We start from the raw sequence: 56,955 nt of genomic DNA, 5'->3' as shown, positions 1-56,955 counted from the left end.
TGACGACGATGCAAAGCGCCGTCGCAACAAACGGGCATGCTGCTGTCACGCGGGCTAGTCTGCGCCGGGGAGCGCTTCCGTTGCGCCGCCGTGCGATGGACATCCTTAGCAAGGTCCTGATGTCGATCTCGCTATTGGTCGCGATCGTTCCCCTAATCTTGGTGATTTTCTATGTCATTCAGAAGGGTGCCGGCCTGCTGAGCTGGGACTTCTTGACTGAGGACATCGTGGCCTCACCACGCCGAACTGGCGGTGGCATGGGCCCAGCCGTGGCGGGCACACTCTTGATTACCGGCATCGCGTCACTCATCGCGATCCCCCTTGGTCTCCTCGGGGCGATCTACCTCAACGAATATGGCCGCAACAACGCGCTCGCCCGGTTCATCCGGGTCATGGCTGATGTCATGACGGGTGTCCCGTCGATCGTGATGGCGCTCTTCATCTATATCGCCGTCGTGCTGACTATGCGCGAGAAGACCGGCCTGGCAGCATCGCTCGCGCTGGCGGCGTTGATGCTCCCAGTGGTTCTGCGGAGCTCGGAAGAGATGCTCAAGCTGGTGCCTGATGAGCTACGCCAGGCCAGCGCCGCGCTCGGATCGCGCCGATGGAAGACAACGCTTTCTGTCGTGCTGCCTGCCGCCATCTCAGGGATAACGTCCGGGGTGATGCTGGCGATCGCGCGTGCTGCGGGCGAGACGACACCGATTGTCGTGTGCGCGGGCATCGCCTACGGGATCAGCTGGGATCCGATGGTTGAGCAGACCGCATTGCCTGCGCAGATCTTCGTTAATGCGGCACTGCCCTTCGCTCCCGCAGTCGAGCGGGCGTGGGGCGCCGCCCTGACGCTAATGATCATCGTGCTCGTTTTCACTATCGCCGCACGCGTCGTCGCTAGCCGATTCGCCATCAAGAACCGCTGAGGTGCGCTATGACTACAACGATTACTCCTCTGATCCCTGGAGCAGTGCCAACTATGCCAACTGCCTCAGCAAAACCCGTTATGCAGCTTGAGAATGTGAGCGTCTTCTACGGCGGTTACGAGGCTGTTCGCGGCACCACCATGCCGGTTCGCGAGCACCAGATCACCGCGATGATCGGGCCTTCGGGCTGCGGCAAGAGCACGGTGCTGCGTTCGCTGAACCGCATGAACGATCTGATCCCCGGTGCCAAGGTCGCCGGAAAGATCAGCTTCCACGGCGAGGACCTCTACGCGCCCGACGTCGACCCGATCCAGGTGCGCCGCCGCATTGGCATGGTGTTCCAGAAGCCGAACCCGTTCCCGAAGTCCATTTTCGACAACGTCGCCTACGGCCTGAAGATCAACGGTATCCGGGACAACATCCCCGGCCGGGTGGAGAAGGCGCTGCGCGACGCGGCTCTGTGGGACGAGGTCAAGGACAAGCTGAAGTCCAGTGGCCTGTCACTTTCCGGCGGTCAGCAGCAGCGGCTTTGCATCGCGCGCGCGATCGCGGTGGAGCCTGAGGTGATCCTCATGGACGAGCCTTGCTCCGCTTTGGACCCGATCGCGACTGGCAAGATCGAAGACCTGATGCACGAGCTGAGCCGCAAGTTCACGATCGTCATCGTTACGCACAACATGCAGCAGGCGGCCCGGGTCAGCCACTACACCGCGTTCTTTACCGCGGAGGTGGACGAGCAGCAGGTACGCCACGGCCGCCTGGTGGAGTTCAACGACACCGGCCGCATCTTCACCAACCCGTCCGACAAGCGCACCGAGGACTACATCACCGGCCGCTTCGGCTGAGCCAGGCCCATGATCAGCGGTGCTAGCTGTGGCAAGCGTCATGCTTGCTACAGCTAGCACTTGTTAGCGCTCCGAATTAGCCTTGAGCGCATGCAGAGCTCAGACATCGGCGCTTTTATCAAGGGTTTGCGGGAAAACGCCCGCATCTCCCTGCGTCAGCTGGCTGAGCAGGCCAACATCAGCAATCCCTATCTGAGCCAGATCGAGCGTGGGCTGCGCAAGCCCTCTGCCGAGGTGCTCGCTTCCATCGCCGCCGCGCTGCGGGTGTCCACCCCGGCCATGTACCTCAAGGCGGGACTGCTCGGCTCTGATGACGGTGAAGGGACGCTGGTGGCCATCGCTGGCGACCCTCTTCTCACAGTCGCGCAGAAGCAGTCATTGACACAGATCTACGAAACGTTCGTGCGCGAAAACAGCAGGGAGAAAGACAATGACTGAGACCAAGACGAAGTACCCGAAGGCCGTTTACGCCGCCGCTGGCGTTGGCGACATCGTCGTCGAGCAGCTGCGTAAGCTGAGCGACAAGGCCGCCACCATCGACACGGCTAAGGTCCGCGAGCAGGTCATCGCCGGCACCGCGGTCGCGACGGCCAAGGCCGAAGAGGTCTTCACGACGCTGGTGACCCGTGGCGAGCGTGCTTTCGCTTCCAAGGGTGACGTTCCCCCGGCCCCGAAGCCGCAGGAGCCCGAGGCTGCCGCCAAGAAGGCCGCTCCGCGTAAGAAGACCACCGCCGCTGCCTAACAGCGCGACTTTCGGATAGACAAAATTCAAGGCGCACCGGCTGGGGATCTCCCGCCCGGTGCGCCTTAAGCTGTGATACATGCTCGCCGCGCCGTTGTTCTATGGATCAGTCTTGACCTTCCTCAACTGGGGGATCATCGCGGTCTACCTGGTCTTGATGCTCTGGGCGATCATCCATGTGCTGACGCAACGCCCGGATAAGTTCGCCGCGCTCGGCGGTTTCCAGAAGAACCACTGGTTGCTTCTGCTGGGCGGTCTGCTCATCGGCACCCCGCTCGTGATCTTCTTCGGGCGGTTCTACTTCTTCATCGGCATCGGTGCGGCCGCCTACTACCTGCTAGAGACCAGGCGTGGATTGAAGGATGTGTCCGAGGGGCACTGGTGAACGGCGGCACCCCGGATCTGCGCTGGCCACCGCCGCCGGACGGGTTTCCCCGCCGGTACGGCAAGCCGCGTAACTCGGCTCCGGCCACAGGACGGCCCGCCCCGCCGAGTCTTCCCACCGAGATCGTGACCACGTCGCACGGGGTTCGCCTGGAGCGGCTTGTGACGGGCGTGGGTCAGCCGGTGACGGTCTTCGCGCACGGTCTGGGTCACGGGATCGCCGAGACCCGTCCACTGGCCAGTGGAGTGGCCGGCAAACGGGTGTTCTTTCAGTTCCGGGGACACGGCGACAGCGATTCCCCCGAGGGGGGCTGGGATTACGGCGACTTGGCCCGGGATTTGCGGGCCATCGCCGATCAGGCTGGGGCGACGCGTGCGCTGGGGGTCAGCCTCGGTGCCGGGGCGTTGTGCCGCCTGCTTGCCGAGACTCCCGACCGGTTCGAGAAGGTCGTTTTCTTTCTTCCCGCTGTGCTCGACAAACCGCGTCCCGCAGCCGCGAGGGCGCGACTGTCCGCTTTGCTCGACGCGATCGGCAGCGGCGATGTGGCGGCCGTGGCCAACGCGGTGGTCGAGGAGATCCCGCCAACGTTGCGGCACGGCAGCGGCGGCTGGGCCTATGTGCGCCAGCGAATCAGCAATCTCATGAACAGCGGGCTCAGCGAGGGTCTGCTCAGCCTGCCGGACCAGATCGCGGTGCCTAGTGCCAATCTGCTGCGCGACGTGACCGCCAAGGCGCTCGTGATCGGCTGCATCGGCGACGAGCTGCACCCGAGTTCGGTGGCGATGGAGTTGGCCGAAGTGCTTCCGCACGCCAGCCTGCACATCTACAACCGCCCATCGGTCTTGTGGCACGAACGACTTGACCTCCGCGAGCGCGTGAGTACCTTTCTCAATCAATGAGGAATTTCTTTGCGGGCATAGGTTTCCTGTTTCGCGGGATCAAAGCGGTAGCCCGCCGCCCCAAGCTGTTGCTGCTCGGCTTCATCCCCGCGGTGATCAGCCTGGCTCTGTTCGTCGGTGCGTTTATCGCGCTGTTCTACAACATCGACTCGCTGTCTGAGCTGTCCACGAACTGGTTCGCCCAGGACTGGAATGAAGATCTGCGCGTGGCGGTCCGGCTCGCGGCCGGGGCGGCCATCATCGGGGTTTCCGGGTTGCTGGCGATTGTGAGTTTCACCGGCATCACGCTGCTCATTGGCGATCCGTTCTATGAGGCGATCGCGGAGTCGGTGGAAAACGAGCTCGGCGGTGTGCCTAACGAGGTTGAGGTGTCGTGGCACAAGTCGCTGCGCCGCAGTCTCGGGGACTCCTTGCGGCTGGTGATGGTCACGTTGCTCATCAGCATTCCGTTGTTCTTCCTCGGCTTGATCCCGGTGGTGGGCCAGACGGTCATTCCTGTCGTGGCCGCCTTCATCGGTGGCTGGTTCCTCACGCAGGAACTCGTTGGCATCCCGTTCCAGCGTCGTGGCCTGCGCCTGACCGACCGCCGAAAGTTGTTGCGGCAGAACAAAGCTATGTCGGTCGGCTTTGGTGTCGCGGTTTTCGCCTGCTTTCTGATTCCGCTGGGAGCGGTGCTCATCATGCCGGCCGCGGTGGCCGGGGGAGCGCTGCTAACCCGGCAGGTGTTCGGGCTGAACACGCGATGAGCGGCAAACCCCTAGCCCTTGTCGCGCTTCTGTTCGCTGGCACGGTTGAGTTGTTGCGGGCTGCCGGGCCGTTGCTCGATGCGGTGGCGGGCGGCATCGGCATCATTCCCGCCGCGGGCGTCGCGATTGGACTTTTCGTGCTGCCGGGTGCGGTGCTGGGCACGCTGCGGCGGCTTTCGGCACCGGTGATCGTGGTGTTCCTTTTCCTGGCCAGAGCGGTGGCCCAGTTCGTGCCCAACATCGCCATCGTCGGCGCCGGTGCCGTACTAGGCATGATCGCGCTAGCGGTCGCCGTGCGCCGGGCTGGCAGTGGCGCGGTGACCGGCCTGCTGGCTGGCGGCGTGCTCGACTTGGTGATCCGTTCGATGACGGTGACCTGGGATCCGATTTGGACCTTCTGGTGGGGCCTGCCGATGGTGGCTTTGTTTGCCGTCGCCGCTTGGCTGGCTCTCTCGTCTCCACCCCCTGACCCAGACGCGCCCGTTAACGGCCGCATTTGGGTGCTGGGCTGTTATCTAGCCCTGTGGACAACCACCATCGGCAGCCCGTCTTTCGCGGCCTCACAGTCGGGGCTGGCGCTCGGCTGGGTGATCCCGGTCATGCTCGCCGGGCTAGCGGTGTCAGCTGAGCTGAGCAGAAGACCCGGCATCCCGGGCTGGGCGGGCTTGCTGATGCTGTTGGCTGGCGTCGCGGCGGCGTGGTGGAGCATCGAAACGGCGATTGTCCTCGGCGGACTCGTGCTGGCCCAAGCCGGTGCGGCGCTCGCGTTGCGGTCAGCTTTGGCGAAGCAGAGTAATCGCGGAACGTGGGTCTATGGGCTGGTATGGGTGCTGCCCGTGCTGCTCTTCCAGCTGAACTACGACATGCCGCTGCCGTTCGACAACCGGCTGCTGATCCTTGGCACGGCCGCGATTCTGGGCCTGGCTGCCGTGTCCAGCAAGGCGTACAAAACGCTCCACGCAAGGCAGCTGAAGGCGAAGCCAGCCGCGAGGACCGAGCCCAAGGGACCGCTGTCAGGCAGTTCGCTCACCGGACGGCCGGCCAGCGATGGTCCGCTGGCCGCGGCGAGGGGCACGATGACCGGCCCGATCAGCGGCAAGACGGGCAATGCCGGTCCGTTGCAGAGCAGCGGGACGGGCCGCGTGCGCAAGATCATGATGGCGACCGCTCAAGGGAGTTTGCTGATTCTGGTGGCTTTCTCCATGCTCGTGCCTGCGGCGGTTTGGGCCACGGCACCGGACAGCCGGGCGAAACAGCCAGAAGCCAACGGTTTCCGGCTCATGTCCTGGAACATCAAATACGGCCGCGACGACGCCAGCGGGACGGTCAACCCGCAACAGCTCGCTGACGCCATCAGAGCCGCTGACCCCGATGTTGTTGTGCTGCAAGAGGTTAGCCGCGGCTGGACCATCGGTGGCGGCGTCGACGTCGCTGAATACCTCGCCCGTGACCTGGGCATGACGTTCCACTGGGGGCCGGCCGCTGACGGCCAGTTCGGCAATCTGCTGCTGAGCCGCATCCCGGTGACGAATGTCCAAACAGGACAGTTGCCCTTCGGGCAGGGCCCGATGATGCGTTCCTATCTCAAGGCGACCGTTGGTGGCGTGGACTTGCTGACCACACACTTGACGCACAAGAAGCAGAACACCCCGACCCGCCTCGATCAGATCGAAACGGTGCTGACGCAAGAGCCCGACGTGGTGGCCGGTGACCTGAACTTCTGGCCGACCTGGAGCGAACCGCTGGCGTTCGCCAGGGGCGGCATGTTCTCGGCGCAGGACGCGGCTGGGTACCCTCCGGTTTGGACCTCGCCGGGCGCCCCCGCGACCAACCGCGTGGACTGGATTTTCGGCACCCCCAAGGTGGTCTTCTCGCAGTTTGAGGTGCTGAGCAAGGTGACCGCCTCAGATCACCTTCCGCTCGTCACGACCGTTTCGCTGCGCTGGCCGAGCGCGTAAAGCTCACCACAGCGAGTGGACAGCGCCGACTGGCTTGCCGCGCCCGAGTAGCGGAGCGGCAAGCCCGGGGATGTCGGCTTGGATTCCCAAGCGCCGCAACGCGGAAAGCATCACTGGGCCACGAGCGCGGGAGGATCCGTCATCGATCTTCATGGCGATCGCGCCAACGCCTGGGATGGCGGCGGCCCAGATGCCTTCGGCGCCCACTTTGGACACTAGACCGGGGACGGCGCGCATGAGCAGATCGTCATCACGGTCCGTCCCGCTGACGAGGTCAGGAAAAGCTCGCATGGCGTCGGCCACGTTCTCACCGGACACACGCAGGAATCCGCCAGCCAGACCGAGCAGCGAGATCGCGACGGCCGGGGCGCCGCAGCCGTCAATCCCTGTGGCCGCAACGGATTCCCCAGCGTACTCCTCGATGGTCGCGGTCAAGGCGACCTGCAGCGGATGGGTGGGCTCGTAGTAGTCGTCTGTCGTCCATCCCTTGACGACACAAGTCATCAGCATGCCGGCGTGCTTGCCGGAGCAGTTCATAAAGATCGGAAGCTTGAGCGTTCCGGCCGGGTAGGTCAGCCGCCAGTCGGGCGGCGTCCGCAAGTCGCCTTCGGAAAGCCCAGCCTTCGCGAGCAACGCGCGTACCCGTTGAAGATGTTTCTCTTCCCCGAAATGCGACGCTGAGATCAGCGCGAGGTCGGCCGGATCGGTGGTGGGAAGACCCAGCCGGAGCATGCCCGTGGTCTGGAACGGTTTGTTGGCCGAGCGCGGCATGACCGGGCCGCGGACGTCACCAGCCGAGTCGATCATGTCGCCTGACGCGGAAAGCACGACGACCGAGCCGTGATGCCATCCCTCCACGAAACCGCTGCGCTCGATCGATGCCAGGGCCACGCCGCCCGAGTAGGTCTTCACACCTGTATGCCTAGCAGATCGGGAAACCAGGGAACGCCAACGGGGTGGCCTGCGTGTACGAGGCATGGTTACGATCGCCGTTCCCGTGACGGCAGCCACCAAAGCGGACGAGGCCATGCAGTTCGAGGATTTCTACCGGTCTCAGGCAGACCGGGTGTACCGGGCGCTGGCCATCACGCTCACCAACCACGACCTCGCCCGGGAGGCTGCGGACGAGGCGACGACCAGGGCCTACATGCATTGGGCGAAGGTGTCGCGGCACGACAATCCCGGCGGCTGGGCGACTTCCCGCTGGCGCCGGGCTTCTGGCGGCTGAGTTGCTGGCGTGGCTGCCGTGGCCGCAACGGTCCGTCGTGGTGTGCCGGATCTTTTTGGAACTGTCAAAAGCCGTTTGTCGCGAGCGCTTTCCATGCTGCGCGCCGCACTGACCGGGGCCAATCATGAATGAAGATTTCGGCGACATCGGGTCCATCGTTTCGGCTGCGGCCCGCGCGGTGCCTCCCGCTCCTCAAGACCTTTTGGGGGTACGCCGTAAGGCCGTCACCCGCAAAAGAAGGCGCTTCTACGGCGGTTCGCTGGGCATCGCTCTCGTGACCGCGGCTGCGATCGTGGTGCCGGTGGCACTGCCGCATCCCCCGCCCGCGCCAGGTGCCGAGATCGCTTCTCCCGCACCGGTTTCCCCGTCGGTCAAACCGCGCCCGGTCACGATGGAGCAGCGGTTGTTCCTGACTGGCGGCGGCTATCTCAGCGGACCGAATCTGACCGACGAGTCGGTAGTCAACAAACCCGAGGATGCCCCGCCGGGCACGATCGGTGTGCTCGCGCAACAGCTCGAAGTGCTCGCCGATGGCACAACGCGCCCGATGCCAGCGGTCAAAGGCGTGACGTTCGTTGAGGCGATGGTGCCGGCGGCTGGGTCGTGCTGGGGTTCAAGGACCTCAGGCCAGGGGAACGGCGCGAAGACGGCGATTGTGTCGCTGACGTGGAGAAGCCACTGATCGTGATCGGCCCGCAGTGTATGCAGTCGGTGCTGCGCAATGTCCATAAGCGTTGCCATCCACCGGAACTAGCGGGTGTCCACAATGGACGGGCGCTGTTGGTTCGCGATGACAAGCTGATCGCGCACGATCTGCGCTCCGGTAAGGAAACCTTGCTCCTCGACCTAGGCCCGGTGGGTTCGAGCAGAGCCACCGGAATCGACGGCAAGATCTAGGTCAGCATCACCCACGCCGATCTGAACGGATGCCACGACTTCGTCATCACGACGGTCGACTTGGCGAGCGGGGCGATCGTGGCCAACCATGACTTCGCTCTTCCGCCGGGACAGGACAACGACGTCATGATCGGGGGACTGGCGTGGATCGACAACACCTCGGTGCGCCAGAGGCAGGCGTCCACTACTACCGCGACATCATGCAGGCGGTCGAAATCAGCGTGAGCTAATGCCGAGCATGTCCCGGGCTTCGGCCGTCGTGAGCGGTGGCCGCTGGGCTAGCCGAGCGAAGGCCGCGGCCCGGGCAACGAGCTGCATGTTCGACTCGACGGGCTGGCCCTTGGCGTAGGTGACCGTGTCTTCCATGCCCACGCGCAAGTGGCCGCCAGCGCTCAAAGAGCCCAGCAGCACCGGCAGCGTGAACCGGCCAATGCCGGTCGCCGAGAAGGTCGCGCCGTCAGGCAGAGCCGCGACGCAAGCGGCCAGCGACTTGAGATCGCCCGGCATGCCACCCGGAACGCCCATCACGAAGTCGACGTGAACGTGCCCTCCAGCCGGAAGTCCGTGCTTGTTCAGCAGCCGCTCCAGCGACCATAACTGTCCGACATCGAAGATTTCGTATTCGGGGACGATGCCCCGGTCTTGCATGCGCGTGTGCAGCTCGACGATGAACTCCCAGCGATTCATGAACACGTCGTCGCCGAAGTTCACGGTGCCCATGGTGCAGCTAGCCATGTCGGGCGCCGCGTCGAGCACGGCAAGACGCGAGGATTCCGGGTCGTGCACGGAACCGCCGCTCGACAGCTGGACGATCAGGCTCGTCGCGTCGCGCAGGGCGGCGACGGTGTCCTTGAGCCGGGCCGGATCGAGCGACGGCTGAGCGTCATCGTCACGGATATGAACGTGGATCACGCTGGCCCCGAGCGCTTCGCACTCCTTGGCGGTGGAGACCAGCTCCGCCAGCGTGACCGGCAGGGCTGGCACATCAGCCTTGGCAGATTCGGCCCCGGTTGGCGCGACGGTGATCAACGTTCCGTTAGTCATTGCTCGATTCAACCGCAACCGTGGATTCTCCGGCAACTAGGGGGGTGTCACCGGAAATTCTCTGCTTCAGGACGCCTAACGCAATAGGACCTTCCTCAAAGTGCCGCACGGCCGTGCCGATGAAGCCGACGGTTCGGTCCCCTGACGTGATCGGCGTGCCCTGCGCGGGAAGGTTGTCGGACATGACGCCATCGAGGTGGAGCAGCCTCAGCGAGCGCGGCGGCCGGCCCAGGTGGTGCACGCGAGCGACCGTCTCCTGCCCGCGATAGCAACCCTTCTCCAGATGGACAGCCACGGCGGTCAGTCCCGCTTCGCTTGGCAACGTCTTGTGATCGGTCTCAAACCCCAGCCGGGGCACGCCCGCCGCCACCCGCAACGCCTCATATGCCCAGATCCCGGCTCGCTGCACGCCGCTTTCGCCAGCCGCCGCGGACAGGTCCGGTTTGCCAGCGGTAAGGGACGCGGCGCCGGAAGAAGATCGGCCGGCCAAGAGGGCGGCTGTGACGGCCAGAGGGTCGGCGTCCGGTGGAAGGAGGAGATCGGTGCCCAGCGCGGTGCGGCGGGCGAAACCGCCGCCTGGCAACGCTTTGACCGGGTAAGTGCTCGTCGCGCGGTTTGGCACGGCGCCGGTCGCGAACTTGGCGGGCGGCACGTCGCCTATCCACGGCTCAGGGAGGTCCAAAGTGGACCCGAGCAACGAGTAAACGTTAAGCCCGCCAAGGGAAATCTCGACCTGCGTGAAGAAACGCATCTTCAGCAGGAACTCTTCGAGCCCCTGGACGTATCCAGGCTCGGTGTCGAGCCACAGCTCATCGCCGATGGACGTGACCCAGAAATGGTGCTCGATGTGCCCATGCGGCGACAGGATCAGCGACTGAGTGGCCGTCAGATCAGGGAAATCAAGCAGGTACTGCGTCGTGATGTTGTGCAGGAACGTTAGCCGCTCCGGTCCGGTCAGCCGGAGCACGCCGCGATGCGTGCGGTCAACGAGAGCGCCGGTGAGACGCTGCTCGCGCAACGGGTCGCCGAAATGGGCCGCGACCGGGGCGTCAGGTGACGCCGGGTCGAGTGAACCAACAGTGATCATGTGCACCTCCCACACAAGCCGAATAGTGCAACGTGCGAGATATCCATCTGAAATCCCCGCTGCTCCAGCAGTTGCTTAGCCAGCCCGTCGAGGGTGGCCGGATCGAGCTCCTGAACCGCGTTGCAAGATCGGCAGACCAGGTGGATGTGCTGTTCCTCGTTGACATCGTGGTAGGTCGGCGCGCCGTGGGACAGGTGGACGTGCGTCACCAGATCAAGCTCTTCGAGCAGCTCCAGGGTGCGGTAGATAGTGGTGATGTTCACCCCCGCCGCGTGCTCGACGACCGCCGCGTGCACCTGTTCAGGGGTGGCGTGACCCAGTCTGCGCACCGCGTCCAGCACGAGCTGGCGTTGCGGAGTCAGTCGCAGGCCGCGATCACGCAGCAGGTTAGCAAGCTCCGACACGCTTGCGATGATAATGCGGGGTGTGTCTGTGTTAGCTGTGCTGGGCCGGGGCGTGCTGCCGGCCGGAACTCCCTTCATCCGCGCCGACGACCTGGGCCTGTCTCGGGGCGATGGCATTTTCGAGACCATGCACGTGCGTCAGGGTCAGCCGTGGCTGCTCGCTGAGCATCTGAAACGGCTCTTCCTCTCGGCCGACCGCATGGATCTGACTCCTCCAACGGAAGAACAACTGACGCAGCTCGCCCACGAGGCTTGTGCCGTGTGGGACGCCCAGACAGAGGGCGCGCTGAAACTGGTTGTCACGAGAGGGCCCGACGGGGAGAACGAACCGACCTGTTTCGCCACCATCGTCCCGATCTCCGAGGTAACCAAGGCTGCCCGCGACACCGGTGTGCACGTGACGACGCTGGCCTATGGCTATCCGGCCAGCGCCCGCGAAGACGCGCCCTGGCTGCTTGGTGGCGTGAAGTCGCTGTCTTACGCCATCAACATGGCAACGCTTCGCTGGGCGGCAGCCCGGGGTTACGGCGATGCGCTGTGGCTGTCGTCGGACAACTTCTTGCTGGAAGCTCCGACGGCTTCGCTCGTTTGGCTCGAAGACGATGTCCTGTTCACGGTGCCGCCCACGGGCAGTGGGATCCTCGCCGGAGTGACCGTGCAGCACGCCTTTGAGCGCGCCGGGGAACTCGGGCTGTCCGCTGACTATCGGATGATCAACTTGGACGAGATCTTCGAGGTGGATGGCGCCTGGCTGCTGTCCAGCGGCCGGGGCGTCGCGCCGATCCGCAGTGTTAACGGAATCACCCTGCGCTCCAGCGACATCCAGCTCCGCGAACTCCTAGGGTTCTGACTATGGCGGCCTACCTCATCGACGCGGCGCGGACCCCGTTTGGCAAACACAAGGGCGGCCTGGCGGGCGTCCGCACGGATGATTTGGCGGCGGCACCCATTGTCGAGCTGCTTAAGCGCCATCCCGGGCTGGTGCCCGACGACGTGATCCTGGGCGATGCCAATCAGGCTGGCGAGGACAACCGAAACGTCGCCCGCATGGCGGCTTTGCTCGCAGGGCTGCCCGTGAGCGTGCCGGGCGTGACGGTGAACCGGTTGTGTGCCTCGGGTGCCGAAGCGATTGTGCAAGCCGCGCGGGCGGTTGACACCGGCGATGCGAATCTCATTGTCGCCGGGGGAGTCGAAAGCATGACCCGTGCTCCCTTCGTGATGCTCAAACCAGACGGACCGTTTCCCGCCGACGTGAAGCTGTGGAACACCCAGCTCGGCTGGCGCATGGTCAATCCGCAGTTCAGTCCGGAGTGGACAATTCCGCTGGGGACGGCGGCCGAACAAGTCGCTAAGGAAAAGGGAATCAGCCGTGAAGCGCAGGACGAGTGGGCCCTTCGATCGCATGAAAGAGCGGCGAAAGCGCCACAGGATGGCATCTTTGCGTTTGGCGAATTGACGCGTGACGAAAGCGTCCGCCCGGGCACCAGTCTGGAAAAGTTAGCAAGTCTGAAACCCGCGTTCACTAAAGACGGCACGGTCACGGCCGGAAACTCCTCGCCCATCAACGATGGTGCCGCGGCGGTGCTCGTCGGATCGGCGGCCGCTGTCGAGCAGCTTGGCGTGAAACCATTGGCCCGCATCGTTTCTAGCGCTGTCGCGGGAGTCGCGCCGAACCGGTTCGCCCTGGGCCCGGTGCCCGCTATCCAGAAGGCATTGGAGAAGGCGCGTCTGTCCTTTTCGGACATTGCACTCTGGGAGCTGAACGAGGCGTTCGCCGCGATGGTTCTCAGCTGCCTCGACGAACTTCCTGGAATTGATCGAGATCTACTTAACGTCAACGGTGGTGCCATCGCCGTCGGGCATCCGCTCGGGGCTTCCGCGCCGCGCGTCATCATTGACCTGTGCCGTGAACTGCGGCGCCGGGGCGGTGGCTACGGAGTAGCCGCGGCATGTATCGGGGTTGGCCAGGGGCAGGCGGTGGTCGTTCATGTGGAATGACGCGATTTCTCAGCGACTTAAAGAAATGGCGCGTGAGTTCGCCGCTTCTGGCCGCGAGCCGGCGGTTCCGCGCTCGGCCGCGACGGTGGTGCTGTTGCGCCCCGACCGCAGTGTCTTCCTCATCCGGCGCTTGCGCGCCATGGCTTTCGGCGGCATGTGGGCCTTCCCCGGTGGCGCCTTCGAGCCCGGCGAGACGCCCGTGCAGGCCGCGGTTCGCGAGCTTTTCGAAGAAACGGGAGTACCAGTTGAGCCGGCCGACTTGGTGCCTTGGCACCGTTGGCTAACCCCGGTGTTCGAGCCGAAGCGATTTGACACTTGGTTTTATCTAGCCGCATTGCCGCAGGGACATGAACCGATTCTGCCCGAGGGAGAAGCCGACCGGGTGCAATGGCTGACACCAGAGCAAGCGATGGCGGAACATATGGCGGGAAACCTGCCGATGTTGCCGCCAACTCTCGTCACGTTGACTGAATTGTCCAGCTACGACAACGTGGATGCCATGCTTGCCCAAGTACGGGATATTTCAGAGCCTTTCATGCCTGAATTTCCCGTAGATTGAATGACTTTGCGCTGACGGACCATAGACATCGCAATGACAACTCTGTCATCGTGACGAAGCGGTGAGTCACAGCAAACCCCCGTTAGTTTCTTTCTCGTCAATTGACTGCGGCCACCGCTCGTAGTTCATGTGGCGCACCACCGGCATGCCGCTGCATGGCTAAATTCCCTGTCCACAGAGGAATGGAGTGGCATGAAGCACGCCATCCGCCGCAGACGGCAGGTTATAGCTGCCGCTTCTGCATTGACGCTTGCTGTTGCGGGGCTTACCGCCGCCGGAAGCAGCGTAGTCGTCGCCCGTCCTGTGGCTGATATCCAGCCGTGGGAGACGTATATCAACTATGCGGAGCCCGCTGTCCAAGCGGACAACGCTCCCGGCCAAGAGCAACTCAGTGGCTCTAAGTCGAAACTCTCCGGTCTTAGCCGGGCGAAGGAGTTCGACCGCAAGCACGGGAAAGGCAACCCGCTCACGGCCAACCAGCTTGCCAAGGTAGAAGGTAAGGCGCTCAAGACAAACCTGCCTCCTTCCTTGATCAAGAAGGCTCCGCAAGCACAGGTCGCGAAGCTGCTCACGATCCTGGTCGAGTTCAACAACCAGGCGAATGACGACTTCACGGGGACCATGGTGCCGAACTCGGTGTTCACCGAGCCGCGCACTTGTATTCCCGGCACGGTCCAGAATGGGCCGCTGCACAACCAGATCCCGAATCCGGCTAGCTATCCCCACAAGGACAACAACTCCATGTGGGTGCCGGACTTCTCGCCGGAGTACTTCAACAAGATCCTGTACACCGACAAGGGTCTGACCGAGCGCGTGCGTACGGACCTGACCGGGCCTGACGGAAAGCCAGGCATCAACCTGTCCGGTTACACGATGCGCAACATGTACCTTGAAATGTCCAAGGGCAAGTACACCGTGGATGGACAGGCCACGCCTTGGGTCAAGGTGCCGCATTCCGAGGGCTGGTACGGCGCTTCGCGTTGTTTCCAGGACGCGGAAGGCAACTGGCAGCCCCCAGCGGCCGTTCAGTCAATGAACGGGCACCCGAACAACCCGCTGGGCGCGGGCAAGCTCGCCACGGACGCCGTTGACACCTTGGCGGCCATGAACCCGAACTTCCCGTGGGCTGATTACGACATCGAGGACCAGGGCGACCGCGACGGCGACGGAAACTTCTTCGAGCCGGACGGCGTTGTTGACCACTTGGTGCTCGTGCACGCTGGAGAAGACAAGTCCGGTGGCGGCGGTGCCGAAGGCACTTACGCTATCTGGGCGCACTCCTCCGCGGTCGCTGGTGGATATGAGATCCCCGGCGAGGGTGGGCTCAAGATCTCGAACTACATCGTTCAGCCGGAAGACTCGGGCGTCGGCGTTTTCGCGCACGAGTACGGTCACGACCTTGGCCTGCCGGACCTCTACGACACCTCTGGTGCTGGCTCGGACTCCGATGTGGACTTCTGGGACCTCATGTCCTCGGGTTCGCACGCGGGACCGATCTTCCAGGGAACGCCGACCCACATGGGCCTTTGGGACAAGTGGGTTCTCGGCTGGGCTGACCCGCTCGTCGTGGAGCCAAATGCCAAGGACCAGCTAGTCATGCTGGGCCAAACCTCCAACACTCCAAAGTGGACAGAGGATGGCATCAAGATCAACCTGCCCAACAAGGTCATCACGCTGGCTGAGCCCCACAGTGGAAGCAACATGTGGTACTCAGGTGCTGACCAGGACTGGGCCGACGTCAAGATCGCTCGCTCGGTGAATGTCCCCGCTGGAAGCGATGTTCGCTTCTGGATGTGGAACAACTACATCATCGAGGCCGACTGGGACTACGGTTTCGTCGAGGTTTCCACCGACGGTGGCGCGACCTGGATCGACACCAAGGTCTACGCCGAGGGCGGCACTGAGGTGTCCACGCCGGACAACTACCCGGACCCGAACGGAAGGCTCGCGGACTTCGCGAACAAGAAGTACGGCCTCACCGGGGACACGCACGGCTGGCGTCACGATTACATCGACCTCACGCCTTACGCCGGCACCACCGTCCAGGTTCGTTTGCGTCAGGCGACTGACGCCGGCTTCCTGGAGCGCGGCTGGTTCTCCGACGACTTCTCGGTTGTCGCTGACGGTTCCACCGTCTGGAGTGACGACGTCGAAGGTGGCGCCAATGGCTGGACCGCCACTGGTGGCACGTGGACCGACACGTCGGGTGCCGGCTGGCACACCGACTCTGGCACGCAGGTTAAGGGCCAGTACTACCTCGCCGAGTGGCGTAACTTCGATGGCTTTGACGAGGGCCTGAAGTACGCCTACGACACCACGTACTCAAACGGTCCGTGGAAGGTCGAGAAGATCAAGTACAACGCCCCCGGCATGCTGGTGTGGTACCGCGACACCACGTACGGCAACGTCAACCACGTCACCGCCAACTCGACGGCGCTCCCGAGCTACGGCTCGAAGGGCGGCCTGTTGATCGTGGACGCGAACTTCGACCCGCTGCGCCGTACTGGCGACGCGGCCGCGAACGACCCGACCACGCTCAAGAACCTCCCGAGCCGGCCGCAGTCTTCCAACGCGGCGTTCTCGACGCACAGCACCTACCCCTTCAAGGAATGTGTTGAAGGAATAGGCCAGCCGTTCACCGAGTTCTGCAGCAACCACGCTGCACTGCCAGGGAAGTCCACCTTCACCGACGCCCAGGGCTGGTATCCGGGTCTGGAGTTCCGCAATGGCGGACTCTGGAACCGCGATATCGACGCCTCGGTCGTCCTGCCGTCGAAGGGCAACGCTCCGTACACCACGCGGATCGTCAACCCGGACGGCTCTCCGGCTACCGACCTGTATGGCGAGGACCTCGGTTTCACCATTCTGGGCTCCGGTAACCCGGGTGACGCGGGTGTCGCCTATGGCGTCAAGATTCAAATCTTGTTCGCCTTCCCGGGCAACTCCTTCGCCATCGTGAAGGTTTCTTCGGCCAAGCCGTAAGTAACACATCCAGGGATGGGGCCGGCGTTATCGCCGGCCCCATTTCTCTTGCTCGATATCGGAGATCGCTCTCTTCCTTGACATGTGTGTTAAAGCGCGGTTACTTTCTTGCTTGTGAGAGCGCTCTCTCGCAACTAACCGTCCCTATTGGAGGCACCCCGATGCGCTCCTCCGCACTGTTAAGAACCGTGGCCGCGCTCGCGGTCGCGGCAGGAACCTTCCTAGTCCTCGCCCCGATGTCGGCCAACGCCGCCGTTGTCTCTGTTGGGGCGGGCAGTTACCGCAACGATCGTCCCGCTGGGACGGTAGGTCCGTCCAACAGCGACGGTGCCGCGGTAACGCCAAAGGTCACCGCTGCCATGGCGGGCCGTCCAGTCCCGACAAACGACTGGTGGTCGTCACTGGTCTGGCAGCGATACGCGGGCAACCCCTACTCAGAGAACATGTACGGGCACCCACTGAGCTACCACGCCTACGCCGAAGGCCTGGGCGTCGGCTATCCCACAACGCCGGTCATCACGCCAGACCAGCGCATGTACGAATTCGTGCACCAGAACGACCTGCGGGTTGGTGTGTCCGGGCTGAACGCACCGCGCACCGAGGTCGACGGCTGGGGCGACTGGCACGTCAATCCACGTTGGACAGACGGGGTCAGGACGCTAAGGGCGACCATCGCGCACGGGAGCCCGTTTGTTTACGCGAGTGTCAGCGGTGGCAGCGGCCGCGTTGACTTCCTCGGTGCGGCAACGGTCTTCTCGAACACGGGCAACACGGTTGGTGTCACCATCAACGGCCACCACTACGGCCTGTTCTCCACCTCGGCCTGGACCGTGAGCGGTGGTTTCGCCACCACGACAGCCGGCTCCTACTCGGTCGCGATCCTGCCGGCCACGGCTCAACTGTCGGCCTATGCCGCGGTGGGGCAAAACGTCATCACCGGCACCACTGTCAGCTGGGGTTACAACGCCGCCAACGGTGACGTGACCACGACTTACAACGTGGCGACCACCGGCACGGGCGGGACGTTCACGGCACTTTACCGGCACCAGTGGCTGACCACGACTAGCCCGCTGACCGCCTACACCTACGTCTCGCCGCGCGGGCAGATGAAGGTGCGCCAAGGATCGTCATTCACCACCGTTAGCAAGTTCAATGGAGTGTTGCCAGCGCTGCCTATCGCCACCGACGCGGACCGCAACCGGCTGCGCGCCGACATCGACGCCGTGCTCGCCGAGCCCGACAAGTTCCAGGGAGCGGTCGACACTTACTGGACGGGCAAAGCACTTTGGCGTCTCGCGGCGCTCATTCCGGTGGCCAACCAGATCGGGCACAACGCCGCGCGGGACACCCTCATCAGTCTCGTCAAGGGACGGTTGCAGGAATGGCTCACCAGCGGAGGGTCCGGGCAGTTCTACTACGACTCAACGTGGGACGTGCTCACTGGATACCCAGCGTCCTATGGTTCTGATGCCGAGCTCAACGACCACCACTTCCATTACGGTTACTACATTCTCGCCGCGGCCATGGTGGCTCAGCACGACAGCACCTGGATCAGCAGCGGGCAGTGGGGTGGCATGGTCAAGTTGCTGGTGAAGGACCCGGGCAACTACGACCGCAACGACACGATGTTCCCGCTGTTCCGCAACTTCGACCCCTATGCGGGGCACTCTTGGGCGGCCGGGCACGCGGGCTTCGGTCACGGCAACAACCAGGAATCCTCAAGCGAGGCCATGCTTTTCGCCCACGCGATGGTGTTGTTTGGGCAGGCGACCGGCGACACGGCTTTGCGTAATGCCGGTGTCTACCTCTACACCACCGAACGTGACGCGATCGGCCAGTACTGGTTCGACAAGGACAACGCGGTGTTCCCGGCCGCGTATCCGCACGACACGCTAGGCATCCTGTGGGCCGCCGGTGGTGCGTATGCCACGTGGTGGACCGCGAATGCCGAGGAGATTCACGGCATCAACATGCTGCCGATCACGGGCGGCTCGCTTTACAACGGAGCGTGGAAGGCCGACATCACGCAGAACATCAACGAACTGCGGGCGTCCAACGGTGGCACCGAGACGGAATGGCGCGACATCATCTGGGAATTCCAGGCGATGTCAGACCCTGTCGCGGCGCACAACGCGTGGATCGCGGCTAACCCGGCCCCGGAAGCTGGTGATACGAGAGCCCATGCGTACCACTGGATTTCGTCACTGCGTAACTGGGGCACCCCGAACCATGGCATTGTCGGCAACACCCCGACGTCCGCGGTTTTGGGCACGGGCACCTATGTCGCCTACAACCCCAGTGGTTCGGCCATCACGGTGACGTTCACCAACGGCCAAACCCTCGCCGTTCCGGCTCGTGCCATGGCCTGGCGCGGACCGGCGGGCAGTGGTGTCGAATACGGCGGCGGCACGGGTCCGTCCCCATCTCCCACAGCTTCGCCAACGTCTTCACCCACGACGTCACCAACGTCGTCACCCCCGGCATGCTCGAACCCGTTGAGCGGCAACACGTTGTCGCTTGGCACCAGCGGTTCGGCGACGATCAGTTCAGCTGGCGGGGGCAACTGGGACGGCAATCCGCACAACCCGCTGGTCTACACCGCTTGCGGGCTCAACGGTTCAGGAGCCGGGGCGACCAGTTTCGACCTGTTCCTCGACGCTGGATCGATTGTCGCCAACGGAAGCCAGATCCGGGTTTCGTATGACCTGACCGGCAACGGAAGCTGGGATCGAGTGGAGACGTTTAACTACTTCGCGACAGATCCGGTTTCCGGGTGGGAGCACTACACCCAAGGCGCAGGACTGAAATCGGCTACTGGTGCGTTAGGAACGTTTACCAATGGAAAAGTGCAAATCGAAATCTGGAACGCCATCGGCAATGGAGCCACAACTCTAGGCACGGCAAACCAGTCCTTCGTTCGAATGCCCTATTAAGCACCATTCATTAAGGGGCAGCACCCGTTGGTGCTGCCCCTTTTGTTGCCAATACAAAAGCCGTAACCGGATCGTTATACAGTGACGATGACCGCAAATATTGAGCGGTCTTAGGCTGCGCGGATGAAGCTCCAATTACCCGCCAGGCGTCTGGTTGTGGGAGCGCTAGCCGTCGCAATGGGAATCGCAGTCACTGCCTCAGCCCCCGGGGCAATTGCCGCAAATCCCGGCGAAACTTCGCTCTACATTGTCCAGACAAAATCTGAACCAGCCGCAGTGCATCCGACAACCAAGCCCGCTGAGGGCGAGAAGCTCAATGCGCGCAGTGTTGGTGTCCGCAACCTCGTCAGCCAGCTGCGCGGCGAGCACAACCGTTCTCTCGCGGCGGCCAAGGTGGACGCCAGCCGCAAGGTCTATGACTACAGCTTGACCTTCAACGGGTACGCAGCGCGCCTCACCGAGGCGGAAGCCGCCCGGCTCAAGGCCAGCAAGGATGTCGTGCGGGTTTGGAAGGACGAAATCGTCCAGGCCGACACGACCACGACACGTGATTTCCTTGGCCTGACCGGAAATAGCGGTGTGTGGAAGAAGCAGTTCCACGGAGACCAGAACGCCGGACTCGGTGTCATTGTTGGCGTCATCGACTCCGGCATCTGGCCCGAGAGCGCGTCGTTCGCGCCGCTGTCGGAGCCTCGCCCGGACCAGGCCATCATCAACGCCAAGTGGAATGGCGTTTGTGACTCGGGACCGGAAAACCCGTTCCCGTGTAACAACAAGCTCATCGGTGCTCGTTCGTTCCAGGCCGGCATCACCCGCACGCCGTTTGAGTTCAACTCGGCGCGTGGCTACAGCGGTCACGGCACGCACACCGCCTCGACAGCGGCCGGTAACTTCAACGTTCCGGCTTCCATCAACGGTTTCGACCTCGGAACCACGTCGGGCATGGCTCCCGCGGCCCGCATCGCTGTCTACAAGGGACTGTGGGCGACCGCGAACCCGGATGGCACGCCGACCGGAAGCTCCAGTGGCAGCACGGCCGACCTGGCCGCCGCGATCGACGCCGCCGTCTCTGACGGTGTGGATGTCATCAACTACTCGATCTCGGGTTCGACGAGCTCCATCATCCGCGCGACCGACATCTCGTTCTTCAACGCGGCCGCGGCTGGCGTGTTCATCTCCGCGTCGGCCGGTAACTCCGGTGACCTCGGCCCGTCTCAGGTGAACCACAACGCGCCGTGGATGACGACGGTGGCGGCTGGCACGCACGACCGGGGCAACCAGAAGACCGTGACCCTCGGCAATGGCACCAGCTACACCGGTGTTGGCGTTGTCCCGCCAGCGGTGCCGTCGTCCCCGCTGGTCGACTCCGCTGCCATCCCGGCCGCCGGTTTCACCAGTGCGCAGTCGACGTTGTGTCTGCTGAACTCGATTGACCCGGCGCAAGCGGCCGGAAAGATCGTCATCTGCACCCGTGGCACCAACGACCGCGTGCAGAAGAGCCTCGTGGTCAAGAACGCCGGCGGTGTCGGCATGATTCACACCAACACCACTGCCGCTCAGTCCATCAACGGTGACTGGCACATCATCCCGACCGTCCACTTCGGACCGACCGAGGGTGCTGCCATCAAGGCTTACGCCGCGACCGCTGGTGCGACCGCGGCTATTTCGGTGACGGACACCAACAAGGTGGTCGCTCCGCTGATGGCCGGGTTCTCCTCGTACGGGCCGGCGATCGCTGGTGGTGGTGACCTTCTGAAGCCAGACATCACCGCTCCAGGTGTCGATGTCATCGCGTCCGTTGCCCCTCCGGGACACGCTGGCAAGAACTTCGATGGCCTGTCGGGCACGTCGATGGCGGCTCCGCACATCGCCGGTATCGCGGCTCTGCTCAAGAGCAAGAACCCGAACTGGTCACCGATGTGGATCAAGTCGGCTCTGATGACGAGCGCCACGGACAAGAACTCCGCGGGCAACCCGATCGGGACTCAGGCAGGGGGAGCGGCGTCGCCGCTCAACTACGGCTCTGGTCACGTGGTGGCTGGCAAGGCGTTCGACCCGGGCTTGGTCTATGACTCGACCCCGCAGGAATGGGTCCAGTACGGTTGCGCGCTCGGACAGTTCCAGCTCGTCACCGCACCGGGCACCTGTGAGGCGGCCGGTGCGATCGACCCGAGCAACCTCAACTACCCGTCGATCGCTGTTGGCGACCTGGCTGGCAAGCAGACCATCACCCGCACCGTCACCAACGTGACCAAGCGGGCTGGCATCTACCAGGTGAAGGTCACCGCACCGGCCGGCTTCACCGCCAAGGCCTCGCCAGAATGGCTCGTCATTCTGCCGGGCAAGAAGGCGAACTACAAGGTGACGCTGACCCGCACGACGGCTGCCTTCGGGCAGTTCACGTTCGGCTCGGTCACGCTCGACGAGGTCGCCACCGGTAACCACCTGGTGAAGAGCCCGATCGCGGTCCGCCCGCTGGCGGTTGCCGCTCCGGTCGAGACCTCTGGCACCGGCGTTTCCGGTTCGGCCAGCCTCACGGTGACCCCGGGTTACACCGGCACCCTCACCGCGTCGGTGGCTGGGCTTACCGCTTCGGCGGCAAGCGACCTCGGCTTCACCGCGGTCAACACGAATTTCAACCCGGCCGCGCCAGCCGTGTCCGACTCGGTCAAGAAGATCACGGTGACGGTGCCCGCGGGCACGTCAGTCGCTCGCTTCGCGACCTACGACGACGAGGCGCCAGCTGACACGGATACAGACATGTATGTCTACCGTGGCGGCACGGCGACACTGCTCGCGCAGAGTGCTGGTGGAACGAACGAAGAAATCGTCACCACAACGGCCGCTGGAACTTACGACATCTACGTCGTGATGTTCGCTCACGCGGGCGCCACCATTCCGCCGATCAAGTTCCACGCTTTCGTGGTTCCCCCGGCGGACGCGGGCAACATGACGCCAGTTCCGGCGAGCCAGTCCGTCACCATCGCCACGGCGGCGACGGTCACGCTCAACTGGTCCGGGCTGACCGCGGGATCGCGTTACCTCGGGGTCGTGTCCTACGGCGACGGTACGGCGGCACACGCCAGCCGCACCATCGTTTACGTGCACTGACCCTTTAAATAAAAGGCGGCACCTCGGGTAAACCGGGGTGCCGCCCTCTTTTGTCTGGGCCGGACTTTTGCTCTAAGCCGAGGCGCGAATGACGAGCTCGGTCGGGAGCACGACCGCGTCGGGAATGGACTCACCGGCGGCCAAATGCAAAAGCTGGCGAGCCATTTCCCGGCCAAGGCCATCCATCGGCTGGCGCACTGTCGTCATTGGAGGGTCGCTGTAGCGGGCCAGCTCGATGTCGTCGAAGCCAACGACGGCGACATCGTCGGGGACGCGCCTGCCTTGTTCCTTAAGGACTTTCATCGCCCCGTTGGCCATGAGGTCGGAGGCGACGAAGACCGCGTCGAGTTGCGGATCGTCTTGCAGGAGCTGGCGCATCGCCACCGCTCCAGAATCACGGGTGAAGTCACCGACGGCGACTATCGAGCGCCTATCGGAATCGCGGAGCTCTTCCCTGTACCCATTAAGTCTGTCAATCCCAGCGACCATGTCCTGCGGCCCGGCGATGGTCGCGATGCGAGTGCGGCCGTTTTCTAGCAGGTGCCGCACGGCCAGGCGGGCGCCGCTGACGTTGTCGACGTCGACATACGGCACCCGGGTGCGGCCGAGCGGCCGGCCACCACAGACCACGGGCACTCCCATGCGCGCGAGCGTTCCCGGGAGCGGATCGGCGCCGTGCATCGACGCGATGAGAACGCCGTCGACGTGGCGGGCAAGGGCATAGCGCTCAATGCGGTCGTGCGACGCGGCTGACCCGGCGAGCATGAGCACCAGTTGCTTGTCGGCGGCTTCCATCTCCTGGCTGACGCCACGGACGATGCCGGGGAACAACTGGTCGTCGGAGAAAACCCTGGTCGCCCACTCGGGCAGGACCAGGGCGAACGAATCGGTGCGCTGCGTGACCAGGCTGCGGGCCGCCTGATTGGGCACATAGCCCAGCTCGCTAATCGCGCGCTCGACCGCTTGCCGAATCGGCTCAGCGACCGTTGGCGACCCATTCACCACCCGCGAAACGGTGGCGCGGGAGACACCGGCATGCTGAGCCACCTGCTCTAGCGTCGGCCTTCCCATCGCCACCGTCCCTGTCATGTCTATAGCCCGTTGCGCTCAATCACCTTGGCATACCACCGGGCACTGTCCTTGGGTGTGCGCGCCTGAGTATCGAAGTCGACGTGCACGATCCCGAAGCGCTTACGGTAGCCCTCGGCCCACTCAAAATTATCTAGCAACGACCATACGAGATAGCCGCGAAGGTCAACTCCCCGGGAGATGGCCTCGTGACAAGCCCTCAGGTGCTCTTCGAGGTACGAGATGCGGTCGGAGTCGGCGACGTTTCCATCACTGTGCACATCGTCGAAGGCGGCACCGTTCTCGGTGATGATGAGCGGCAGCCCGGGATAGTCCCGGTGCAGACGCTCCAGCAGCTCGGTGAGTCCCCAGGGCTCGATCGGCCAGCCCATCGCCGTGGTCTTACCGGGCGCCGGGCGGAAATCGACGCCGTGGCTGCCCGGGTAGACCGGGTTCTCAGGCGCTCCGGGCCGGGCGGTCACCAGATTGGGGTTGTAGTAGTTGACGCCGAGCATGTCGATCGGCTGCCCGATGATGGCTTCGTCGCCGTCAAGCACGACTCCGTCGGAGAACATCTGCTTGGCATATGGCTCATAGGCACCCTTGATGACCGGCTCCAGGAACAGCCGGTTCAGCATGGCGTCGACCCGGTCAGCGGCATCTAGCTCCGCGGGATCCTGAGGGTCGGCAGGCACCACGGGAGCCAGGTTCAGCGTGATGCCGATGGTTTCGGCTCCCGCGTGACGCAGTTCAGCGGTGGCAAGGCCGTGGCCGAGCAACAGGTGGTGCGCGGCCGAAAGCCCTTCCTGAACGTCGGTGTGGCCGGGCGCGAAAACGCCCGCCGCGTAGCCCAGGAACGCCGAACACCACGGTTCGTTCAGCGTTGTCCACAGTTTGATGCGGTCCCCGAGTCGCTTGTGGACCGCCAAGGCGTATTCGGCGAAGTAGTAAGACGTGTCGCGCGACGTCCAGCCGCCGCGGTCTTCCAGTCCCTGCGGCAGATCCCAGTGATAGAGCGTGAGCATGGGCTCGATGCCGTTAGCGAGCAGCTCATTGGTCAGCCGGTCGTAGAAGTCGAGTCCGCGCGGATTGACCGGACCGGTGCCGTCGGGTTTCACCCGTGGCCAGGCCACCGAGAACCGGTAAGTTCCGATGCCGAGTTCGCGCATAATCGCCACGTCTTCGGGGTAACGGTGGTAGTGATCGCAGGCCACGTCCCCCGTGTGGCCTGCGAACACCTTTCCCGGGGTACGTGAGAAGGTGTCCCAAATGGACGGTCCTCGTCCAGCTTCGGTGGCCGCGCCCTCAATCTGGTAGGCCGCCGTAGCCGCTCCCCAGCGGAAGTCCTTCGGAAACTCCATATTCACCCCTTGATCGCCCCTTGCATGATCCCGCCGATGAGCTGTTTGCCCAGGGCGCCGAAAACAATGACCAGTGGAATCGTGGCCAGCATCGTTCCGGTCAGTGCCAGGGAGTAGTCCGTGACGTAGCCGGCGCGAAGCTGGGATAGTGCGACTTGGACGGTCTGGTTCTCTGGTGAAGCCAGCACTACAAGTGGCCAGAGGTAATCATTCCAGCTGGCCAGAAACGTGAGCATGGCGAGCACAGCCATCGCGGGACGGGCGACGGGCAGCACGACATGCCAGAAGAGGCGATGGCTTGCCGCACCGTCCACGCGGCCCGCCTCGATGAGTTCTGTGGGCAGTGCCTCGGACAGGTACTGCGTCATGAAGAAAACGCCAAACGCGTTCACGAGCGCTGGCACGATGACCGCGGTGAGCGTGTCGTGCCATTCAAGTTCCGTGATGAGCATGAACTGCGGGATGATGCCCAGTTGCGTGGGCACCATCATGGTGGCCACGACGGCCAGCAAAAGCCCGGTGCGCCAACGGAAGTGCAGTTTCGCGAACGCGAATCCAGCGAGTGTCGAGAACAGCACCACGCTTGCGGTCACCGCGCTGGAGACGATGAGCGAGTTGATGATCGCCTGGTCGAACGGCACGGTGTCAAACACGCGCTTGATGTTCGAGACCAGGTTCGCCCCCGGAATCAAAGACACATCAGCCAATGCTGAATTGTCCTTTGTGGACACCACGAAGCTGAAATAGAGCGGGAAGGCGGAGAACAGCATGACGCCTAAGAGCGAAAGGTACAGGAGCTTACGCTTCATTTCTTGATCCTCCGCACCAGGCGGTAGTTGATGAACGCGAACACCACGATGACGAGGAACATCACCCACGCCACGCTTGACGCATAGCCAAATTCGAAGCCACGGCTGAAACCGTGCTCGTACAAATAGAGGGTTAAGGTCTGGAACTGCCTGTCCGAGCCACCCGTTAGCGCGGCCCCACCGCCACCCCCGGCGAACAGCTGTGGCTGTGCGAAGACTTGCAGCCCGAAGATGGTCGACACCATGACGACGAAGATGATGGTCGGGCGGATCGACGGGATCGTGATCTGGCGCAGTTGCTGGAACTCGGTGGCACCGTCAAGTGTCGCCGATTCGTAAAGTTCCTTTGGCACAGCTTGCATAGCGGCCAAGAAGATAAGCGCGTTATAGCCAGCCCATTGCCAGATAATCATCGTCGAGATCGCGATATGCGAACTGAGCACACCGGCCTGCCAGTCCACCCTGCCCAGCCCCAGGTGCTCCAACGTCCAGTTGATAAGGCCGAAGTCTCGCCCGAAGAGCTGACTGAAAATCACGGCGACCGCGACAACGGACGTCACGTTCGGCAGGAGCATTCCCAAGCGCCAGAACGTTTTCAGCCGCAGGCGCCGGTTAATCAGGTGCGCCAGCAACAACGACAGCAACAGCTGCGGGATCGTGGACAGCGCCAGAATCGAAACCGTGTTGAACAGAGCGTTCCAGAAGTAGCTGTCCTGGAACATCTCGCCGTAGTTCTGCAAACCGATGAACGTGTGCTCGTCCTTCAGCAGACTCCAGTCGAAAAGGCTGACGTAGGCCGTATAGAACAGTGGCCACAGCCCGAACACGGCGAAGAGTAAGAAGAACGGAGCGATGTAGAGGTAAGGGGACACCCGTGTGTCCACTTTGTACAACCAAGTGCGCATCTCGAGTGTCCCCTCTTCAATCCGGCTCGCCGTTACGCGAGCTTCTTGCAGTCGGCTAGAACCTGGGTCCACGCTTCGGGCGCGGCCTGCTTGCCTTGCTCGATGCGGCCGAGGCCACCACCGATGGCGTTGAAGACATCGCCTTGCTTCGGGCCCTGGTGTTGCGGCTTAACGGCCTGCGCGGAAGCGGTGAAGATCTTTCCGAGGGGCGCGTTGTTGAAGAACGGCTTGCTAAAGCTGGTCAGGTCGGGGTCGGTGTAGAGCGACGGGGTCGACGGGAAATTGCCGGTCGCCTTGAAGACCTTCTTCTGCTGCTCGGGAGCGGTCAGCCACTTGATGAGCTCGAACGCTTCCTTCTGGTTCTTGCCCTGCTTCGGCAGCGCGAGGTGCGAACCACCCATCGAGCCAGCGCCACCGGGAACGGCGGCGATGTCCCACTTACCGGAGGCGTCCTTGGCGTTCGTCTCGATGTAGGACGTCATCCAGGCCGGGCAAACGATGGTGCCGAAGGTGCCCTTGCCGAACGCGGCCGTCCACTCTGGAGTCCACGCGGTCAGCTTGTTGGACAGGCCAGCGCCGATGGCGTCGACCGTCAGGTCCCACGCCTTCTTGACCAGCGGGTTGGTCTCGACGACCAGCTTGTCGTTGTCGTCGTAAACGCCCTGCGGCGCCTGCTCGACGATCGCCCGGAACATGTTGCCGGACGCCTCCATGAAGAACGAGTCGGGCAGCGCGGCCTTGTACTTCTTGCCGGTCGCGACGTACTCCTCCCACGTTGGCCACAGCTTGGAGACCTCATCGCGAGCGGTCGGCAGGCCGGCCTTCTGGAACAGGTCGGTCCGGTAGCACATGGCCATGCCACCGACGTCGGTGCCGAGACCCACGAGCGTCTTCTTGTCGGTCGACAGACCCTGCTCCCACTTCCACGGCAGGTAAGTGCTCTGCAGGTCCTTGGCACCGAGGTCGAGCAGGTTGTGGAACCGGTTCGGGGTCGCGGTGAAGCTCGACAGGTAGCCGATCTCGATCGCCTCGATGTCGGCGGCACCGCTGTTGGTAGCGAGGTGGCTAATCAGGCTTTGGTGGTGTGCGGAATAGTCGGAGATCCGCTCCTGGATCTCGATATTCGGGTGCGTCTTCTTGTACTCCTCGTACAGCGGCTTGAACCCGAAATCACCGAAACCAGCGATCGTCAGCGTGATTTTCTCGTTGCCACTGGGCGTGTCATTGCCGCCGCAAGCGCTGGCAAGCAAGCCAACCGCAAGCAGCGGGATGAGCAGTCGGCGCATCGGCCCTCCTTGGGCTTTGGAATGTCTCAATCTCTCCTCAGGAGAGCGTTCTCTATAAGAGAGCGCTCTCTGGGAGAGAGAATGGTGCCGTGTGGCGGCCGTGTCAATAGGCCGTTACGGGAGCGTTACTGCTGCGATACGCACGGGAACGCTCCCATGGAGAGCGTTCTCTCGTCCGATGAGGACAAACCCAAGATTCCCGGTGCCGGCGAAGCAGCTCGGCGCCGCACGATGGGAAAGTGAGGCGAAGCGCCTTGGTTTTTAGCCCGTGCGGAGGGCCTCGAGGAGCGTTTCGTCGCCTCGGATGTCTAGGACGTCGAAGCCGACGCGGCCATAGAGCGCCAGCTCCAGGTCGCTGGCCGGACCAGCGGCGATGACCTGCTCCTGCGGGTCGGAGTCGTCGAGAATCGTGGCGGTGTCGAGAAGCGCGACGCCTTCACCGCGCAGGCGCAGGAACCACTCCTGCTGGACGTCAGTCGCGACGAGCTGGACGACGCCGAAACGGTCCGTCGGGCCTTTGCGGCGGCCTGCCGGGAGCCAGGTGTCGAGCACTTCACTGACGCCATCGGCGGCTAGGCGGGCCTCGATCGGTTCAGCGAGCCCGTGCAGGGCGAACTGAATGTCCCACCGGTGGATCGCGGTTTCATGCGCCATGCGCCGCGGCCAGAACCCAGCGATCTTGGCTTGGGGTGCCCAGTTCCACGCGGGGGCATTGGGATCGATGGTGGCCAGATAGTCCACGAGCGATTTGCACTGCTCAGACCACCAGACAAGGGAGTCAGACTCCGGCGGGAACTCCTCGGTCAGCAGCTTGCGGCGCACGTCGGGATCGATGCGCTCAGTGGTGTTGCGTGCGACGTTGTAGCGGACATAGCGGTACACACCGCCGAGGTGCTGGACCAGGTCGAGCACACTCCAGCCAGGGCAAGTGGGCACAGGAGAGGAAAAGTCAGCCTCTGCCGCGTTGGCGTGGAACGTGCTCGCCTCGCTGCGCAGAGCTTCCAGCCAGAACTCCTTGGAGCCCGTCGCGCCCATACTCTGTCCTCCCCGCCTAGGGTGGTTGACGTGTCTGACGATACTTTGCTCGCCACGTATACCACCTTGGCCCTTGGTGGTCCTGCCGCGCGAATCGTGCGCGCCACTAACGCTGAAGAGATTATTGCTGGGGTTCAGGAGTGCGTGCGAGAGGATAGGCCTCTCCTTCTGCTCGGTGGCGGTAGCAATGTGGTGATTTCAGACGAAGGATTCCCCGGAACGGTGATGCTCATTCGCTCCGAAGGCTGGGCCGTGACGTATGACGACGGCGAGCACGTGCTCGTTCAGGTGCAGGCCGGCCAGGACTGGGAAGAGTTCGTCGCGGCGACCGTCGCGCAAGGATGGTCCGGAGTGGAGTGTCTTTCGGGCATCCCAGGGGCCGCCGGAGCCACCCCGATTCAGAACGTCGGCGCCTACGGGCAGGAAGTCTCGCAGACCATCGAATCGGTGACGGTATATGACCGCGACGAAGGAGCGGTCAGTGTCATGAGCGCGGCGGAGTGCGGCTTTCAGTACCGCAATAGCCGGTTCAAGCACAACGACCGCTGGGTGGTGCTGGACGTGACTTTCCGCCTGCTAGCGGATCCGCTTTCGGGGCCCATCGCCTACACCGAACTCGCGCGCTCGCTCGGGGTGCAAGAAGGCCAGAGGGTACCCCTGGAGCACGCCCGTGACGCGGTGCTGCAACTGCGCCGGGGCAAGGGGATGTTGCTCGATCCGTCCGATCCCGACACGCGGTCAGCCGGGTCGTTCTTTACCAATCCAGTGCTCAGCGCTGCGGCGTACACCCAATTGGAAGTTGAACCGCCGGCCTGGCCGGGCGAAGGCGGGGTGATGAAGGTGTCGGCGGCCTGGTTGATTGAGCGAGCCGGATTCACGAAAGGTTACCGGCGCGGGCCAGCCGCGATCTCGTCGAAGCACACGCTCGCGCTCACCAATCCGGGTGACGGCACGACTAAGGATCTGCTCGGTTTAGCTGCGGAAATACGAGACGGTGTGCACGACAAGTTCGGCGTAACGCTGCACCCGGAACCTGTCCTCGTTAACTGCACCCTGTGATCAATTAGATCGTTGACCAGGTTGTGCAGCTACAACCGTATGTGATCCTCGGTGGATCGATGCTCGCGTTCGGACTGTCTGTCCTGGGATTGGCCTGGATCCTGGGGAAACGGTCGCCAAACGAGTGACTCGCTCGTTGGGCCTTTGTGCGCAATGTCTTATATACGACACTTCTTGGTTCGATAGCAGCCACCGGTTTGGCGACCCCCGCGCTTGCCGCGCCGGCTCCGCCGCCACCGACTAGTCCCTTCCCGACGTGCCCAAACCTCGGGTATCAGATGCAGTCGGAGACTGGGGCAACATCGGACCTCGGCTATTTCGACTTGAGTACTTCGCTGTTCGTGCCGATCAATGGTGTTGGCCAGTCGATTAACGCTTTCGGGTATTCCCGCAGCCAGAAGGTGTTCTGGGGAATGCGCACCAATCCGGCTAACGACACGCTTGTGCGCATTGACAGCCAGGGCAATACGACCGATGTTGGGCCGCTGGAATACACGCCGCCGTTCACGGCCACCCGGACCAATACCGGGACCATTGACGATCAGGACCGCCTGATCATTCACACCCAGCAGCCCGTCAACGAGGTCGTCGTGATTGACGTCGACCCCACCGACGGTGATGTGGGCGAGGTAATTTCGCGCACGCCTTTGTCGCGGGCCACTAACGGCATGACCTTCCTGCGCATCGGTGACTGGGACTTCAACCCCGACGATGGGCTGCTCTACTCCGTTGAGATGGAAGGCGACACGATCCGCCGTCTGGTGTCCATCAACCCGGACACGGGGGTCGTGACCAACGTCCGGGATCTTTCGGCTGACCTGCCTGACGGCAACAACTACGGCGCTGTCTACGTCGAGGACGTCAACGGCGTGATCTATGTGTCCAACAACGACGTCGACGACCTGCTCGCTGATGGTAAGCCGGGCGCGCGTTCACAGACCTTTGGCATCTACACCAAGCAGAACTACCAGGTCATTCCCTACACTCCCGGTGACCCGCTGCTGATCAATGACGGTGCTGACTGTCTGGTCGCGACGGACTTCGGCGACGCGCCTGACACGTACAAAACGCTGAACCCCAACGGCGGACCAGGGCACATCTTCAGCGAGGTCGGCGACCCGAACACCACCGGCGGCTATGACGTCAACCGCAAGCTGCGCATCGGTTCGCTCATCGACTCCGATCTGGACGGCATCCCGTCCGTGGGAGCCGACGGCGACAACCTCAACCTGCCTGTCAACGACGAAGACGGCGTGGGCACGACGATCAACACGGCCGCGCCTTCGCTTACCGTTCCGACGACGAACACGACTGGTGGGGCGGCCGTTCTGGCGGGCTGGGTCGACTTCAACCTCTCCGGCACGTTCGACGCCTCTGAACGGGCCGTCGCCGCGGTCCCTGCCGCCGGCGGCAATGTGGTCCTGAACTGGACGCCCACAACGGCCGCGGGTGCCTCGTCCTACCTGCGCCTGCGGCTCTACTCCGGCACCGACCCGCTTGCGGCCGACCCGCAGCCCACCGGTGCCCAGTTCGCCGTGGGTGGCGAGATCGAAGACCACCGCGTCAATCTCGTCACCGACACGCTTCCAATCACGGGCACCAACATCGGCGACCTCGTGAAAGCAGGCGTTCTGCTCGTCGTGTTCGGCGGTCTCGGCTTCGCCCTGGGCAGCGGTCCCGCCACCGGCCACCGCCGCCGCCCATCACCACGCCCACGCCCGCGCTCCTGCTAACCGCTGCTCTTCCCGATCCGCGCAACTTCTCCGTTTGAGGTTGCGCGGATCTTTCTTGTTGCCCCGCAACAACTTTCGCCACCGCGCCCCTGCGCCACCGCGCCCCTGCGCCACCGCGCCCCTGCGCCAGCGCGTCCCTTCGCGCCACCGCGCTATCGCGTCCGCCGCTTCGCGCGGCCCCTTCGCGCCACCGCGCCCCTTCGCGTCCCTGCGCCGCCCCGCGTCACCGCGTCCCTTCGCGTCACCACGTCCCTTCGCGTCACCACGTCCCTTCGCGCAGGGTCTCTGGCTTCAGAGGTGGTGAGTTCGTGTGGGGGAGGAAATCCTCCACAGTTCGCGACTGTTGTGGAGGATTTCCTCCCTGTCCCGAAGTCGCACCTATGAGTCCCACGCTCCGCTACGCCGCGCTATCGCGTCCGCCGCTTCGCGGATTAGTCGTGATCCACATCCCGAGGCGAGATCCACATCCGTTGGGACGTGATCGAATCGCCTGTTGATCACGTCTGGAGGGATGTGGATCAGGAGTAGGGATGTGGATCACGGAAGGGGCGGGCCGGGAAGGGTGGGCCAGGGGAGGGGTGGCTTGGTTAGGCGGGCCAGGGGAAGGGTGGCTTGGTTAGGCGGGCCAGGGGAAGGTGATTTCGCCGAGTCGCCAACGGGACGGTTGGTAGAGCACGGGTGATCCGGTCTCATGGAGGTGACGGGCGGTGGCGATCCAGCGCTGGCGTGGGCCGAAGACGGTCATGGAAGCCATGTGCTGCCAGGCCTCCGCGAACGACGACAGCAAAGTGTGCACTGGTGAGCCGGGAACGTTGTGGTGGATAAGGGCTTTGGGGAGCCGCTCGGCGAAGGAGAGGGGCGACTCCAAAGTGGACAGTTTCGCCGCCAGTGTCAGCGTCTGCGGCACAACGGATCCGGCGGGCAGGGCGGCCCAGGTGCAGATCCGCCCGAGTTCGTCGCAGGTGCCTTCGATGAGCCAGCCGCCGGGTGCCAGACGGGAGGTCATGGTTTCCCATGCGGACAGGACGGCCGATTCGTCGTACTGGCGAAGGACATTGAAGGCCCGGACCATGACGGGCCGTAAGCCGGCCAGCTCGAAGCCACCGCGCGCGAAGGTCAAAAGCGGTGGTGCCGCGTCACTTTGGGCGCCGGCGACCCGGAGTGGATCGATCTCGAGCCCGACCATGCGCACGTCGGCGCGAATGGCCGCGAGCCGGGACCGTAGCTCCACCGCGGTCACAGGCGTTGCCCCGTAACCGAGGTCCACCACCAAAGGGTCAGCGGCGTCGCGGAGTGAAAGTCCACAGTGCCAGGAAATCCACCGGTCGACGCGGCGCAGGCGGTTGGGATTGGTGGTGCCCCGGGTCACGGAGCCCTGTGGCTTCACGGCACCCGGTGCACCTTGTGTTGCGCGGCTTGTGCCACCGGGCGTACGACCATGCGGTCGATGTTGACGTGCGCGGGGAGCCCGGCACACCACGAGACACATTCGGCGATGTCTTCGGCGACAAGGGGTTCGGCTACGCCCGCGTAGACCGACTCTGCCTTGCTGGAGTCACCGCCGAAGCGGTTCAGCGCGAACTCGTCGGTCTTGACCATGCCGGGATCGATCTCCATCACCCGGATCGGCTTTCCGCACAGCTCCAGCCGCAGCGTCTCAACGAGCGCGGTCTGCGCGTGCTTGGCCGCCGTGTATCCGCCGCCGCCTTCGTAGACGACCAGTCCGGCGGTCGAACTGATGGTGATCACAGCGCCGCCATGGTCCATTTTGGGCAGGAGTGCCTTCGTGACGCGGAGTGTTCCGAGCACGTTCACGTCGAACATCCACTGCCAGTCATCGATCTTCGCGTCGGCGACGTATTCAGAGCCGTGGGCACCGCCAGCATTGTTAACAAGCAGATCGACCCGGTCAACCGAGCTCGCGAACGCCGCGACATCGGTATCGCTCGTGATGTCGCAGGTCACAGCGGTTCCGCCGATCTCCTTGGCCAGCTCGGCGAGCCGGTCGGCCCGGCGTGCCAGTGCGTAGACATGAAAACCATCATTCGCCAGCTTGCGGGCGGTCGCGGCACCGATGCCGCTTGAGGCTCCTGTCACAACAGCACTTTTTTGGGGGTACGCCATAAGCGCTGATCTTATCGACAATGACTTGCGTCACGTTGGGGGCGGGAAGAGGATTTGCTTCCAGAAAGTTAACCGCGCTGTGAGCCTTACTCTGCCCAGGCGCCTGGCGACCCTCTCCGTGCACACGTCACCCCTGCACCAGCCAGGCACGGGTGACGCCGGAGGCATGAACGTCTACATCGTTGAGGTCTCCAAACGGCTCGCCCGCCGGGGCGTAGAGGTCGAGATTTTCACCCGCACGACCTCGAGTTCCCGGACCGGTTGCACCGAGCTGGCGCCGGGCGTGACGGTCCGTCACGTGAACGCGGGGCCGTTTGAAGGGCTCGCCAAGGAAGATCTCCCGGCGCAGATGTGTGCCTTCACCCACGGCGTGCTTCGTGCCGAGGCGGCGATGGCGCCCGGCTACTACGACTTGATCCACTCGCACTACTGGCTCAGCGGTCAAGTGGGCTGGCTGGCCAAGGACCGCTGGGGCGTGCCGCTCGTCCACACCGCGCACACCCTGGCCAAGGTTAAGAACCTGCAGCTCGCCGAAGGTGACCGCAAAGAGCCGCTCGGCCGGGTCGTCGGTGAAGAACAGGTCGTCGAGCAGGCGGACCGTCTGGTCGCCAACACCCCGACCGAAGCCCGTGAACTTGTCGACCTCTACGACGCGTGCATCGACCGTGTCTCGGTCGTCTCGCCCGGCGTCGACCTGGGCCGGTTCTCCCCAGGTGACCAAGCCCTGGCCCGCAAACGGCTCGGCCTGCCGGAGCGCGCGAAGATCGTCGCGTTCGTGGGGCGCATTCAGCCACTTAAAGCCCCCGATGTGTTGATCCAGGCGCTGGCCCAGTGCACCGGTCCCGACACGATCGGACTGATCGTGGGCGGGCCGAGCGGCAGTGGCCTTGACCGTCCGACGGCGCTTATCGAGCTGGCGACCGCCCTGGGCGTGCGCGATCGCATCAGGTTCCTGCCGCCGCAAACGGGCGAAGACCTAGCCGACGTCTACCGGGCCGCTGATGTGGTCGCGGTGCCGTCCTATAACGAATCGTTCGGCCTCGTCGCCCTGGAGGCCCAAGCCTGCGGCACGCCCGTCGTCGCGGCCGCCGTGGGCGGTCTGGTGACTGCCGTGCGCGACAACGTGAGCGGCCTGCTCCTGGACAATCACGATCCGGCGGCTTGGGCTGACGCGCTCGGCCGGCTCCTGTCGTCGCCGGCCTTGCGCGAGGAACTGTCGTGCGGGGCGGTCCGTCACGCCAACGACTTCTCGTGGGACCGCACGGTCGATTCGCTCCTGTCGGTTTACTCTGACGTCATGGTGCAAAACCGGGAACGCTGCCGTCGCGAGCTGGCGAACGCGGCGTGGTAACGGAAGTCATCGAGCGCGTCTGCGACGGGCTGCCCTTAGACCGCACGGGAGAACGCTCCTATGTGGTCACTTTGCCGGGCACTCACAAGCTCAAGACCAACGTCAATCTGATCGTCGGCGAGCACGCGCTGCGCGTGGAGGCCTTCGTGATCCGGCAACCCGATGAGAACCGGGAAGCCGTGTGGGCGTGGCTATTGCGGCGCAACGCCAAGCTCCACGGTGTCGCGTTCACCATCGACACCGAAGGCGATGTGTACTTAACGGGCCGTCTCCCGTTGCCCGCCGTCACCGACGAGACGCTCGATCAAATACTGGGCGCGACGCTTTCAGCCGCCGATGAGTCCTTCGATACCTTGCTGGAACTGGGTTTCAGCAGTGCGATAAGGCGCGAATGGGCGTGGCGGCTGAGCCGGGGCGAATCAACGGAAAACCTGCGAGCCTTCCGTCATCTCGCCCCGGAGTCAGATCACGGGCAGTTGTAGACAAATTTCGTCTCAGCCTGCACGGGCGTTGGTGACAGCACCCGGAGCACGGCGGTCGCGTTGATTTTTCCCTTGCCGCGCAACTGCCACAGCAAAGGAAGCTCAACGACCTGCGTGCCCTTGTCCACATCTTGAGTGAACACTTTGGTGGTCACGTCTTTGGTCTCGTCGACCTGTTGCCAGACGTACTGGATGGTGCCGCGCTCGCCGTTGGTGTTCACCTTGCCGATGACGGTGACGTCGAAATCGCAGCCACGCTCAACGGGTTTCGCGGTCGCGGCTGAGACGGAGACGATCGCCAACGGCGTGCGGTTGCGGTCCCACAACACGTAACCAATCGCGACTACCAATGCCATCGTCAGCACGAACGTGATCGCACCCGCGAGCAGACCGCGCTTGCGGCGCTGTTGCACCGGCATCGCTCGCGTGCCAGTCTGCCACCCAGGCGCGCCAACAGGACTCGGCTGTTGTGGCGCTGACGGAGCCGCTACACCACGTCCAAACCGGACGATGCCATCGGCCTCCTGCCGAGGCGGCGCAACGTAAGCGGGCGGCATCGGATTCAACTGCTGCGGGCCGGCACTTTCGCGGGCGAGTTTGCCCAGCCGGGTAGCAAGTTCCTGCGGCGGCAACGTAACCGCGTGATCGTCGGGGTAGGCCTGGAGAATCGCGGTCGCTTCCTCATGCCCAGCAAAGCCACCCGCGCCTTGCCCGGCAGCATGACCGCCCGCGCCAGCCATTCCAGCGGCCATCCCGCCCGCGGCCGCGGCGCCGCCCGCGCCAGCCATCCCGGCGCCCGAGCCGGCCGAAGCCGCGCCAGCAGATCCCGGCGAACCGGCCACGCCAGCGCCCTGCCCTGCTGAAGGGGAACCGGGCGGAGCAAAACCGGCCGCGCCAGCGGAACCTGGGTAACCTTGCGCGCCAACGGAACCCGGCGCCGTGCCGGGAGCGGGAGCAGAACCCGGAGCGCTGGGAGCGCTCGCGGCGGCGGAGCCAGGGAAGGCGTTCGCTGCTGCGCGTGGGGATTGGGCCGTCATGGCTGTTGCCGCGACAGTGGCGCTGACGAGAGCTAGGGAGCCACGGTCGGCGTAACCTGGTACTCCCGGTGCGGCATCAGTGAGCACCGATAGGCCGGCGGCGAGGCCGGGGCTTCCGCCGGTGGCTTCGGCTTGCATAGCTGCGGAAAGCAGCAGTTGCTTGACCGTGTCATCGGGACGGGGCTGCGCCAGGGAGCGCAGCAATGCCACCCAGCCGTTGACGTCGTGGCCAGGGCCGGGCGAAGTGCCCACGAGAGCGTGCGCGTAGCCGCATTCCACGAGAGTTACCGCACCGGTCGCGTTGAGCACCACGGTGTCGCCGTTCAAGTCTCCGTGCGCGAGACCTGCCTCGTGCAGGCGGCTAAGGGTCTGTCCACAATCGACAGCGATCTGCAGGCTGACCGCCCCAGGGATGGGGTTGCCCGTGTCCAAGGCTTGTTGCACCGTCGGTGAGGCGGGGGTCGCCGAGATCAGCCACAGCACGTTTTCTTCAGCGGCCTGATCGATCAGCGAGAGAATGCCCGGAAGCTGATTGTTAGCACGGATCGTGTCGCTCAGGCGGTGTGCCGCGGCCTCGTCAAGCGCGCTCGGGTCGAGGCTCAGTCCACCGTGCACCTGACCGTCCTGATCGGACAGTGTGTGCCAGGAGCCGAGCCGCCCGTCCCGTCGCCCACCGCGGAGTGTGTACTTCCCGCCTATCATTCCTCATGGCTCCCTAATCGACCGGACACTGGATAGCGCCGATTCTTTGCGGCGCGCTGACCGGACTCTGGACACCAACGGCTTGAACCGTCAGCTTGATGTATTGCCCGCCGCATCCAACTCCGGTCATGTCCGGGGGTGGTGTGACGTCGTATTGCCGATTCGCGGCGCCAGCGGGAACTACCACATCAATAACCAGCGGGGTGCCGAACTCGTGTTCGCCGCCATCCACATATGTCTTGACGAAGCGGAATCGCAAGGTGATCGCCTGGGTCGTGTTCGATCCGAGAGCGACGTGGGCTCGAATCTTGTTGCTCTTGTAATGGCGGGTGCAAGCCACCGTTTCGAGCCAGCAAAACTCGCTAACCGTGATGTTGCTGACCGCCGGAGACGGTGTTGGAGAAGCGGGGCTCTTGGAAGGGGACTTGCTGGGGGACTTCGACGGGCTCAGCGAAGGTGACGGCGATGGTGACTCGCTGGGGGACGGCGAAGGGCTGGGGGACGGCGACGGTGATGCCGTTGCGGTTGTCGTGACCGGGGCCGGTGGTGGGGGCGCGGTTTCGTTGTCGGCCAGCACGGCGTAGCCGCCGACTCCAGCCAGGAGGACGATCGCGGTGCCGGCGATCAGCAGGGCGTTGGTGAACGCCTTCTGTGAGATGCCGAGGATCGTCTTGCCCACGCCGGTGCCGCCAGCGGCCGCGCCCGCGAGCGGGAACAGCAGCAGGAGCAGCGCGGCACGCTTGGCCAGTGAGGCGCGGCCTTCTTCTTCCCAGTTTTCGCCATATCCGGCGCCCGCGACCGCGTCGAGTTCACGGACGAAGGTGGCCGCGTCCTTCGGGCGGTGCTCAGGGTTCTTGGCTAGACCACGGCGCACGAGCCCGCGGACTTCCTCGGGGACCAGGTCGACCGGGATCGGGGCCTGCTCGTGCTGCTTGCGCAAGCCGAGAAGGTCGCCGGGAGCCTGGAACGGTGGCTTGCCGGTTAGGCACTCGAAGAACGTGGCCGTCGCCGCATAGATGTCGGTCGACGGTGATGCGGCACCGCCAGCCCACTGCTCGGGAGCCATATAGGACGGCGTGCCCGCGTGCACTCCCTGGCGCCCAGCACGGGCAGCGATGCCGAAGTCGGCCAGTTTGCTTTGGCCCTGCTGGTTCACGAGCACGTTCTCGGGCTTGTAGTCGCGGTGCACGATCCCGCTCGTGTGCGCTGCCGCCAAGCCGAGCAGGGAACCCTTGAGGACGACGAGCGCTGACTGCGGCTCGGTCGGGCCGTGTTCCTTGAGCATCGCGCGCAGCGCCACACCGTCAACGAGTTCCATGACGATGGCGGCACCCTCGGGTGCCTCAACGTATTCGTAGAGGCGGGCGATCTGCGGATTTTCCACTTCGGACAGAATCCGGGCCTCGGTGCGAAACGCGCTGACGAACTCCTGCTCACGGGCGAGGTGATCGGCAAGGTACTTGATGGCCACGTGCTGGCCGGTGCCGTCGTGCTGGGCGAGGACCACCCGTCCTGAGGCCCCGCGGCCCAGGCTCTTTATCTCGGTGTAACCGGGAACTACCCACGTCATGCCGTCTTCGCCTCCTTCGGCCGGCGCTGGAAGAAGGTCATGACCCGCTTTGCCAGCTTGTACCAGATCGGGAAGAGCACTAGCCCCAGCCCAAGCACCATCACCAGGACGTCGACGCCGGGCGGCAGGTATTGCTCAGCGAGCCCTCCCAGCCTGTCCTTCCACATCAGAATCGCCATGACTAAGAACAACCCCATCCCGGCAATAGCGCTGAAACCATAGATGGCCATACCGGCTTGCCGCCACCCGGGGCGCTTTCCCGACCTGATATCTGACCAGATTCCCTTTTTGAAATAGGCCGTGGCTTGCTCCCGCAATCGGGGCATTCGCAACGCGTCGGCCAATGCCTGGTACCCATCGAGGGGTAAAAGTGGGTTGAGGTTGTAGACCGTGTTGAGGTAGAGGCCGAAGGCAACATGGTAGGCCAAGGCGGAAACCTTGGCGTCGCTAGAGAACGCGGCGATCAGGGCGCAGGCGCCACCGATGCCCGCCGTGGACAGCGGCCCGGAAATCGTCACCACGATCCGCGACCACCGCGAGCCGAACCACATGTCCGAGGTGTCCACGAAAGCCAATGGCAGACCGAGCAGGAGCATGAAGCCGCCGCGCGTGACGGTGCGCCCATACGACTTCACCGCTAACGCGTGCGCGGCTTCGTGGACGACCAGCGCGAGGAAGAACGCACCACCGACGATCAGCGCACCGGGCAGGCCCATCCCCTTGATGTCAAACAACTTCTGCTCGCCCGCCGCGACAACCATGCCGTAGATCCCGGCCACGATCAGCGCCCACAGCAAGACGACGCCGGTGCGCGTGAAGAACCACCAGCCGAACCTGCGGTACATCCAGCCCATCAAGCCGTCGAGGCCAGAAACCGAAACCTCAAAATGCAGCAGGTACTTGAAAATGGTGCGCCCAATGCGTTTTAGCAGCGGTGGACGGACCGTTTCGGGCGGGTCGAAGATGCCACGGATCAGTTCCAGCCGCGCGAAGGAGCGCAACGTCTTCTCAATGCGCGGCAACGCGAGCTCGCCGTATTTTTGGGCGTAGGAGAACAACAGGTCGCGAACCGTGTTCTCACCGTCGAGCTGTTCCCAGATGAACACGTCACGATCGTCAAGCTGGAGATAGCGCATCGTCCGGGTGTTGCGGAGCACCCATTGCTCGACGCCACGGTCATCTGGCGTGCGCTTGAGGGCCCAGCCGCTGCGGCGGCGCGGCCGTGAGTTGAGCGAGCCTTCGGCCCTGGGGGCGACGTCAGGAGTGCCGTCAGGGGCGAGGGCGGTCAGTTCCGGTGTCGCCATAACGGTCTTGCCGCCCACGGCGAGCGATCTCGGCTGGGCGAAAACCACTGGTACATCACCGATGTGGAGCTGTGTCTCATCGTTGAGCAGCGACTCGTCGCTGTGCATCACGCGACCGGCGACGGAAGTTCCATTGAAGGAGCCGAGATCCTCGATGACGTAACCGTGACTGGTCTGGCGCACACGCGCGTGAACACGGGAAACGCTGGGATCGTCGATAACCAGATCGTTTGTAGTCGACCGGCCGATCGTCATTACCGGCTTGGAGAGGGGCAAGACCTTGCTGCCCAAGCGAAGTTCCGGCGCCGAGAACGCTTCGATCTTCGCCCCTTTGCGCGGCACGCCACAGTGCAGGCAGTACGGGTGATCCCGCCGCAAGTGCACGTGACAGGCGTGACACAACATGGGCTGCTTCCCCTTCCGGGCGCTCAGTCGGCATTGGTCATGAGTCGCTTGGATGGTAGGCGGGGTTGTGTTACAGGGCATTCGGGTGACGGGTTTCCGACGCCTCCCCCGGATGGAGGAGGCGCCGGTGCCCGCATCGCTGGATCTAGCTGGTGATTTAAGCCGCTGCCGATGACCCTTCGTCGCCCTTGCCTACCTTGCCGGCCACGGCACCCGCGATACCACCGGCGATGATGCCGGCCGCCAGGCCCGCGCCACCGACCACCAGAATTTCGGTGCCGATGCCGTCGTCCTCGCTTGCCGGAACCAAGGTGGGTCCCTGGTCAGCCGGTGCGGCCACCACGTTGGCGTCCTGGTTCACCGGCAGCGGAACCTGATCGCTGGCAGGCTGCTGGCCAGCGGAGTCGTTGTTGTCGTCGTCATCGTCACCCTCGCTCGATCCGCCACCGTCCGAACCGGACGGTCCGTCATCGGTGGAGTCGCCACCCGGTGCCGGGTCGGCTCCGCCGCCACCATCAGGGCTGAGCAGATCCGGGTCGAGGGGGAGCAACGGCGGGAGCTTGATGATCGGGCCCTTGGGGGTGGGGTCGAGGTTGTCTGGGATGCCGTCACCGTCATCGTCGGTGTCCTGCCAGTTCGGCTTGCCGTCACCGTCGGGGTCGCCCCAGTCGAGGTGCAGGTCGATCGGGCTAACCGGCTGGAGCACGCTGACCTTCAAGTCGAAGTGCTTCGGGTTGGCGTCGACGTTGTCCTTGATGCCGTCGTTGTCGTCGTCATTGTCGAACGCGTCCGGAATGCCGTCGTGGTCGTAGTCAGCAAGGGCGATCACACCGGGGTTGAAGAAGGGGTCCATCTTGGACAGACGGGCGCCGAGAGCCACCGGGCCAGCCGCGTCGCTAGCGTCCGCCAGGCCACGAAGCTGCTCAGCTTCATCATTGGTGAGCCCATATTGCTGGGCGACCAGGTCGGGATGGGCGCGGGCGTGACGGGCGAACTCAGCATCAATCGCCATCCGGGCGATCAGATCACGAAACTGCGACATCGGGTGACTCCTTCCTCACTCTTAGTTGTTCTGTCTGGTGTGAGTTCACCTTAGGTCTGGTCAGGGACAGCGAACATCGTGGTGAGTACGTAACTTTGGCGCAGGTGGACGTCTACGTACAGGTACTTAGAAGGGCGGGGCGTGGATCGGGCAGAAGCCGCTGACCTGCTGCGGCAACACTTTGGCCAGCCGGTACCAGCCCGGCTAGCCGAACAGCTATGGCGCCGCACCGGTGGGGAGCGGGAGTGGCTGACGGCGGTCCTCGATCAGATCGATCCCAGCCATGACGGGCTCCACCGCGTACCAGTGGAGTTTCCGGAGGAACTGACGGCGCCCCTGAAGGCGCGGCTCCTTGCTGTCTCCCCGCAAGCTCGCGCGGTCCTTGAGGCCGCCTCGGTGCTGGGGCGGGAGTTCGATCTGGCTCTGCTGGAGCGGATGCTGTCCAATGTGGACGTCTTGGAGGGACTAGCCGAGGCGCAGCAGGCTGGGCTCATCAAAGCGTTGCCAGCACAGGTTTACCGGTTTGACCAGGCGCCTGTGCGCGAGCTCTGTTACGAATCGCTCGGGCCAAAGCATCGCGCGCAGTTGCACGATGAGGCGGCCGCGGCGCTCGCTGCCCTGGGTGCGATGGGCGGAGCACGAGCGGCCACGATCGCTGAATTGGCTTACCACACCAGCGAAGCGGCCGCACTCGGCGGATCGACACGCCTTGATGCCGCTGCGGCTGCTTCCGTGAGCGCTGGCGTGGCCGCGAGCGAGACAGGCTCCCACGAGCTGGCAGCGGAGTATTTCGCGCAGGCCGCGACAATGGCTGGCCGGGCGGGATGGGCGCCAGCGGCTTCGGGCAGGCTGCTCGTGGCCGCAGGGGAAGCGCGCTTGCGATCGGCCCGTTCGGCACAGCTGCGCGAAGTTGGCCGGGCATCGCTCACGGGAGCACTCCGCTTGGGTTCCCGGGCCCGTGATGCCGGGCTGATGGCGGCCGCGGCACTCGGACTCGGGCCACGCCTCACCCTCGGCCCACTCGCTGCTCGCGGCTTGGGCGTGCCCGCCTCGGGCGGCAAGGGCGCGCCGGCAACGTCTACCGCAGGGCGCGGGGCACGGCGGGAGGGCGGCCAGGCAACTGCTGCGCCGGCCGGCAAAGGCACACCGGGCACGGGAGATGGAGCTGTGTTGGCTCCAGGGGATGAGGTCCGGCGGGAAGCGCTGATGACGGCGCTGCAAGCACAGCCAGAGGAAGCGTCGGTGGTGGCACGGCTCAAGGCGCGGCTGGCGCTGGAAGCCGCCGATGCCGTGCTCGCGGCCAAGGCGCTTGATGAAGCGGGGACAAGTGGCGATCCGCGTGCGCATGCCGAAGCGCTGATCGCCTTGGCCACGCTCAGCGGCGGGACGCAAGACCTGCTCCCGCAAGCGTTCCGGGAGGCCGAAGTGCTCGGCGACCGGGAACTGCTCGTGCGCGTAACGGATTTGCTCGCGACGGCCGCATGGCGAGACGGTCAGCGTGCGGGGGCGATCGAATATCTCGGGGTGCAGGAGCGGCTCAACGGTCCGGGCGCGACGGCACTGCAGCGTTGGTTCGGGCTGCGGGCCGGTGCCGAGGTGGCTCTGATGCGTGGCGAACCCGTGGCACTACAAGAGGTCCTGGACGCGGGTCACGCGGTGGACCCGGCTGGCACGCAGGCCTACGCGAGCGCGCTGACCGCCGCGAAACCTGAACCGGCCGGCGATTTGACCGCTCGTGAGCGCGAAATCCTCACCTGGGCGCTTCGCGGGGCTCCAGCGAGGGAGATCGCGCAGGCGCTAACTGTGGCGGAAAGAACAGTAGAAACCCACTTGGCCAGCATCTATCGCAAGCTCGGGGTGCGAACCAGAGTCGAGTTGATCACGAAATTGACTATGAAAGAAGGTTAACTATTCAACTACTTCTGTGACTGGTGAGAACGGGTGATAACTCAGTCACAAAGAGTGATGAACGAGATTCGCAAATGAGTAGACGCTCCCTTGAGCTGCGGCGTAACGTCGTCCGCAAGCGCAACACTTGATGAGACTCCCGGGAGTCGTGGCTTAACCGAAAGTCGTTTCGGTTGTGGCGCCGAGTGAAGCGTTGGGGATGGGTGGCACTTAGCCGTTGGGGGACGGCGCCACCTAAGACCGGTCGGCTGGCCGGTTCGCTAACGGGGGTGAGCGAACCAGGCCGGCCACCGGCATATCTGGGCCGGTTTTGGGCTACTGAAAAGCTTCTTAACGGAAAGTTAATCAGCCGTTTTCCCTGCCCGCCAAGGTTTGTGAGGGTCCCAGTCCAGTTAGAGGACCTGATTAAGCCGAAAGTACTAGCGGCCCTGGTTCGCGACCGCCGCCGCGGCTTCCTTTGCCGCGTCAGGGTCCAAATAAGCAGACGAAACCGGCTTCAGATCGTCGCTAAGCGTGTAACGCAACGGAATGCCCGTTGGGATGTTCAGCCCAGCGATGTCCTCGTCTGAGATGCCGTCAAGGTGCTTGACCAACGCCCGCAACGAGTTGCCGTGCGCGGCGATCAGCACGGTCTTGCCAGCTAGGAGATCGGGGACGATCGCGTCGTACCAGTACGGAAGCGAGCGTGCGATGACGTCCTTGAGACATTCGGTCCGCGGACGGATCTCATCGGGTAACTGGGCGTATCGCGGGTCATTCAGTTGTGAAAACTCGTCGTCATCAGCGATCGGCGGCGGTGGCACGTCGAAAGAACGGCGCCACAGCATGAACTGCTCCTCGCCGTATTGCTCAAGCGTCTGCTTCTTATTCTTGCCCTGAAGGGCGCCATAGTGGCGTTCGTTGAGCCGCCACGACCGCTTCACCGGGATCCACTGGCGGTCAGCGGCGAGCAACGTCAGCTCCGCCGTGCGGATGGCCCTTTTCTGAAGGCTGGTGTGCACCACATCCGGCAGCAGTCCCGCGTCGCGAAGCAGTTCGCCGCCCCGGCGGGCTTCCGCTTCACCCTTGGACGTCAGGTCAACATCGACCCAGCCGGTGAAGAGGTTCTTGGCGTTCCATTCGCTTTCGCCGTGCCGGATGAGCACGAGAGTTCCGACCATGCTGGCCATCCTGCCATGTGGGGATTTTGTGGTGCGGCCCACGTCTAAAACGCCGTGACTTCTGTCAGACCGCTCTCCTAGGTTGTAAGGGTCGCCTTCGCGAGGCGTTCATTACAGACCGGGGAGTTTGACGTGCGTAACTGGCTCGGCCAGACAGCGGGTGGCCTTCCACGGACCTTCTGGTACCTGTGGACGGGCACTCTGATCAACCGCAGTGGCGCCTTCGTCATGCTCTTCCTGGAAATCCACATGGTGGCGCACTACGGGTTCAGCGCGACCTTCGCGGGGCTAGTGCTGGGGCTCTTCGGCGGCGGGATGGCCATCGGATCGCTCATCGGTGGAGTGCTAGCCGACCGTTGGGGCCGTCGCCGCACCCTTCTCGCGTCAAACGTGTTGCTCGCCATCACGGCGATCCTGCTCGGGTTGTCGATGCAGCCCGTCATCGTGGCCGTCCTCGCGGCGACGTTTGGGCTCTGGAATGGGCTGGGGCGGCCTGCTTTCACCGCGACGATGGTGGACATTCTGGGTCCTGACAAGCGCATGCGCGGCATGAACCTCAACTACTGGGCCATCAACATCGGGTTCTCGGTCGCCGCGATTCTGGCCGGCGTGCTGGCGCATGCCCCGCACATGACCGTCTTCCTGATGAACGCGGTCACGCAGCTTGCCATGGCGGCGCTCGTGTTCACTCTCGTCCCGGAGACGACTCCGGCGGTCAAGGTGGAGGCTCTCCGCGTACCAGGAAATATCTCTGATGTCTTTAAAGACCGGGTGTTCATGGCGTTTGTGCTGTTGAACCTGGGCCTGTGGGTCATCATCGAGACTTGCAAATTAATACCAATCGCGATGCACCAGCGTGGACTCGACCCGGCCGACTACGGCACGGTGATCGCGGTCAACGGCATCATGATCGTGGCGTTCCAGCTCTTCGTGCCCAAGCTCATCAAGGCCCGCAAACGCAACAGTGTGCTGACGATGGCGGCGATCCTGGTCGGTATCGGCATGGGATCCGTTGCGGTGGCAGGGACCGTGCCGCTGCTCATGCTCACGGTCGTGGTGTGGACAGCGGGCGAAATGCTGCACGCACCCGTTAGCGGCGCCCTGATCGCTGATCTGTCGCGGACGGACATGCGCGGCCGCTACCAGGGCGTGGCTTCCATGGGCTTCACCCTGGCCAACTTCGTGTCCCCGGTTCTGGGCGGTATGCTCCTCGACCACGCCCCAGCACCGACGCTGTGGGTCGTCATGGCGGCTCTAGGCGTTGTGGTCGCGATCGGGCAATGGCTGTCTGGGCCGGCCCGCGAGCGCCGGGCCGCGTCCCTTACCCAAAAAGATCACCATGGGGTACGCGTTGAGGCCATTTCTGCGTGATGCGGTAGGCGGATTACCCCGCACGTTCTGGGCCCTGTTTTCGGCATTGCTCGTCAACCGGGTCGGCGCGTTCGGGATGCTGCTGTTGCCCACTTATCTGATCAGCGGCCGGGGCGCTTCGCTCGCCGTGGCCGGCTTGGTGACCGGTGGCTATGGCGCGGGCGGGGCGTTTGGCAGCTTGCTGGGCGGTGTGCTGGCCGACCGCTGGGGACGGCGCCGCACCTACCTGCTCGGCACCGTGGTTAGCGCGATTTTCATGCTGGCCATCGGTTTCGCCCAGCCGATGTGGCTCATCATGGTTTTCGCTGTCCTGATTGGACTGTTCCACATGCTGCCCGGCCCGGCGACCGTGGCCGCGATCGCTGACGTGACACCCGAAGCGGACCGTTCACGGGCGTTCAATCTTCAGTTCTGGGCGTTCAACATGGGCAGTGCCGTGGCCGCCGCGATCGCTGGAATCGTCGCCGAGTTCAGCTTTCTCGCCTTGTTCATCGCTGACGCGACGATGACCGGGCTGACCGCGGTGCTGATTTGGCGATTCGTTCCGGAAACGCTGCCCACTCACGTGCGCGGACAGCGCGGCGGATTGCGAACGGTGCTCGCAGACAAGGCGTTCCTGTCCTTCGTCGGCTTGAGCTTTGTGCTCGCTTTCCTTGGTATGCAAACGAATTCGACCGTTCAGCTGGCGATGGCGCAAGATGGCCTGCGCCCGGCGGTCTACGGGTTCATCGTGTTCCTCGGCGGCGCGATGATCGTGCTGGGCCAGCTGTTCGTCCCGCGACTGATCAAGGCACACAAGCACGCCACCGTGCTCGCGGCCGCGCTCCTGCTCGTGGGCGTGGGCTATGCCGCGCTCTCCGTGGCCGACGTGACATGGCTTTACGTTGGCGCGGCAGTGATTTGGACGTTTGGCCAAATGCTGGCCGCCCCGCCCAACGCGTCGATCATCGCCGAGCTGGCGCCGGTTCACCTGCGCGCGAGCTATCAGTCGGTGTTCTCTCTGGTCTTCCCCGTCGCGCTGTTCGTGGCGCCCGCGATCGGGGGCTGGTCGCTGTCCGGACTCGGTGCTTGGCACTGGGTTCTGTGCGGTCTTCTCGGGGTCGCCGCCGCCCTTGGTCACCTAGCCGCCGCGAGGTCTCGCGAAGATCGGCTCGTTACTGCTTGACGATTAGCCATCATTCTCTCCTCTTTTTGGCCGATTACCTCTCAGCCGAAAAGGGGAGCTTCCTTGTAACAAATTGAAATCTTCGCCGATCCCTGTTGACACGGACGCGGATTCAGTAAGAATTCTTTCCATCATCAGTTAACACTCCTTCCAAATGCGGCGAGGTATCTGTGGATCGAAGTGCGTTCGAGGAGGCAAGCACCGACAGCGTGCTCGTCCGCCTACGCGCACGGCTCCCGGAGTTCACCGGAGCGCTTCGCCGCGTGGCCGAGCAAGTGCTGACGGATCCCGCCGGGGCAGCCCGGGCGACGATCGTTGAGCTGGCGGAACGCTCCGGGACATCACCGGCTACCATCACCCGCTTCTGCCGGGCCGTTGGGTTCGAAGGTTATGCCGACCTGCGCCTCGCGATTGCTGGAGAGACCGGGCGGGCCGCCCGAAGCGCCGGCTGGGCCATCGACATTGGTCGCGAGATCGAGCCAACCGACCCGCTAGAGCGCGTGCTCGGGCAGATAATGGCGGCGGACACGCAGGCGATGCGTGATACAGCAGCTATGACAGACCTGGCAGAAGTCGAGCGGGCAGCTGACGCGATCGCGGCGGCGAACCGGGTCGACATTTACGGCGCCTCGGGCTCCGCCCTGGTCGGCGCCGAGATGCAGTTTTCGCTACACCGCATCGGAGTCGCGGCGTGGTCCTGGCCTGATGTCCACAATGGACTCGCCAGTGCCGCCCTGCTCCGCAAAGGTGATGTGGCGCTTGGTATTTCGCACTCGGGGCAAACCCGCGAGACGATCGAAATGCTCGCCGAGGCGGGCAGTCACGGCGCCACCACCATCGCCCTGACCAGCTTTCCCCGCTCACCCATGGCTGACGTGGCCGACATCGTGTTGCTCACCGCGACACAGGCCACCACCTTTAGGCCGGACGCCCTATCGGCCCGGCATCCCCAGCTCGTGCTGCTGGACCTGCTCTACATCGCGGTCGCCCAGCGCACGCACGACCGATCCCACGCAGCGTTTCAGCGAACCGCCCAGGCAGTTGCCGGACACCGCCTCCGCGAGGTGGCAGCATGATCCGATCTGGTGGGAAATCGGCAAAATCACACAGCTCCAGCACATATGTGCTGGTAGACGCGGCGCCGTCGTACTATGGCGTGCCGCTGCGACTGGTCTTGACAAGCAATGTCAAGGCAGAACAACAAGTCCAGAAGCAGCGACGCGCCGGCGGGCCCGACGCGCCGCATGTATCTCGTACGAGGAGATTGTCATGACCGTATCCCCCGACAGCCCGTCGGACCTCACCCGCCGCACAGTGCTGCGGCGGGCGGCGGCCGCTGGTCTGCTCGCCACTCCAGCCGCCGGCTTCCTTGCCGCTTGCGGCACCGATGACCCGGGCACCACCGAAGGTGGCGGCCAGAAGAGCGACAAGAATCCGTTTGGTATCAAGGACGACTCCACCGTTGAGATCGTGATCTTCGATGGTGGTTACGGCCAGAAGTACGCGACGGACGGCCTTACGCCGAACTTCAAGGCCGCCTTCCCGAAGGCGACCGTCAAGCACACCGCGACCCAGGACATCAAGGCTCTGGTGCAGCCGCGTTTCCAGGGCGGCAACCCGCCAGAGTTCGTCAACAACTCGGGCACCGGTGCGATGGACTTCGGCGCGCTGGTCGCCGATGGACAGCTGGCCGACCTGACCGAGCTGTGGGACGCTCCTTCCGTGGACGACCCGGCCAAGAAGGTGCGCGACACCGTTCTGCCTGGCACGGTTGAGGCTGGTTCCTTCAACGGCAAGCCTTACGTTCTCTACTACGTGTCGACCATGTTCGGCCTTTGGTACAACTCCAAGTTGTTCACCGCGAACAACTGGAAGCCGGCCAAGGACTGGACCGAGTTCCTGGCGCTGTGTGAGGCCATCAAGGCCAAGGGCATCACGCCTTACGCCTACGCTGGCGCGAACGCCGCTTACTACCAGGTTCGCGTGATCCTGACCCACGCCGCGAAGATCGGTGGCCAGGACGTCCTCAAGGACATCGACAACCTCAAGGCTGGCGCCTGGAAGGCCGACGCGGTCGTCAAGGCTGCCGAAGCATGGGGCTCGCTGTTCGCCAAGGGCTACATGAACGCGGCGCACGAGGGTCTGAAGCACACCGAGGTTCAGCTGCAGCAGAACCAGGACAAGGTCGGTATGTACCCGTCAGGTGACTGGCTGGAGGGCGAGCAGAAGGCCGTCACCCCGCCGACCTTCGAGTACTCGGTTGCCGCCGTTCCGTCACTGTCCAGCTCGGACAAGCTCAGCGCCGCCGCCGTTCAGGCTGCCGTCGGTGAGGGTTACTTCGTGTCCGCCAAGGCCGCCAACAAGGCAGCTGGTCTGGAGTTCATGCGCCAGATGCTGTCGAAGGCCGGTGGCACCAAGTTCACCGAGATCACCGAGGCTCACGCCAAGACGGTCGTCAACGGCGCTGCCGCGTCGTTCGCCTTCCCGCCTGGTGCCAAGGCCGCTTCGGCTGCCCTGACCGCCGCCGGCAAGGACGTCATCGGCAACTACTTCTTCGACGGCTGGTACGACGCCATCGAGAAGGAGACCCGCGCCGCGACGAACGAGCTCATGTTCGGCCGGATCAACGCTGCCGCTTGGGCCGACCGGATCCAGAAGAAGGCGGATGAGGTCCAGAAGGACGCCACCGTCAAGAAGTTCACCCGCTAACTAGGAGCAGACGATCATGCGGCACGGCAAGCTTCCCTTTGTCGCGAGCTTCTTGGCGCTGCCAATAGCGCTCTACGTGATCCTCGTGATTTACCCGATGCTTCAGACGTTCTACTTATCGTTGACGTTCTGGCGCGGCTTTGATGTCGACCCGGTCTGGGTTGGCTTCGATAACTTCACGAAGCTCTTCGACGATGAGCGTTTCTGGAAGGCGCTTGGCAACCACGCCAAGTTGCTCGTCGCCTTGCCGCTGATCACCATCGCCATCGCCCTGTTCTTCGCGTTCCTGCTGAACGTGGGCGGTGGCTCCAAAGGTGGCGTTCGGACCGGGGTCTGGGGGTCGAAGTTCTACCGTGTGGTGTTCTTCCTCCCCCAGGTCCTGGCCGTGGTCATCGTGGGTGTGCTGTTCCAGACCGTCTACCGTTCCGACGATTCCGGTCTGATCAACGGCATCCTCACCAAGATTGGGCTAGATCCGGTCTATCTGCTGGTTAATCCAAGCACCGCGCTGTGGGCGATCCTCTTCGTCGCCATCTGGCAGGCCGTCGGCTTCTATGTCGTGCTGTTCTCCGCTGGTATGGCGAGCATCCCGGCCGAGATCTATGAAGCCGCCGAACTCGATGGCGCGTCACGGGTGACCCTCTTCTTCCGGGTCACGTTGCCGCTGCTGTGGGACACCATCCAGGTCGCCTGGGTCTACCTCGGCATCGCCGCGTTCGACTTCTTCGCTCTGATCAACGTGCTGTCGCAGGACAATGGCTACGGCGGGCCAGACGGAGCAACCACCGTGCTTGGCGTCGAGCTCTACAACTCGTTCACCAAGAGCAACATCGGCCGGGCCTCAGCGATAGGCGTAGTCCTGTTCTTCCTCACCCTGACGTTCGCCTTCCTGACTCTTCGCGCTAGCAGGCGCGAAACCGTCGAGTACTAATAGGAACCCGCCATGACAACGAAGACGCAACGTAATCCGCTCCGTTTCCTGTCGGGCCTGTCGCATGCGGCGCTGGCGATCTGGGCACTAGTCATCATTGGCCCGCTGATCTGGGTCTTCCTGTCGTCCTTTAAGGACACCACGGAGATCTTCAGCAGCGCGTGGACCCTGCCAGCCGAGCTGCGCTGGGACAACTGGGCCCGCGCCTGGAGCCAAGCGCACATCGGCCAGTTCATGTTCAACAGCACGATCGTCGTGGCTTTCAGCACCTTCTTCACCATGCTGCTGGGCTCGATGGCCGCCTACGTGCTGGCGCGATACAAGTTCATTGGCAGCCGGTTCCTTTACTTCTTCTTCGTGACCGGCCTCGCGTTCCCCATCTTCCTGTCGCTGGTGCCGCTGTTCTTCGTCCTAAGTGGAAAGACGTTCCCGCCTTTCGAGGTGCTGGGCGATCTTTTGGGCAGCAAGTCCGGGCTGGTCGGGACGCACACGGGTCTGATCATGACCTACGTGGCTTACTCGCTGCCGTTCACCATCTTCTTCCTGGTCGCCTTCTTCCGGACGCTGCCTCACTCGGTTGCGGAAGCGGCGATGATCGATGGTGCCGGGCACTACAAGCTGTTCTTCAAGGTCATGCTTCCGATGGCGAAGCCCGGCCTGATCAGCGTCGGCATCTTCAACGTCATTGGCCAGTGGGCGCAGTACATGATCCCGCTCTATGTCGTGCCGGGCGGTAACGAAGACAAGTTCATGCTGACTCAGGGCATCGCGTCGATCTCTGTCGCAGCCGGGTTCAAGTCGGACTGGCCGGCCCTGTTCGCGGCGATCACGATCGCGATCCTGCCGATGATCATTCTTTACACGCTGTTGCAGCGCCAGATCCAAAACGGTCTCACCGCGGGTGCGGTCAAGTAGGCAGATCCTCTTCCCAACAAGAAACGGCCCGGGCAACCCCCGGGCCGTTTCTTTTGCGGTGCTTAGGCGTCAGCCGACTCACCGGTGACGAGATAGATCACGTGCTGCCCGGCGTTGACGGCGTGATCGGCGAAGCGCTCGTAGAAGCGGGCGAGGAGCGCGACATCAACCGCCGCTTCGACCCCGTGGCCCCAGTCTGGCCCAAGGACCTTGGTGTAGAGCTGACGCTCGAGATCGTCCATAGCGTCGTCGTCGCTTTCCAGCTCGGCCGCACGCTCAATGTCGCGGGACGCCAGAACCAGTGTGATCTTTCCGGCAATGCGGTCGGCGACGTTGGCCATCTGGCCGATCGTGCCGGCGAGGTCGGCGGGCACGGCCACCGCGGGGAAGCGCCGCAGGGCGGACTTCGCCACGTGCTCGGCCAGATCACCCATGCGCTCAAGGTCGGTGCTGATGTGCAGTGCCGTGATCACCATGCGCAGGTCGGAGGCGACCGGGGCCTGCTGTGCCAGGATGCGCAGCACCTTGTCCTCGACCTGGCGGAAGAGCTGATTGATGTCGGCATCGCGGGCGACCACGCGCTCGGCGCCTTCTTTGTCCGCACTCAGCAGCGCGGTTGTGGCGGCGCTCATCGCGGTGCGGGCCGCTTCGGCCATCGAAACCAGTAGACGGCCGATCTCATACAGATCAGCCCGGAATTCCTCGCGCATTGGGCTCACAGTAGGCCCGCCAACCATCCAAACGGTGAACGATGGTGAACGAAACCCGGCAGGAAGATGAACTTCAACCTACGGGCGCCGACGTTCCCGACATTTCACCACAATCTAGGGGAACAGTTGGTGAACGATCTGGCCTACCATCGGCTCGTGAGGTGGGCAAGGCGCAGCGACCCTGCGCCAGCAGCAGTTATCAACCCTGATCCGCTTGCCGGGCTGGGCCGCAAGAGCCTGGACTCGTTGCGCGTGGGGGTGGTGCTGCTCGACGCGAGCGACAACCCGGTGCTGGCGAACCCTTCCGCGCGGGCGATGGGCCTGCTGCGCGCTGGGAGCACGCCAGGTGCCGTCACCGCGCACCCCATCCTTCGTACGCTGGCGGGACAAGTGCGCCACACAGGTGCCCGGCGCGAGGTGGAGCTGGATCTCCCGCGAGCCGGGGGCGAACCGTTAGGGGTCGCCTTGCGTGCCGTCGCGATAGGTGGCGGGATGATCAGCATCGAGGCCGCCGACGTCACCGAGGCTCACCGCGTCGACCGCGTGCGGCGGGACTTCGTGGCCAACGTCAGCCACGAACTCAAGACGCCCATTGGCGCGCTCCAGCTGCTCGCTGAGGGCCTGCTGGACGCGACCGATCCGTCAGCCCCGGGTGCGGACGCGGCCAATGACGTTGCCGCGTCTAGACGGTTCGCCGAACGGATCGTCCGGGAAAGCCAGCGTCTAGGACAGCTCGTGACCGAACTCATGGAGCTGTCCCGGCTTCAGGGCGCCGAGCCATTGCCCGAGCCGGAACCCGTTTCCGTCGACTGGGTCATCGCCGACGCGCTTGACCGCACGCGCACGGCGGCCACGGCCAAGCAGATCGAGCTGGTTGTCGTTGGCACCAAGGGCCTGACCATCTTTGGCAACGGAGCGCAATTCGCGACGGCTGTGGGCAACCTTGTGGAAAACGCGGTCGCGTATTCGCACGAAGGGTCCGCCGTCATCGTCAGCGCTCTCGCGGAAAACGAACGGATCGACATCAGCGTCTCCGACCAGGGCATTGGCATCGGCCCCGCCGACCTTGACCGGGTTTTCGAGCGCTTCTACCGCGCTGATCAGGCCCGGTCCCGGGCAACCGGGGGGACCGGGCTCGGCTTGGCGATCGTGAAACACATCGCCACGAATCATGGCGGCCGCGTCGACGTGCGCAGCCGTCTCGGCGGAGGGTCGACGTTCACCTTGCGTCTGCCCGCAAGACCCCCGGAAGCGATGTTGCCGCTACCGGCATCGTCTGAGATCGGCGCAATAGTTACGTCGGAAAGGGTTGGTCAGTAATGTCCCGGGTGCTGGTAGTCGAGGACGAGGAATCGTTCTCGGACGTGCTTTCTTACATGCTGCGCAAGGAGGGTTTCGAAGTTTCCCTCGCGGCGACTGGTCCCGCGGCCCTGACCGAGTTCGACCGGACCGGTGCCGACATCGTGCTGCTGGATCTGATGCTGCCCGAGATGCCCGGCACAGAGGTGTGCCGTCAGCTGCGGCAGCGGTCGAACGTGCCGATCATCATGGTGACCGCGCGCGACAGCGAGATCGACAAGGTTGTTGGCCTGGAGATTGGCGCCGATGACTATGTCACGAAGCCTTACTCCCCACGCGAATTGGTCGCCCGGATTCGTGCCGTGCTGCGCCGCCAGACCACAGACGTGGTCGAGCACGCGGGCGCCACGCTGACCGCCGGCCCGGTGCGCATGGATGTCGAGCGGCACGTCGTCACCGTTGATGGAGGCGCGGTTCAGTTGCCGCTCAAGGAGTTTGAACTCCTCGAACTGTTGCTGCGCAACGCCGGCCGGGTGCTCACGCGCGGCCAGCTCATCGACCGGGTCTGGGGTGCCGACTACGTCGGGGACACGAAAACCCTTGACGTGCATGTGAAACGGCTTCGCTCCAAGATTGAGCCGGAACCGTCGACACCGCGCTATCTGGTCACGGTGCGTGGACTGGGCTACAAGTTCGAGCCGTAACCTTGACGCTATGACCGAGCACGAAAAGGCCAAAGCCGAGCAGTTGCCCGCCGACGAAGTCGACCTGCATCAGGAGGCGGACGCCGAGAAGGTACGCGAATTCGCCGTGGCCTTCGAGCGGACTCACCGCGACCTGCTCGATCGGCTCGCTCAATGACGGTCTATCTCACGGTCGATCACTTGCTGATCATCGCCGAGGCGATCGGAGTCAAGCCAACGTTGCGCGATTCAGGCTTGCTCGACTCGGCTGCCGCGCGACCGCAAACGATGCTGTTCGGTGCCGAGGCCTATCCGTCGTTGTGGGACAAGGCCGCGAGCTTGATGCACTCGGTGGTGCGCAACCACGCCTTCGTCGACGGCAACAAACGCGTGGGGCTCACGGCCGCGCTGGCTTTCTTACACGTCAACGGCGTACGCACCGAGCCGTTCAACGACGACGAGGCCTACAAGCTGACCGTTGGGGTTGCCGCCGGCGAGTTCGACGATGTCGCCGAAATCGCCGGACGGCTTCGTAAACTGCTGAACGCCTAGCCGTTCACGGTCGCGAACTTCTTGTTGGAGCCAACGGATTGCGTCGCCCCGGTCCACGAAAGCGCCACGACATACCACTCGAAGTGCTCAGCCAGACCCAGCCCGGTGAGCTCCAGTGAAGTGTTTGGCGTGTTGGTGATGTGCACCGTCCACGGTGTGCCTTTCATGGCGTCCCGTTTGTAGACGCGGTAACCGCCCGCTCCGGGAGAGGCCGTCCACGTTAGACGGACCGACGATTCGGTCAGCAGTCTTGCTCCTGTCAGCGTTGGCGCATCCTGTGTCGTGCGCAGACAGTTGGAAGACGCCGACTGCAGCGAACCGTTGGCCGCGATCATGCAGAACTCCTGCTGATCGGCTGGGAACAGCCAGCCGATGTCAGCCCAGGTCCCGGATTTCATGTCCGGGTAGCGGGTGAACGGGCCGCCTTGGCTCCAGTTGCGATTGAGCACGTAGTAACCAGCTGCGCCGGTGGACGCGGTCCACATCAGCCGTGCGTCAGTGGAACTGATCATCCGGGTGCTTTGCAGCGTTGGGGCGGCTGGTCTTCCGTACCCAGGAATGACATTGGGCCCAGCCGCGGGCCAGCCCTCACCGGCGGCATTCACCGACGACACCGCGATGGTGTAGAGATGCCCGTTGGTCAAACCGTTGAGGCGCAGCGACCGGTTGGTGGTCGTGAAGGTCTGAACGAAGGCACCGCTCGCGGTTTGGTCAAAGTAATGGACCTTGTAACTGTGGACGGTAGACGAATACTGATCCACCGGCGGGTCCCAGCTGACATCGACGTATCCACTGCCCGGCAGGACAACGATACTCTGCCCGCCACCTGACGTTTGCGGGTTCGCCTGCACGCTGTCAGACGGCGAAGTGCCGCCGATCGTGTCGCCCTTCATCGGCACCACGTAGTACTCGTAGACGTGTCCATTGAGGACCCAGTTCGCGACCCAGCTATCCGCCCCGATCGGCATGCCAGACCTCTGGAAGCTCTCGCCCAGCGTGACGTTGCGGGAGTAGAGCCAATAGCCCGTCGCCCCAAAGCTGTGCTGCCACGTGATGTGAACGCCGGCAGGCACAGCCATAGCGTCGAGCGTCGCCGGCGCCGCCGGGCGGAAAACCGTGGGAGTCGTTGGGATTGTGGTGGTAAACGTACTTCCCAGATAGAACTTACTGGCGAGCACGTTGGCGAAGTCCTCGGCGATTTTGTATTCGCCTCTGTCGTTCGGGTGCAGGCCGTCGTAGGTGTCGGTGGAGTAGGAGAACCCCGTGTTGATGTCGACCAATTCAACCTTTGACTTCAGCGTCTGCATGCCGGGGATGGCTGCCGCCAGTTTGCTGTTGTAGCTGGAAATGGCGCCATCAAGCCAGCTAGCGCCGGGTATCGGGGAGCGGCGGACGACGTTTGCCAACAAGATCTTGATGTCGGGCTTGGCCGCCCGTGCGTTGGCAACAAGGTCCTTGATGCTGGCCAGTGTTCCGTCTGGGTCGGACACACTCCAGCCCAGATCGTTGAATCCCAACTCAACCAAGAGATATTGCGGGGC

The 56,955-nt window shown here is 63.9% G+C and carries 51 protein-coding genes and 1 pseudogene (3 of these 52 cut by a window edge); 33 read left to right on the top strand and 19 right to left on the bottom strand.

What is annotated here, in order from left to right; genetic code table 11:
• Positions 1–3 carry the 3' portion of a phosphate ABC transporter permease subunit PstC gene (gene pstC, locus A3E1_RS0110140; RefSeq protein ID WP_020520650.1) on the top strand. It extends 957 nt beyond the left edge of the window, so 3 of the gene's 960 nt are visible here — the last part of the coding sequence; its start codon lies beyond the left edge, outside the window; its stop codon occupies positions 1–3.
• Positions 1–920: the 3' portion of a phosphate ABC transporter permease PstA gene (gene pstA, locus A3E1_RS0110135; protein ID WP_020520649.1), read on the top strand. 1 nt of this gene lie to the left of the window's left edge; only the last 920 of its 921 coding nucleotides appear in the window; its start codon straddles the left edge of the window (only 2 of its three bases are visible, at positions 1–2); the stop codon is at positions 918–920. Before pstC ends, pstA begins: the two co-directional genes overlap by 4 nt.
• Before the next feature lie 8 nt (positions 921–928).
• The gene (gene pstB, locus A3E1_RS0110130; protein ID WP_051104925.1) at positions 929–1,765 is read left to right on the top strand and encodes a phosphate ABC transporter ATP-binding protein PstB; all 837 of its coding nucleotides are present in this window, start codon (positions 929–931) and stop codon (positions 1,763–1,765) included.
• A 90-nt stretch (positions 1,766–1,855) separates the two neighbouring features.
• Positions 1,856–2,185: pseudogene (locus A3E1_RS39690) on the top strand (helix-turn-helix domain-containing protein); the annotation flags it as partial.
• A 10-nt stretch (positions 2,186–2,195) separates the two neighbouring features.
• A complete protein-coding gene (locus tag A3E1_RS0110120; RefSeq protein WP_020520646.1) occupies positions 2,196–2,507 on the top strand; it encodes a hypothetical protein in 312 nt (103 codons plus the stop codon).
• Between the two features lie 79 nt (positions 2,508–2,586).
• Positions 2,587–2,892 carry a DUF2516 family protein gene (locus A3E1_RS0110115; RefSeq protein WP_020520645.1) on the top strand — a complete coding sequence of 102 codons (306 nt, stop codon included), beginning with the start codon at positions 2,587–2,589 and terminating at the stop codon, positions 2,890–2,892.
• A complete protein-coding gene (locus A3E1_RS0110110) occupies positions 2,889–3,791 on the top strand; it encodes an alpha/beta fold hydrolase (protein WP_020520644.1) in 903 nt (300 codons plus the stop codon). The genes A3E1_RS0110115 and A3E1_RS0110110 overlap by 4 nt, the downstream gene beginning before the upstream one ends.
• Positions 3,788–4,537, top strand: coding sequence for an EI24 domain-containing protein (locus tag A3E1_RS0110105; protein ID WP_020520643.1), 750 nt, complete (start codon positions 3,788–3,790; stop codon positions 4,535–4,537). Before A3E1_RS0110110 ends, A3E1_RS0110105 begins: the two co-directional genes overlap by 4 nt.
• Positions 4,534–6,495, top strand: coding sequence for an endonuclease/exonuclease/phosphatase family protein (locus A3E1_RS0110100; RefSeq protein ID WP_020520642.1), 1,962 nt, complete (start codon positions 4,534–4,536; stop codon positions 6,493–6,495). Before A3E1_RS0110105 ends, A3E1_RS0110100 begins: the two co-directional genes overlap by 4 nt.
• Positions 6,496–6,498: 3 nt before the next feature.
• Here A3E1_RS0110100 and A3E1_RS0110095 read toward each other — a convergent pair whose 3' ends face one another.
• Positions 6,499–7,473 carry an asparaginase gene (locus tag A3E1_RS0110095; protein WP_083929426.1) on the bottom strand — a complete coding sequence of 325 codons (975 nt, stop codon included), beginning with the start codon at positions 7,471–7,473 and terminating at the stop codon, positions 6,499–6,501.
• Between A3E1_RS0110095 and A3E1_RS39685 the strand changes: the two genes are divergently transcribed.
• The 3 genes from A3E1_RS39685 (at position 7,472) to A3E1_RS0110080 (ending at position 8,620) form a co-directional block, all read left to right on the top strand.
• A complete protein-coding gene (locus tag A3E1_RS39685) occupies positions 7,472–7,723 on the top strand; it encodes an RNA polymerase sigma factor (RefSeq protein WP_020520640.1) in 252 nt (83 codons plus the stop codon). The two genes, A3E1_RS0110095 and A3E1_RS39685, sit on opposite strands and share 2 nt — an antisense overlap.
• A gap of 124 nt (positions 7,724–7,847) precedes the next feature.
• Positions 7,848–8,405, top strand: coding sequence for a hypothetical protein (locus A3E1_RS0110085; protein WP_020520639.1), 558 nt, complete (start codon positions 7,848–7,850; stop codon positions 8,403–8,405).
• Positions 8,390–8,620 (top strand): hypothetical protein, encoded by a 231-nt coding sequence (locus A3E1_RS0110080; protein ID WP_020520638.1) that lies wholly within the window; start codon positions 8,390–8,392, stop codon positions 8,618–8,620. Before A3E1_RS0110085 ends, A3E1_RS0110080 begins: the two co-directional genes overlap by 16 nt.
• Positions 8,621–8,836: 216 nt before the next feature.
• Here A3E1_RS0110080 and A3E1_RS0110070 read toward each other — a convergent pair whose 3' ends face one another.
• From A3E1_RS0110070 to A3E1_RS0110060, 3 genes are read right to left on the bottom strand one after another with little or no spacing between them, the layout of a single operon-like run.
• Positions 8,837–9,664, bottom strand: coding sequence for a BKACE family enzyme (locus tag A3E1_RS0110070; protein WP_020520636.1), 828 nt, complete (start codon positions 9,662–9,664; stop codon positions 8,837–8,839).
• Complete coding sequence (ygfZ, locus tag A3E1_RS0110065) at positions 9,657–10,751, bottom strand: CAF17-like 4Fe-4S cluster assembly/insertion protein YgfZ (protein WP_040390640.1); 1,095 nt, start codon at positions 10,749–10,751, stop codon at positions 9,657–9,659. The genes A3E1_RS0110070 and ygfZ overlap by 8 nt, the downstream gene beginning before the upstream one ends.
• Positions 10,748–11,164, bottom strand: a complete 417-nt coding sequence (locus A3E1_RS0110060; RefSeq protein ID WP_026208291.1) for a Fur family transcriptional regulator — start codon at positions 11,162–11,164, stop codon at positions 10,748–10,750. Before A3E1_RS0110060 ends, ygfZ begins: the two co-directional genes overlap by 4 nt.
• Before the next feature lie 13 nt (positions 11,165–11,177).
• Here A3E1_RS0110060 and A3E1_RS0110055 point away from each other — a divergent pair, with 13 nt between their 5' ends.
• From A3E1_RS0110055 to A3E1_RS0110030, 6 genes are all read left to right on the top strand, one after another.
• Positions 11,178–12,005, top strand: coding sequence for an aminotransferase class IV (locus A3E1_RS0110055; RefSeq protein ID WP_245571119.1), 828 nt, complete (start codon positions 11,178–11,180; stop codon positions 12,003–12,005).
• A 2-nt stretch (positions 12,006–12,007) separates the two neighbouring features.
• A complete protein-coding gene (locus tag A3E1_RS0110050; protein WP_020520632.1) occupies positions 12,008–13,153 on the top strand; it encodes a thiolase family protein in 1,146 nt (381 codons plus the stop codon).
• The gene (locus tag A3E1_RS0110045) at positions 13,143–13,712 is read left to right on the top strand and encodes an NUDIX hydrolase (RefSeq protein WP_083929423.1); all 570 of its coding nucleotides are present in this window, start codon (positions 13,143–13,145) and stop codon (positions 13,710–13,712) included. The genes A3E1_RS0110050 and A3E1_RS0110045 overlap by 11 nt, the downstream gene beginning before the upstream one ends.
• 192 nt (positions 13,713–13,904) lie before the next feature.
• Positions 13,905–16,694: an immune inhibitor A domain-containing protein gene (locus tag A3E1_RS0110040; protein WP_020520630.1), complete on the top strand. Its 2,790-nt coding sequence runs from the start codon at positions 13,905–13,907 to the stop codon at positions 16,692–16,694.
• Positions 16,695–16,855: 161 nt separating this feature from the next.
• Positions 16,856–19,627, top strand: a complete 2,772-nt coding sequence (locus A3E1_RS0110035; RefSeq protein WP_026208280.1) for a glycosyl hydrolase — start codon at positions 16,856–16,858, stop codon at positions 19,625–19,627.
• A 123-nt stretch (positions 19,628–19,750) separates the two neighbouring features.
• Positions 19,751–22,738, top strand: a complete 2,988-nt coding sequence (locus tag A3E1_RS0110030) for a S8 family serine peptidase (protein WP_026208279.1) — start codon at positions 19,751–19,753, stop codon at positions 22,736–22,738.
• Between the two features lie 72 nt (positions 22,739–22,810).
• Here A3E1_RS0110030 and A3E1_RS0110025 read toward each other — a convergent pair whose 3' ends face one another.
• From A3E1_RS0110025 to A3E1_RS0110000, 6 genes are all read right to left on the bottom strand, one after another.
• Positions 22,811–23,827, bottom strand: a complete 1,017-nt coding sequence (locus A3E1_RS0110025; RefSeq protein WP_026208278.1) for a LacI family DNA-binding transcriptional regulator — start codon at positions 23,825–23,827, stop codon at positions 22,811–22,813.
• A gap of 2 nt (positions 23,828–23,829) precedes the next feature.
• Positions 23,830–25,167, bottom strand: a complete 1,338-nt coding sequence (locus A3E1_RS0110020) for a GH1 family beta-glucosidase (RefSeq protein WP_020520626.1) — start codon at positions 25,165–25,167, stop codon at positions 23,830–23,832.
• A gap of 2 nt (positions 25,168–25,169) precedes the next feature.
• The gene (locus tag A3E1_RS0110015) at positions 25,170–25,976 is read right to left on the bottom strand and encodes a carbohydrate ABC transporter permease (RefSeq protein WP_020520625.1); all 807 of its coding nucleotides are present in this window, start codon (positions 25,974–25,976) and stop codon (positions 25,170–25,172) included.
• Positions 25,973–26,881, bottom strand: coding sequence for a carbohydrate ABC transporter permease (locus A3E1_RS0110010; protein WP_026208277.1), 909 nt, complete (start codon positions 26,879–26,881; stop codon positions 25,973–25,975). The genes A3E1_RS0110015 and A3E1_RS0110010 overlap by 4 nt, the downstream gene beginning before the upstream one ends.
• A 32-nt stretch (positions 26,882–26,913) precedes the next feature.
• Positions 26,914–28,167, bottom strand: a complete 1,254-nt coding sequence (locus A3E1_RS0110005) for an ABC transporter substrate-binding protein (protein WP_020520623.1) — start codon at positions 28,165–28,167, stop codon at positions 26,914–26,916.
• 261 nt (positions 28,168–28,428) lie between these two features.
• Positions 28,429–29,202, bottom strand: coding sequence for a maleylpyruvate isomerase family mycothiol-dependent enzyme (locus tag A3E1_RS0110000; RefSeq protein ID WP_020520622.1), 774 nt, complete (start codon positions 29,200–29,202; stop codon positions 28,429–28,431).
• Between the two features lie 3 nt (positions 29,203–29,205).
• Here A3E1_RS0110000 and A3E1_RS0109995 point away from each other — a divergent pair, with 3 nt between their 5' ends.
• Entirely contained in the window at positions 29,206–30,261 is a 1,056-nt protein-coding gene (locus A3E1_RS0109995) for a UDP-N-acetylmuramate dehydrogenase (protein ID WP_051104959.1), read from the top strand.
• A 278-nt stretch (positions 30,262–30,539) separates the two neighbouring features.
• Positions 30,540–31,994, top strand: coding sequence for a DUF6923 family protein (locus tag A3E1_RS0109990; RefSeq protein WP_020520620.1), 1,455 nt, complete (start codon positions 30,540–30,542; stop codon positions 31,992–31,994).
• A gap of 616 nt (positions 31,995–32,610) precedes the next feature.
• Here A3E1_RS0109990 and A3E1_RS0109985 read toward each other — a convergent pair.
• A complete protein-coding gene (locus A3E1_RS0109985; protein ID WP_020520619.1) occupies positions 32,611–33,381 on the bottom strand; it encodes a hypothetical protein in 771 nt (256 codons plus the stop codon).
• On the bottom strand, positions 33,378–34,118 hold the full coding sequence (locus A3E1_RS0109980) for an SDR family oxidoreductase (RefSeq protein ID WP_020520618.1): 741 nt from the start codon (positions 34,116–34,118) through the stop codon (positions 33,378–33,380). The genes A3E1_RS0109985 and A3E1_RS0109980 overlap by 4 nt, the downstream gene beginning before the upstream one ends.
• Positions 34,119–34,197: 79 nt before the next feature.
• Here A3E1_RS0109980 and mshA point away from each other — a divergent pair, with 79 nt between their 5' ends.
• Together mshA and A3E1_RS0109970 are read left to right on the top strand one after the other, a co-directional pair.
• A complete protein-coding gene (gene mshA / locus A3E1_RS0109975) occupies positions 34,198–35,469 on the top strand; it encodes a D-inositol-3-phosphate glycosyltransferase (protein WP_020520617.1) in 1,272 nt (423 codons plus the stop codon).
• Entirely contained in the window at positions 35,463–35,951 is a 489-nt protein-coding gene (locus A3E1_RS0109970; RefSeq protein ID WP_020520616.1) for a type III secretion system chaperone family protein, read from the top strand. Before mshA ends, A3E1_RS0109970 begins: the two co-directional genes overlap by 7 nt.
• On the opposite strand, the gene A3E1_RS0109965 is transcribed toward A3E1_RS0109970, so the two are convergent.
• From A3E1_RS0109965 to A3E1_RS0109950, 4 genes are all read right to left on the bottom strand, one after another.
• Entirely contained in the window at positions 35,936–37,690 is a 1,755-nt protein-coding gene (locus tag A3E1_RS0109965) for a BUD32 family EKC/KEOPS complex subunit (protein WP_020520615.1), read from the bottom strand. The genes A3E1_RS0109970 and A3E1_RS0109965 overlap by 16 nt on opposite strands.
• Positions 37,691–37,703: 13 nt before the next feature.
• Positions 37,704–39,260: a serine/threonine-protein kinase gene (locus A3E1_RS0109960; protein WP_020520614.1), complete on the bottom strand. Its 1,557-nt coding sequence runs from the start codon at positions 39,258–39,260 to the stop codon at positions 37,704–37,706.
• Positions 39,257–40,969: an FHA domain-containing protein gene (locus A3E1_RS0109955; protein WP_157631420.1), complete on the bottom strand. Its 1,713-nt coding sequence runs from the start codon at positions 40,967–40,969 to the stop codon at positions 39,257–39,259. Before A3E1_RS0109955 ends, A3E1_RS0109960 begins: the two co-directional genes overlap by 4 nt.
• Positions 40,970–41,126: 157 nt before the next feature.
• Complete coding sequence (locus tag A3E1_RS0109950) at positions 41,127–42,011, bottom strand: hypothetical protein (protein WP_020520612.1); 885 nt, start codon at positions 42,009–42,011, stop codon at positions 41,127–41,129.
• A gap of 141 nt (positions 42,012–42,152) precedes the next feature.
• Here A3E1_RS0109950 and A3E1_RS48340 point away from each other — a divergent pair, with 141 nt between their 5' ends.
• Positions 42,153–43,919: a helix-turn-helix transcriptional regulator gene (locus tag A3E1_RS48340; RefSeq protein ID WP_020520611.1), complete on the top strand. Its 1,767-nt coding sequence runs from the start codon at positions 42,153–42,155 to the stop codon at positions 43,917–43,919.
• Between the two features lie 419 nt (positions 43,920–44,338).
• On the opposite strand, the gene A3E1_RS0109940 is transcribed toward A3E1_RS48340, so the two are convergent.
• Positions 44,339–45,079, bottom strand: a complete 741-nt coding sequence (locus tag A3E1_RS0109940) for a phosphoglyceromutase (RefSeq protein WP_020520610.1) — start codon at positions 45,077–45,079, stop codon at positions 44,339–44,341.
• Between the two features lie 132 nt (positions 45,080–45,211).
• Here A3E1_RS0109940 and A3E1_RS39680 point away from each other — a divergent pair, with 132 nt between their 5' ends.
• From A3E1_RS39680 to A3E1_RS0109910, 6 genes are all read left to right on the top strand, one after another.
• Entirely contained in the window at positions 45,212–46,450 is a 1,239-nt protein-coding gene (locus A3E1_RS39680) for an MDR family MFS transporter (RefSeq protein ID WP_020520609.1), read from the top strand.
• Positions 46,419–47,615 (top strand): MFS transporter, encoded by a 1,197-nt coding sequence (locus A3E1_RS39675; protein ID WP_051104923.1) that lies wholly within the window; start codon positions 46,419–46,421, stop codon positions 47,613–47,615. The genes A3E1_RS39680 and A3E1_RS39675 overlap by 32 nt, the downstream gene beginning before the upstream one ends.
• A 170-nt stretch (positions 47,616–47,785) precedes the next feature.
• On the top strand, positions 47,786–48,691 hold the full coding sequence (locus tag A3E1_RS0109925; RefSeq protein ID WP_020520607.1) for a MurR/RpiR family transcriptional regulator: 906 nt from the start codon (positions 47,786–47,788) through the stop codon (positions 48,689–48,691).
• 193 nt (positions 48,692–48,884) lie between these two features.
• Positions 48,885–50,324 (top strand): N-acetylglucosamine/diacetylchitobiose ABC transporter substrate-binding protein, encoded by a 1,440-nt coding sequence (ngcE, locus tag A3E1_RS0109920; protein ID WP_020520606.1) that lies wholly within the window; start codon positions 48,885–48,887, stop codon positions 50,322–50,324.
• A 16-nt stretch (positions 50,325–50,340) separates the two neighbouring features.
• Positions 50,341–51,255: a carbohydrate ABC transporter permease gene (locus A3E1_RS0109915; protein ID WP_020520605.1), complete on the top strand. Its 915-nt coding sequence runs from the start codon at positions 50,341–50,343 to the stop codon at positions 51,253–51,255.
• A gap of 12 nt (positions 51,256–51,267) precedes the next feature.
• On the top strand, positions 51,268–52,170 hold the full coding sequence (locus tag A3E1_RS0109910; RefSeq protein ID WP_020520604.1) for a carbohydrate ABC transporter permease: 903 nt from the start codon (positions 51,268–51,270) through the stop codon (positions 52,168–52,170).
• Positions 52,171–52,232: 62 nt separating this feature from the next.
• Here A3E1_RS0109910 and phoU read toward each other — a convergent pair whose 3' ends face one another.
• Positions 52,233–52,880 carry a phosphate signaling complex protein PhoU gene (phoU, locus tag A3E1_RS0109905; RefSeq protein WP_020520603.1) on the bottom strand — a complete coding sequence of 216 codons (648 nt, stop codon included), beginning with the start codon at positions 52,878–52,880 and terminating at the stop codon, positions 52,233–52,235.
• 66 nt (positions 52,881–52,946) lie between these two features.
• Here phoU and A3E1_RS0109900 point away from each other — a divergent pair, with 66 nt between their 5' ends.
• The 4 genes from A3E1_RS0109900 to A3E1_RS0109885 are packed head-to-tail and all read left to right on the top strand — an operon-like array spanning position 52,947 to position 55,414.
• Positions 52,947–54,200 carry a sensor histidine kinase gene (locus A3E1_RS0109900; protein ID WP_020520602.1) on the top strand — a complete coding sequence of 418 codons (1,254 nt, stop codon included), beginning with the start codon at positions 52,947–52,949 and terminating at the stop codon, positions 54,198–54,200.
• The gene (locus A3E1_RS0109895) at positions 54,200–54,883 is read left to right on the top strand and encodes a response regulator transcription factor (RefSeq protein WP_020520601.1); all 684 of its coding nucleotides are present in this window, start codon (positions 54,200–54,202) and stop codon (positions 54,881–54,883) included. Before A3E1_RS0109900 ends, A3E1_RS0109895 begins: the two co-directional genes overlap by 1 nt.
• 10 nt (positions 54,884–54,893) lie before the next feature.
• Positions 54,894–55,040 carry a hypothetical protein gene (locus A3E1_RS47025; RefSeq protein ID WP_020520600.1) on the top strand — a complete coding sequence of 49 codons (147 nt, stop codon included), beginning with the start codon at positions 54,894–54,896 and terminating at the stop codon, positions 55,038–55,040.
• Positions 55,037–55,414 (top strand): type II toxin-antitoxin system death-on-curing family toxin, encoded by a 378-nt coding sequence (locus A3E1_RS0109885; protein WP_020520599.1) that lies wholly within the window; start codon positions 55,037–55,039, stop codon positions 55,412–55,414. Before A3E1_RS47025 ends, A3E1_RS0109885 begins: the two co-directional genes overlap by 4 nt.
• On the opposite strand, the gene A3E1_RS0109880 is transcribed toward A3E1_RS0109885, so the two are convergent.
• Positions 55,411–56,955 carry the final stretch of a GDSL-type esterase/lipase family protein gene (locus tag A3E1_RS0109880; RefSeq protein ID WP_020520598.1) on the bottom strand. It continues 2,205 nt past the right edge of the window, so only the last 1,545 of its 3,750 coding nucleotides appear in the window; its start codon lies off the right edge, out of view — the gene reads right to left on this strand; the stop codon is at positions 55,411–55,413. The two genes, A3E1_RS0109885 and A3E1_RS0109880, sit on opposite strands and share 4 nt — an antisense overlap.

The sequence above is a fragment of the Catelliglobosispora koreensis DSM 44566 genome (assembly GCF_000379685.1).
Taxonomy (GTDB): domain Bacteria; phylum Actinomycetota; class Actinomycetes; order Mycobacteriales; family Micromonosporaceae; genus Catelliglobosispora; species Catelliglobosispora koreensis.
The sequence above is the reverse complement of the archived record's forward strand: the minus strand, read 5'-3'. Positions and strand labels throughout refer to the sequence as shown.

What these genes read in the sequence shown, in the direction of transcription:
- pstB (WP_051104925.1), top strand. Translation starts at nt 929, where the DNA reads ATGACTACAACGATTACTCCTCTGATCCCTGGAGCAGTGCCAACTATG.
- A3E1_RS0110120 (WP_020520646.1), top strand. Translation starts at nt 2,196, where the DNA reads ATGACTGAGACCAAGACGAAGTACCCGAAGGCCGTTTACGCCGCCGCT.
- A3E1_RS0110115 (WP_020520645.1), top strand. Translation starts at nt 2,587, where the DNA reads ATGCTCGCCGCGCCGTTGTTCTATGGATCAGTCTTGACCTTCCTCAAC.
- A3E1_RS0110105 (WP_020520643.1), top strand. Translation starts at nt 3,788, where the DNA reads ATGAGGAATTTCTTTGCGGGCATAGGTTTCCTGTTTCGCGGGATCAAA.
- A3E1_RS0110100 (WP_020520642.1), top strand. Translation starts at nt 4,534, where the DNA reads ATGAGCGGCAAACCCCTAGCCCTTGTCGCGCTTCTGTTCGCTGGCACG.
- A3E1_RS39685 (WP_020520640.1), top strand. Translation starts at nt 7,472, where the DNA reads ATGGTTACGATCGCCGTTCCCGTGACGGCAGCCACCAAAGCGGACGAG.
- A3E1_RS0110095 (WP_083929426.1), bottom strand. Translation starts at nt 7,473, where the DNA reads ATGCCTCGTACACGCAGGCCACCCCGTTGGCGTTCCCTGGTTTCCCGA.
- A3E1_RS0110085 (WP_020520639.1), top strand. Translation starts at nt 7,848, where the DNA reads ATGAATGAAGATTTCGGCGACATCGGGTCCATCGTTTCGGCTGCGGCC.
- A3E1_RS0110070 (WP_020520636.1), bottom strand. Translation starts at nt 9,664, where the DNA reads ATGACTAACGGAACGTTGATCACCGTCGCGCCAACCGGGGCCGAATCT.
- ygfZ (WP_040390640.1), bottom strand. Translation starts at nt 10,751, where the DNA reads ATGATCACTGTTGGTTCACTCGACCCGGCGTCACCTGACGCCCCGGTC.
- A3E1_RS0110050 (WP_020520632.1), top strand. Translation starts at nt 12,008, where the DNA reads ATGGCGGCCTACCTCATCGACGCGGCGCGGACCCCGTTTGGCAAACAC.
- A3E1_RS0110045 (WP_083929423.1), top strand. Translation starts at nt 13,143, where the DNA reads ATGTGGAATGACGCGATTTCTCAGCGACTTAAAGAAATGGCGCGTGAG.
- A3E1_RS0110040 (WP_020520630.1), top strand. Translation starts at nt 13,905, where the DNA reads ATGAAGCACGCCATCCGCCGCAGACGGCAGGTTATAGCTGCCGCTTCT.
- A3E1_RS0110035 (WP_026208280.1), top strand. Translation starts at nt 16,856, where the DNA reads ATGCGCTCCTCCGCACTGTTAAGAACCGTGGCCGCGCTCGCGGTCGCG.
- A3E1_RS0110030 (WP_026208279.1), top strand. Translation starts at nt 19,751, where the DNA reads ATGAAGCTCCAATTACCCGCCAGGCGTCTGGTTGTGGGAGCGCTAGCC.
- A3E1_RS0110025 (WP_026208278.1), bottom strand. Translation starts at nt 23,827, where the DNA reads ATGACAGGGACGGTGGCGATGGGAAGGCCGACGCTAGAGCAGGTGGCT.
- A3E1_RS0110020 (WP_020520626.1), bottom strand. Translation starts at nt 25,167, where the DNA reads ATGGAGTTTCCGAAGGACTTCCGCTGGGGAGCGGCTACGGCGGCCTAC.
- A3E1_RS0110015 (WP_020520625.1), bottom strand. Translation starts at nt 25,976, where the DNA reads ATGAAGCGTAAGCTCCTGTACCTTTCGCTCTTAGGCGTCATGCTGTTC.
- A3E1_RS0110010 (WP_026208277.1), bottom strand. Translation starts at nt 26,881, where the DNA reads ATGCGCACTTGGTTGTACAAAGTGGACACACGGGTGTCCCCTTACCTC.
- A3E1_RS0110005 (WP_020520623.1), bottom strand. Translation starts at nt 28,167, where the DNA reads ATGCGCCGACTGCTCATCCCGCTGCTTGCGGTTGGCTTGCTTGCCAGC.
- A3E1_RS0110000 (WP_020520622.1), bottom strand. Translation starts at nt 29,202, where the DNA reads ATGGGCGCGACGGGCTCCAAGGAGTTCTGGCTGGAAGCTCTGCGCAGC.
- A3E1_RS0109990 (WP_020520620.1), top strand. Translation starts at nt 30,540, where the DNA reads ATGCAGTCGGAGACTGGGGCAACATCGGACCTCGGCTATTTCGACTTG.
- A3E1_RS0109980 (WP_020520618.1), bottom strand. Translation starts at nt 34,118, where the DNA reads ATGGCGTACCCCCAAAAAAGTGCTGTTGTGACAGGAGCCTCAAGCGGC.
- A3E1_RS0109965 (WP_020520615.1), bottom strand. Translation starts at nt 37,690, where the DNA reads ATGATAGGCGGGAAGTACACACTCCGCGGTGGGCGACGGGACGGGCGG.
- A3E1_RS0109960 (WP_020520614.1), bottom strand. Translation starts at nt 39,260, where the DNA reads ATGACGTGGGTAGTTCCCGGTTACACCGAGATAAAGAGCCTGGGCCGC.
- A3E1_RS0109955 (WP_157631420.1), bottom strand. Translation starts at nt 40,969, where the DNA reads ATGTTGTGTCACGCCTGTCACGTGCACTTGCGGCGGGATCACCCGTAC.
- A3E1_RS0109950 (WP_020520612.1), bottom strand. Translation starts at nt 42,011, where the DNA reads ATGTCGCAGTTTCGTGATCTGATCGCCCGGATGGCGATTGATGCTGAG.
- A3E1_RS0109940 (WP_020520610.1), bottom strand. Translation starts at nt 45,079, where the DNA reads ATGGTCGGAACTCTCGTGCTCATCCGGCACGGCGAAAGCGAATGGAAC.
- A3E1_RS39675 (WP_051104923.1), top strand. Translation starts at nt 46,419, where the DNA reads ATGGGGTACGCGTTGAGGCCATTTCTGCGTGATGCGGTAGGCGGATTA.
- ngcE (WP_020520606.1), top strand. Translation starts at nt 48,885, where the DNA reads ATGACCGTATCCCCCGACAGCCCGTCGGACCTCACCCGCCGCACAGTG.
- A3E1_RS0109915 (WP_020520605.1), top strand. Translation starts at nt 50,341, where the DNA reads ATGCGGCACGGCAAGCTTCCCTTTGTCGCGAGCTTCTTGGCGCTGCCA.
- A3E1_RS0109910 (WP_020520604.1), top strand. Translation starts at nt 51,268, where the DNA reads ATGACAACGAAGACGCAACGTAATCCGCTCCGTTTCCTGTCGGGCCTG.
- phoU (WP_020520603.1), bottom strand. Translation starts at nt 52,880, where the DNA reads ATGCGCGAGGAATTCCGGGCTGATCTGTATGAGATCGGCCGTCTACTG.
- A3E1_RS0109900 (WP_020520602.1), top strand. Translation starts at nt 52,947, where the DNA reads ATGAACTTCAACCTACGGGCGCCGACGTTCCCGACATTTCACCACAAT.
- A3E1_RS0109895 (WP_020520601.1), top strand. Translation starts at nt 54,200, where the DNA reads ATGTCCCGGGTGCTGGTAGTCGAGGACGAGGAATCGTTCTCGGACGTG.
- A3E1_RS47025 (WP_020520600.1), top strand. Translation starts at nt 54,894, where the DNA reads ATGACCGAGCACGAAAAGGCCAAAGCCGAGCAGTTGCCCGCCGACGAA.
- A3E1_RS0109885 (WP_020520599.1), top strand. Translation starts at nt 55,037, where the DNA reads ATGACGGTCTATCTCACGGTCGATCACTTGCTGATCATCGCCGAGGCG.